53 protein-coding genes, 2 tRNA genes and 1 pseudogene (2 of these 56 cut by a window edge) are annotated in these 57,671 nt (G+C 47.7%); 29 read left to right on the top strand and 27 right to left on the bottom strand.

Going from position 1 to position 57,671, the window contains the following annotated elements:
* The 5 genes from M3090_RS02130 to M3090_RS02110 form a co-directional block, all read right to left on the bottom strand.
* Positions 1 to 1,137 carry the 5' portion of a DUF6850 family outer membrane beta-barrel protein gene (locus M3090_RS02130; protein WP_249053754.1) on the bottom strand. The gene continues 420 nt to the left of window position 1, outside the view, so the window shows 1,137 of its 1,557 coding nt (coding positions 1–1,137); it begins with the start codon at positions 1,135 to 1,137; its stop codon lies beyond the left edge, outside the window.
* 42 nt (positions 1,138 to 1,179) lie between these two features.
* A complete protein-coding gene (locus M3090_RS02125; RefSeq protein WP_410553164.1) occupies positions 1,180 to 2,445 on the bottom strand; it encodes a DUF4876 domain-containing protein in 1,266 nt (421 codons plus the stop codon).
* Positions 2,446 to 2,472: 27 nt separating this feature from the next.
* Positions 2,473 to 5,325: a TonB-dependent receptor gene (locus M3090_RS02120; protein ID WP_410553159.1), complete on the bottom strand. Its 2,853-nt coding sequence runs from the start codon at positions 5,323 to 5,325 to the stop codon at positions 2,473 to 2,475.
* Positions 5,326 to 5,924: 599 nt separating this feature from the next.
* Entirely contained in the window at positions 5,925 to 6,554 is a 630-nt protein-coding gene (locus M3090_RS02115; RefSeq protein WP_249053752.1) for a hypothetical protein, read from the bottom strand.
* Positions 6,555 to 6,669: 115 nt separating this feature from the next.
* Entirely contained in the window at positions 6,670 to 7,314 is a 645-nt protein-coding gene (locus M3090_RS02110) for a helix-turn-helix domain-containing protein (RefSeq protein ID WP_249053751.1), read from the bottom strand.
* A 148-nt stretch (positions 7,315 to 7,462) separates the two neighbouring features.
* Here M3090_RS02110 and M3090_RS02105 point away from each other — a divergent pair, with 148 nt between their 5' ends.
* From M3090_RS02105 to M3090_RS02040, 14 genes are all read left to right on the top strand, one after another.
* On the top strand, positions 7,463 to 7,639 hold the full coding sequence (locus M3090_RS02105) for a histone H1 (RefSeq protein ID WP_249053750.1): 177 nt from the start codon (positions 7,463 to 7,465) through the stop codon (positions 7,637 to 7,639).
* 74 nt (positions 7,640 to 7,713) lie between these two features.
* Positions 7,714 to 8,976, top strand: coding sequence for a putative DNA modification/repair radical SAM protein (locus M3090_RS02100; protein ID WP_249053749.1), 1,263 nt, complete (start codon positions 7,714 to 7,716; stop codon positions 8,974 to 8,976).
* Positions 8,973 to 9,752, top strand: coding sequence for a TIGR03915 family putative DNA repair protein (locus tag M3090_RS02095; RefSeq protein ID WP_249053748.1), 780 nt, complete (start codon positions 8,973 to 8,975; stop codon positions 9,750 to 9,752). The genes M3090_RS02100 and M3090_RS02095 overlap by 4 nt, the downstream gene beginning before the upstream one ends.
* Before the next feature lie 151 nt (positions 9,753 to 9,903).
* Complete coding sequence (locus M3090_RS02090) at positions 9,904 to 10,479, top strand: uracil-DNA glycosylase family protein (RefSeq protein WP_249053747.1); 576 nt, start codon at positions 9,904 to 9,906, stop codon at positions 10,477 to 10,479.
* A gap of 84 nt (positions 10,480 to 10,563) precedes the next feature.
* A tRNA-Trp gene (locus M3090_RS02085) sits at positions 10,564 to 10,636 on the top strand.
* Positions 10,637 to 10,958: 322 nt separating this feature from the next.
* Positions 10,959 to 11,507, top strand: a complete 549-nt coding sequence (locus tag M3090_RS02080; RefSeq protein WP_410553158.1) for a DUF3575 domain-containing protein — start codon at positions 10,959 to 10,961, stop codon at positions 11,505 to 11,507.
* Between the two features lie 23 nt (positions 11,508 to 11,530).
* Positions 11,531 to 12,940 carry a DUF3868 domain-containing protein gene (locus M3090_RS02075; protein ID WP_249053745.1) on the top strand — a complete coding sequence of 470 codons (1,410 nt, stop codon included), beginning with the start codon at positions 11,531 to 11,533 and terminating at the stop codon, positions 12,938 to 12,940.
* 132 nt (positions 12,941 to 13,072) lie between these two features.
* Complete coding sequence (locus tag M3090_RS02070) at positions 13,073 to 13,348, top strand: hypothetical protein (protein ID WP_249053744.1); 276 nt, start codon at positions 13,073 to 13,075, stop codon at positions 13,346 to 13,348.
* On the top strand, positions 13,338 to 13,646 hold the full coding sequence (locus tag M3090_RS02065) for an addiction module toxin RelE (protein ID WP_410553157.1): 309 nt from the start codon (positions 13,338 to 13,340) through the stop codon (positions 13,644 to 13,646). Before M3090_RS02070 ends, M3090_RS02065 begins: the two co-directional genes overlap by 11 nt.
* A gap of 211 nt (positions 13,647 to 13,857) precedes the next feature.
* Positions 13,858 to 15,717, top strand: a complete 1,860-nt coding sequence (locus M3090_RS02060; protein ID WP_249053743.1) for an Mfa1 family fimbria major subunit — start codon at positions 13,858 to 13,860, stop codon at positions 15,715 to 15,717.
* 296 nt (positions 15,718 to 16,013) lie between these two features.
* Positions 16,014 to 17,093 (top strand): FimB/Mfa2 family fimbrial subunit, encoded by a 1,080-nt coding sequence (locus M3090_RS02055; protein WP_249053742.1) that lies wholly within the window; start codon positions 16,014 to 16,016, stop codon positions 17,091 to 17,093.
* A 46-nt stretch (positions 17,094 to 17,139) separates the two neighbouring features.
* Positions 17,140 to 18,603: an Mfa1 family fimbria major subunit gene (locus M3090_RS02050; RefSeq protein ID WP_249053741.1), complete on the top strand. Its 1,464-nt coding sequence runs from the start codon at positions 17,140 to 17,142 to the stop codon at positions 18,601 to 18,603.
* Between the two features lie 5 nt (positions 18,604 to 18,608).
* Positions 18,609 to 19,622 carry a hypothetical protein gene (locus M3090_RS02045; RefSeq protein WP_249053740.1) on the top strand — a complete coding sequence of 338 codons (1,014 nt, stop codon included), beginning with the start codon at positions 18,609 to 18,611 and terminating at the stop codon, positions 19,620 to 19,622.
* Between the two features lie 13 nt (positions 19,623 to 19,635).
* Positions 19,636 to 23,034 carry a fimbrial protein gene (locus M3090_RS02040; protein ID WP_249053739.1) on the top strand — a complete coding sequence of 1,133 codons (3,399 nt, stop codon included), beginning with the start codon at positions 19,636 to 19,638 and terminating at the stop codon, positions 23,032 to 23,034.
* Positions 23,035 to 23,125: 91 nt separating this feature from the next.
* Here M3090_RS02040 and M3090_RS02035 read toward each other — a convergent pair whose 3' ends face one another.
* Genes M3090_RS02035 through M3090_RS02000 form a run of 8 tightly spaced genes read right to left on the bottom strand, consistent with a single transcriptional unit; the run spans position 23,126 to position 28,464 of the window.
* Positions 23,126 to 23,680 carry a 7-carboxy-7-deazaguanine synthase QueE gene (locus M3090_RS02035; RefSeq protein WP_249053738.1) on the bottom strand — a complete coding sequence of 185 codons (555 nt, stop codon included), beginning with the start codon at positions 23,678 to 23,680 and terminating at the stop codon, positions 23,126 to 23,128.
* Complete coding sequence (locus M3090_RS02030; protein WP_249053737.1) at positions 23,661 to 23,999, bottom strand: 6-pyruvoyl trahydropterin synthase family protein; 339 nt, start codon at positions 23,997 to 23,999, stop codon at positions 23,661 to 23,663. The genes M3090_RS02035 and M3090_RS02030 overlap by 20 nt, the downstream gene beginning before the upstream one ends.
* Positions 24,000 to 24,055: 56 nt before the next feature.
* Positions 24,056 to 25,087: an FAD:protein FMN transferase gene (locus tag M3090_RS02025; protein WP_249053736.1), complete on the bottom strand. Its 1,032-nt coding sequence runs from the start codon at positions 25,085 to 25,087 to the stop codon at positions 24,056 to 24,058.
* 16 nt (positions 25,088 to 25,103) lie between these two features.
* Complete coding sequence (locus M3090_RS02020) at positions 25,104 to 25,685, bottom strand: manganese efflux pump MntP family protein (RefSeq protein ID WP_249053735.1); 582 nt, start codon at positions 25,683 to 25,685, stop codon at positions 25,104 to 25,106.
* 17 nt (positions 25,686 to 25,702) lie between these two features.
* Entirely contained in the window at positions 25,703 to 26,476 is a 774-nt protein-coding gene (locus tag M3090_RS02015; protein WP_249053734.1) for a DUF6048 family protein, read from the bottom strand.
* Positions 26,445 to 26,927 (bottom strand): DUF6452 family protein, encoded by a 483-nt coding sequence (locus tag M3090_RS02010; RefSeq protein WP_249053733.1) that lies wholly within the window; start codon positions 26,925 to 26,927, stop codon positions 26,445 to 26,447. Before M3090_RS02010 ends, M3090_RS02015 begins: the two co-directional genes overlap by 32 nt.
* Positions 26,928 to 26,934: 7 nt before the next feature.
* Positions 26,935 to 27,891, bottom strand: a complete 957-nt coding sequence (locus tag M3090_RS02005) for a glycosyltransferase family 2 protein (protein WP_249053732.1) — start codon at positions 27,889 to 27,891, stop codon at positions 26,935 to 26,937.
* Between the two features lie 18 nt (positions 27,892 to 27,909).
* The gene (locus M3090_RS02000; RefSeq protein ID WP_249053731.1) at positions 27,910 to 28,464 is read right to left on the bottom strand and encodes a DUF4199 domain-containing protein; all 555 of its coding nucleotides are present in this window, start codon (positions 28,462 to 28,464) and stop codon (positions 27,910 to 27,912) included.
* A 237-nt stretch (positions 28,465 to 28,701) separates the two neighbouring features.
* Here M3090_RS02000 and M3090_RS01995 point away from each other — a divergent pair.
* A tRNA-Thr gene (locus tag M3090_RS01995) sits at positions 28,702 to 28,775 on the top strand.
* A gap of 44 nt (positions 28,776 to 28,819) precedes the next feature.
* Here the strand turns inward: M3090_RS01995 and crcB are convergent.
* A complete protein-coding gene (crcB, locus tag M3090_RS01990) occupies positions 28,820 to 29,200 on the bottom strand; it encodes a fluoride efflux transporter CrcB (RefSeq protein WP_249053730.1) in 381 nt (126 codons plus the stop codon).
* Positions 29,201 to 29,517: 317 nt separating this feature from the next.
* Here crcB and M3090_RS01985 point away from each other — a divergent pair, with 317 nt between their 5' ends.
* The 4 genes from M3090_RS01985 to M3090_RS01970 all read left to right on the top strand — a co-directional run bounded on the left by M3090_RS01985 (position 29,518) and on the right by M3090_RS01970 (position 35,173).
* Entirely contained in the window at positions 29,518 to 30,927 is a 1,410-nt protein-coding gene (locus M3090_RS01985; protein WP_249053729.1) for an amidophosphoribosyltransferase, read from the top strand.
* Between the two features lie 251 nt (positions 30,928 to 31,178).
* Positions 31,179 to 32,402 (top strand): peptidase T, encoded by a 1,224-nt coding sequence (gene pepT, locus M3090_RS01980; protein WP_249053728.1) that lies wholly within the window; start codon positions 31,179 to 31,181, stop codon positions 32,400 to 32,402.
* 38 nt (positions 32,403 to 32,440) lie between these two features.
* Entirely contained in the window at positions 32,441 to 33,532 is a 1,092-nt protein-coding gene (gene gcvT / locus M3090_RS01975; protein WP_249053727.1) for a glycine cleavage system aminomethyltransferase GcvT, read from the top strand.
* A 78-nt stretch (positions 33,533 to 33,610) separates the two neighbouring features.
* The gene (locus tag M3090_RS01970; protein WP_249053726.1) at positions 33,611 to 35,173 is read left to right on the top strand and encodes a hypothetical protein; all 1,563 of its coding nucleotides are present in this window, start codon (positions 33,611 to 33,613) and stop codon (positions 35,171 to 35,173) included.
* Between the two features lie 66 nt (positions 35,174 to 35,239).
* On the opposite strand, the gene M3090_RS01965 is transcribed toward M3090_RS01970, so the two are convergent.
* Entirely contained in the window at positions 35,240 to 35,494 is a 255-nt protein-coding gene (locus M3090_RS01965) for a type B 50S ribosomal protein L31 (RefSeq protein ID WP_249053725.1), read from the bottom strand.
* 210 nt (positions 35,495 to 35,704) lie between these two features.
* On the opposite strand from M3090_RS01965, the gene M3090_RS01960 reads away from it, so the two are divergent.
* Together M3090_RS01960 and M3090_RS01955 are read left to right on the top strand one after the other, a co-directional pair.
* Complete coding sequence (locus tag M3090_RS01960) at positions 35,705 to 36,700, top strand: endonuclease/exonuclease/phosphatase family protein (RefSeq protein ID WP_249053818.1); 996 nt, start codon at positions 35,705 to 35,707, stop codon at positions 36,698 to 36,700.
* A 91-nt stretch (positions 36,701 to 36,791) separates the two neighbouring features.
* A complete protein-coding gene (locus M3090_RS01955) occupies positions 36,792 to 37,796 on the top strand; it encodes a class II fructose-bisphosphate aldolase (RefSeq protein WP_249053724.1) in 1,005 nt (334 codons plus the stop codon).
* 429 nt (positions 37,797 to 38,225) lie between these two features.
* Here M3090_RS01955 and M3090_RS01950 read toward each other — a convergent pair whose 3' ends face one another.
* From M3090_RS01950 to M3090_RS01920, 7 genes and pseudogenes are all read right to left on the bottom strand, one after another.
* A complete protein-coding gene (locus tag M3090_RS01950) occupies positions 38,226 to 39,386 on the bottom strand; it encodes a sodium ion-translocating decarboxylase subunit beta (RefSeq protein WP_249053723.1) in 1,161 nt (386 codons plus the stop codon).
* A 2-nt stretch (positions 39,387 to 39,388) separates the two neighbouring features.
* Positions 39,389 to 39,829 (bottom strand): acetyl-CoA carboxylase biotin carboxyl carrier protein, encoded by a 441-nt coding sequence (locus tag M3090_RS01945; RefSeq protein ID WP_249053722.1) that lies wholly within the window; start codon positions 39,827 to 39,829, stop codon positions 39,389 to 39,391.
* Between the two features lie 118 nt (positions 39,830 to 39,947).
* Positions 39,948 to 40,889, bottom strand: coding sequence for an OadG family transporter subunit (locus M3090_RS01940; protein WP_249053721.1), 942 nt, complete (start codon positions 40,887 to 40,889; stop codon positions 39,948 to 39,950).
* A gap of 24 nt (positions 40,890 to 40,913) precedes the next feature.
* Positions 40,914 to 42,467 carry an acyl-CoA carboxylase subunit beta gene (locus M3090_RS01935; RefSeq protein WP_249053720.1) on the bottom strand — a complete coding sequence of 518 codons (1,554 nt, stop codon included), beginning with the start codon at positions 42,465 to 42,467 and terminating at the stop codon, positions 40,914 to 40,916.
* 67 nt (positions 42,468 to 42,534) lie between these two features.
* Positions 42,535 to 42,951, bottom strand: coding sequence for a methylmalonyl-CoA epimerase (mce, locus tag M3090_RS01930; protein ID WP_249053719.1), 417 nt, complete (start codon positions 42,949 to 42,951; stop codon positions 42,535 to 42,537).
* 810 nt (positions 42,952 to 43,761) lie between these two features.
* A pseudogene (locus M3090_RS01925) lies at positions 43,762 to 44,297 on the bottom strand (DUF418 domain-containing protein).
* A gap of 702 nt (positions 44,298 to 44,999) precedes the next feature.
* Positions 45,000 to 45,848, bottom strand: coding sequence for a DUF3737 family protein (locus M3090_RS01920; protein ID WP_249053718.1), 849 nt, complete (start codon positions 45,846 to 45,848; stop codon positions 45,000 to 45,002).
* Between the two features lie 311 nt (positions 45,849 to 46,159).
* On the opposite strand from M3090_RS01920, the gene M3090_RS01915 reads away from it, so the two are divergent.
* Positions 46,160 to 48,424, top strand: coding sequence for a cation:proton antiporter (locus M3090_RS01915; protein WP_249053717.1), 2,265 nt, complete (start codon positions 46,160 to 46,162; stop codon positions 48,422 to 48,424).
* 18 nt (positions 48,425 to 48,442) lie between these two features.
* Here M3090_RS01915 and M3090_RS01910 read toward each other — a convergent pair whose 3' ends face one another.
* From M3090_RS01910 to M3090_RS01890, 5 genes are all read right to left on the bottom strand, one after another.
* On the bottom strand, positions 48,443 to 49,429 hold the full coding sequence (locus tag M3090_RS01910) for a Gfo/Idh/MocA family protein (protein ID WP_249053716.1): 987 nt from the start codon (positions 49,427 to 49,429) through the stop codon (positions 48,443 to 48,445).
* Between the two features lie 95 nt (positions 49,430 to 49,524).
* Entirely contained in the window at positions 49,525 to 49,944 is a 420-nt protein-coding gene (locus M3090_RS01905; protein ID WP_249053715.1) for an RNA-binding S4 domain-containing protein, read from the bottom strand.
* A 13-nt stretch (positions 49,945 to 49,957) separates the two neighbouring features.
* A complete protein-coding gene (pth, locus tag M3090_RS01900; RefSeq protein ID WP_249053714.1) occupies positions 49,958 to 50,524 on the bottom strand; it encodes an aminoacyl-tRNA hydrolase in 567 nt (188 codons plus the stop codon).
* A gap of 92 nt (positions 50,525 to 50,616) precedes the next feature.
* Positions 50,617 to 51,213 (bottom strand): 50S ribosomal protein L25/general stress protein Ctc, encoded by a 597-nt coding sequence (locus M3090_RS01895; RefSeq protein ID WP_249053713.1) that lies wholly within the window; start codon positions 51,211 to 51,213, stop codon positions 50,617 to 50,619.
* Between the two features lie 141 nt (positions 51,214 to 51,354).
* Positions 51,355 to 51,738: a DUF3276 family protein gene (locus M3090_RS01890; protein ID WP_249053712.1), complete on the bottom strand. Its 384-nt coding sequence runs from the start codon at positions 51,736 to 51,738 to the stop codon at positions 51,355 to 51,357.
* A gap of 178 nt (positions 51,739 to 51,916) precedes the next feature.
* Between M3090_RS01890 and nusB the strand changes: the two genes are divergently transcribed.
* From nusB to M3090_RS01855, 7 genes are all read left to right on the top strand, one after another.
* Positions 51,917 to 52,843: a transcription antitermination factor NusB gene (gene nusB, locus M3090_RS01885; protein ID WP_249053711.1), complete on the top strand. Its 927-nt coding sequence runs from the start codon at positions 51,917 to 51,919 to the stop codon at positions 52,841 to 52,843.
* A gap of 38 nt (positions 52,844 to 52,881) precedes the next feature.
* Positions 52,882 to 53,217, top strand: a complete 336-nt coding sequence (gene yajC, locus M3090_RS01880) for a preprotein translocase subunit YajC (protein ID WP_249053710.1) — start codon at positions 52,882 to 52,884, stop codon at positions 53,215 to 53,217.
* A gap of 17 nt (positions 53,218 to 53,234) precedes the next feature.
* On the top strand, positions 53,235 to 54,248 hold the full coding sequence (locus M3090_RS01875; protein ID WP_249053709.1) for a YbbR-like domain-containing protein: 1,014 nt from the start codon (positions 53,235 to 53,237) through the stop codon (positions 54,246 to 54,248).
* Positions 54,238 to 54,828 carry a dephospho-CoA kinase gene (gene coaE / locus M3090_RS01870; RefSeq protein ID WP_249053708.1) on the top strand — a complete coding sequence of 197 codons (591 nt, stop codon included), beginning with the start codon at positions 54,238 to 54,240 and terminating at the stop codon, positions 54,826 to 54,828. The genes M3090_RS01875 and coaE overlap by 11 nt, the downstream gene beginning before the upstream one ends.
* Positions 54,829 to 54,882: 54 nt before the next feature.
* Positions 54,883 to 55,311, top strand: coding sequence for a DUF5606 domain-containing protein (locus M3090_RS01865; protein ID WP_249053707.1), 429 nt, complete (start codon positions 54,883 to 54,885; stop codon positions 55,309 to 55,311).
* Between the two features lie 293 nt (positions 55,312 to 55,604).
* A complete protein-coding gene (locus tag M3090_RS01860) occupies positions 55,605 to 55,787 on the top strand; it encodes a type II toxin-antitoxin system HicB family antitoxin (protein ID WP_249053706.1) in 183 nt (60 codons plus the stop codon).
* 394 nt (positions 55,788 to 56,181) lie between these two features.
* Positions 56,182 to 57,671, top strand: partial view of an RNA degradosome polyphosphate kinase gene (locus M3090_RS01855; protein WP_249053705.1) — the 5' portion only. It continues 598 nt past the right edge of the window; 1,490 of the gene's 2,088 nt are visible here — the first part of the coding sequence; its start codon is at positions 56,182 to 56,184; the stop codon falls past the right edge of the window.

Genomic DNA, 57,671 nt, shown 5'->3' with positions numbered 1-57,671 from the left:
AACCCGCCAGTCATATTCCTCGCCTCTGGGGCGGATGATGGCGTAACGCACGTCGACTGCATTCGTCTCATACGTCGAACGCACGTTGTGATACAATGCTATCCATCCCGTCATCGCTTCGCTGTTGTCGCGCTGGCTGATGTACTGTATGCCGTCGATGTGCCGGTAGGTGTAGCCCAGGCGGAAGGAGTGCGACGTACGTTCCCCGCGTTCGATGAGGCTCACGGCTGCCTGCACGGTCTGGTCGTTGACGGCCGCATCTTTCTTGGGCGATGTGTAGGACACCTCGACATTCTCCACCTTCATCGTGTAGCTGCCCTCCAGCAGCAGGTCGACCGTAGGGCAGGAGAAGCCGTATTGCACCGCTGCCCCCACCTTGTCGCCGTGGTAGTTCGTGGTGCGTCCCGAGCCGATGCCGGCCACCGCCACGCCGAGGCCATACAACTCGTAATAGTCCTGGTCAGTGTAAGAGTCGCTGTTGCTCATGCGCGAGTCTTCCTTGATGGAGGCATATATGAAGTTTGCGCCCACTCGGTGGCGTGGGTTGATGGCGTAGGTCACGCCGGGTTTCAGCTCCAAATTGTAGAAGCGGGTGTCCACGCGCGGGTCACGCTGCTTGGCGGCCAATGACGCCTGGTATGTCCCTTCTATTCCAAAGGCCACGCGGTTCCAATACAACGGCGTGGCAGCCCGGAAGCTCAGGTCGTAATACTGGTTGCGCCAGTCGCTCAGATACTTGTCCGCCACGTAGTAAGGCATGCCGCGGAAGGGGTCGGTGATGGAAGCGTTGTAGCCCGCATCCCACTTGTTTTCTTGCCTGAAGCTGAAAGCGCCCCACACGTAGGCGTCGTCCAAGTTCAGGAAACCCTCGCTGCTCACGCCGATGCTCTGCTCGTCCGCCCCCTCTTGCGGGCGGGCAAAGTTGCCGCCCGTCCGTTGGTAGTTCAGTTTCACGTCCGAGTAATTGTCTGTGTTGTCGAACACCGTGCCGGCCGCATTTTGCGACTGGAACCACAGCCGTTGTTCCTTCAACCATTCCATGCCGGCCGGCGTCCAGCCTTGGGCTATGGCCTGCGTGCTGCATCCGGCGCAGACGATGGCGCAGGCCAGCAGCTTCTTCGTTATCTTGTTCATCATTCGTATCATGTTATTCTTTATTGTTTGGGTCATCTCCTTCGGTTATTGCAATGTATGGTTCCAGGCAGGCATTCCTGTGTCGTACCGGCGGATCATCGGCACCACTCCACCCTCGAAGTCGTCCGTGCTGTTGTTCGTGTCTTGGAACATCAACGCTCCCACGGCGTTGTACATATATTCGCCGTTCTCGTCCGTCAGGGGCTTCCGCGCCACGCTCAGCCCGCAGTAGGTCGAACCGACGTAGGTCATTCCGGCATCCAAGGCGGCGGGTACGCGCTTGGCGTTGACGGCCGTGGCGTTATCTATGCACTCCACGGCATCCAGCACGTAGCTGATGGGTATCTTGGCATAATAGGTCGAACTGTTCGGCTTGCTCAGGTCGGTCGTCTTCAAGTTCGGGTCGTTCACGGGGTCGTAGTTATCGCCTTCGGGGACGCGGAAGATGACGATGGCGGGGCCGAACACCGATGTCAGGTACTGCGGGATGCTGCCCATACTTGCCAGACCGTTGTAGAAGATGTGTATCATGTCCACTGCCGGCTGGTCCGGATAAGTGGCGTTGTTCATGTTGAACTCAAATTCCGAGATGCTGCCGTCGATGGGCGAGTTCGGGTTGTATATCTCCAACTGGTGGTTGGCGGCGAACTGCGAGATGACGCACGATTCGCCCGGCTCCAGCGGATAGTCTGTCCCGTTGCCGGGAATACGCCAGACACGTTCGGCATAGGCATAATTGTTGCCGTCGCTTTCGGGCCAGACGGGCAGGGTGGTGGAAGACTTGCCCGGGACCAGGTTGGCGAAGTAAACCCCGTCCAAGTATTGCGTCTGGGCAGAGTTGTTGTATATCTCATAGAATTGGTCGCGGAAGTAAACTCCGTTCGTGGGCGTTCGGCTGCCGGCATAATAGATTTCCTTCAGCACCAACGGGCTGACCTTCAACCCTTGGACGGTGATGTCCAAGGACGTGTCGTCTTGGAGGATGGCTTGGTTCACGACATTGCCGTTGACGTAATACTCGTCGCCCTCTGTGTCGAATACGGTGCCTGACACGGTGACGGTATAGATGCCGGGGATAAGGCCTTCTATCGTTACGCTTTCCGTGCCGTTACACTCTTCGCTGATGTGCAGGTTCTCATCGTAGTTGTCGAACTTCACAACGAAGTCTTGCGTCGATGCCACGTTTTCCACGGCCAAGGTCAGGGTGACGTTTGCCCGAATGGACGCCACCGTGTCTGCCTGGTTGGCATCCCTGAAGTCTTCACAAGCGCTGGAGGCCACCATCCATGCGGTAACCAACAGCCATTTCATATATTTGTTCATGTCGTTTCTGCGTAGTTAAAGGGTTAGTGACAGTTCCAGTCCGAAAAAGAAGCGGTTGTTCAGCGTCGTAAAGTCGCCGGGGTTGCGTTTCGACTCGCGGCGCGGGTAGCTCCGGAACATGTTGTTGGCGAAGAAGGAGACGCGGAAGTTGTCGCTGATTTCTTTCGTCACGTTAATGTTGAAGTTGAAATAGGGCGAGTAGGACTCTTTGATGCCTGCATTGTGGCTGACGTTGCGCAGCAGGTAGTCGTAGCCGGCCTCGGACACTTCGTCGCGTGTGGTGAACTGTCCAGGTTCGAACATGTGGACAGAGGCGTCTTGTACAGAGAGGTAACCCAGTGGTATGGAGTCGTTGCCATACGTCGTCCAGTTGGCTTCTTGCCAGACGGCTTGCGCGGACAGGGTGACTACGAATCCGATGCTGGGGATGTTGTGTGTGGCGCGTAGGGTCGTGGCAAACTGCTGGTCGTGCCGTTTGGAACTGCCCGGGGCATAGATGGCCACGTCGGTGCGCCCCTCGGCGGCACTGCCACTCTCGTCGTAGAATACGTAGCTGTTGTTCCAACTTTCGGTGCGCATCCAGGCTCCGGTCAGGCTGAAGGCGGTGCGGATGGCGTCGATGCGTCCCAAGTCGAGGTCGAACTCAATGCCCCGGTTGGTGATGAAGCGGTTGTTGCCCGGCTTGTAATAGTCGGCCAATACGGGATAGCTGCCGGACAGAACCAACTGGTTGTCTTCATTGCGTTCGTACACGTCGTAGTTCACAGGGCGGAAAGTCGTGAAGTCCTGCCCCAGCGAATAGCCGTTCTTTAGCTTTTCCTGATAGGCGGTGACCCCCAGGCGCATCTGCCCCCAGCGGAGGTCGAAGCCCACCTCGGCCTTGTGGTTCTTGGCTATCTTCAGGTCGCGGTTCTGCACGTCGAATACTCGGGTGGTTGTGATGAGCAGGCGTTCGTCTTCGGGGATGGCTTCGTTGGCCAGTTCGTTGAGGTTGGCATATTCAAAGTAGGCTTTCTCCGGATAAAGATAAAGCAGGGTAGGCATCTTGGCCGTGATACCGTAGCCTCCGCGGATGGTCAGGTGGTGTGGAATGATGTCGAACGAGGCATTGGCGCGGGGCGAAAAGGCTCCTCCGGCCACGGACACGTGGTCGTAGCGCACGCCGGCTTGCAGGGTGAAGTTGCGCTCGCCTATTTGCCAGTTGAAATTCTCTTCCGCAAAGGCGCCCACTTGGTTGATGAAAGGGATGTCCTTGTAGGCGCGGGGACGGAAGCTGGCGTTCTTCTGGTTCAGGTTGCGGTAGGGCGGCGTGTTGGGCGAGAAGGTTTTGCCGTCGCCCCGGTTGCCGTCGCTCTTGAAGTCTGCGCCGAAGAGGATGCGGTTGTAGATATTGCCCGAGCGTTTGAAGAGGTTGGCCGTCAGTTTGGCGTAGATGTTGATTTCCTTGCTGTCGATGTCGTAACGGCCCTTGTAGCTGGCGGGCAGGTATTGGGCGTAGTGTTGGGCGTCGGCGTCGCCGAAGTGGGTAATTTCATTGCCGTCGGCATCGTAGAGGTGTTGCCCGGCCGTGTTGGACAGGATGGCTCCGTCGGTGGTGGTCATCGAGTAGTAGGAGTTGGCCTGTGAGTAGACTTGCTCGTAGAAACTGCTCTTGTCCGTATAGGTGGCCGAGGCGACGTAGCGCAGGTTCTGCAACCAGCCGTGGTTGATGTTCCAAGTGCCGTTGGTGTTGAAGGTAAATCCGGCATCGCGTCCGTCCGAGGCGGTCTGCGTGCGCTCGTCGTCGGGATTGCGGTCGCGGGTGTCCTTACCGTAGGTGAAGTCCAACGAAGTGTTGCTGCGCAGCTTGTTGTTGAAGAATACGTTCGAATAGAGCACACGGGCGGTGGCACGTTGGTAGTGCTGGTAGGAGGCACGCGGGTCGTTAATGTTGTAGGCGTAGTCGGCGCTGACGTTCAGCGCGCCCTTGCGTCCGCCCAGGTCGAAGCCGGTGCCCATGGATGCCTGGTAGACGTTGGGATTGGCTTTGGCCTTGATGCGCAGAGGCTCACGTCCGGCTTTGGTACGGATGATGACGGCGCCCGAGGTCAGGTCGCCGTATTCCACCGAGGGTATGCCGCGGATAACTTCCACAGATTCGATGTTTTCCGTCGAGATGCTGCGCACGTCGGTGCCGCCGCTGGGCGAAGCTCCTCCCGCCAATGCGGATGCCGAACCGGCCACGGTGGGGTTCAACGACGAGAGGTTAGCGTTGTTCGAGATGGGTGCCCCGTCGCGGATGATGGCAGTGCCCAGCCCGTTCAGGTCTTCGTTGGCGGTGACGGAACTGACTTGGCGGATGTTGATTTGCTGCGCCGAGTTCAGGCTGGGATTGGTAGACAGACCGCCGGGCAGCAGTGACATCAGGTCGCTCAGGCTTGTCGCTTGCAGGTGGTCCATGGCAGTGCGTGAGATAGAGGACGAAGTGGCCTTGCCTGCCTCGTTCGAGGTAGCCGTCACTACAATCTCTTTAATCTTAAAGTTTTCGTCATGCAGACTGAAGTCCAGGCGCATGTCTTGCGTCACGTTCACTAAGGTGTCGATGGGCAGTTTGCCCAGATAAGTTACCCTCATGCGGGCTTTGCCGAGGGGAATGTTGCTCAGCGAGTAATGTCCGTTGGCGTCTGTGGTGGTACCGATGGCATAATCGGGGAAGGCGACAGAGACGAAGTCCAGCGGAGTGTTGCCCCGCTGCTCGGCGTCATACACCGTGCCATGCACCTTTACGTTGCTAGGCGATTGGGCTTGGAGTTGTACAGCAGCCAGGCCGAGCAAGCAGAAGCAGAGGCTTGTCTTTTTTGCGACTGAAACGATCTTTTTTAACATCATATTTACTTGTTAGGGTTAATCAGCGTGAAATAAAAATACCTATTTGTTAGTATCCTTTCTCTTTCTTTTTGCTTATTTGATGTGTATAAACAATGCGTTAAGCTTAGGTAAAATTTTATTTCGATTGCAAATATATCAATTGCCTGATGAAAGTGCAAGCAAATTGTTACTTTTTATAGGCTGTTTTCGGCGAAACTTTCTTTAAGCTTTGTCAGAAGGCGTGTAGAGCCGTTTTGAGATTTTGCTTGCGGTGTGGAAAAATGAAGGTGGAGGAGAAAGAAGGAAAAATACGTGCAGAAAGGAGACGGGAAAAAGTTGCCGGACGGAAGTGGTGTGGTCGGGAGAAAGGAATGGCGAAAGATACCTACTCATGGGGATGCAGTCGGCAGATGCAAAAACGGCTGCTTCAGCATTCAACTGGAGCAGCCGTTTCTGGTTCTTTTCTGTTTTTCTATCATGTCCGGCTCGTTGTCCGGAGAAAGCATGGCTCTTCTTCGGAAAAAGGGCGGCTCTTCCTCGGAGAAGGCAAGGCTCTGCGAAAGAAAGGCAATCGGCCTCCTTTCCCGCGAAACGCATCCTCTGTGGGGGCCGGTTTCAGCTTACTTCTTTTCCTCCTCCTGTTTGTGGCGAGGTTCCTTTTTGGCCAGCATGATGATGTTGTAGACATATTCCGACATCCATGCCTCGGAATAGCCTAAGCGCTCTTTGTATTGGCGCACTGCCATGGCCGTCTTGTGCACGTCGTCTTTCTTCCAGACGGTTTTCGTGCACACATCGTGCATGGTCTTCTGTATCATGGTGCGCAAGGCTCCTTTGAAGACGGAGGGGATGCGGAATTTCCACTGCATCAGGTTACCCATCAGCATGATAAGGTCGTTAGAGAACCCCTGGTACATGAAGAGGTACGACTGTACGTCGTTCTGCGTGCGGCAGTGTTTCTTTACCGATGTGTCTATTTCTTTGAAGAAATCCTCGCTGATGCCGTAGTCGTTTATCAACATCTTGCGCGAAGCAGACTTTTCGGCCAGGCCCAGCCGTCCTCCTTGAGTCGGAATCTTGAACAAGCGCTTGAAATTGGCCACGTCCGGGATAAAGCGGATGTTGGTGATGCCCAGGTTGACAGCTATTACAGACTGGAAATACACGCGTGTCAGCGAGATAAAGTCTTCCACGCCTTTGGCGGAAGCTTGTTCTTTGTTTTTGTTGAATAATCTGGCTATGATACCCATAACGGTTTGCTATACATTAATAATATGGATGATGTGAAACGGGCTTCTTCTTAGTCGGCAGAGCCGTTTACGTGTGCAAAAATAAGTCATTTTTTGCAATCTTGCCACAAGACGTCTATCTTTTCAGCCGGAAATAAAATTTATGTCCTTCGAAAACCAGTTCGATGATACCATAGCGCACCAGTTTGGCCAGCAAGTGTTCGGCTGCCCGCCTCGGGAGATGGGCTAAGCGGCAGTATCGATTCAACGACAAGTTATCATGCTCTTCCAGCAACTTCAGCAACGACTGTTCCCGCTCGGTAAACGTTGTCAGCTCTCCGTCCGGGTTTCCATTCTGCTGCCAGATGCGCAAGTGGATAGGGGTAGCAAGGATGTTCTCATCCGCTATGCGGATATAAGCCCATTTCCGTCCTTCCTCGTCGATGGCATAGACGGGCTTTTGCCGGTTTTCTTTGACGTCGACCAGCAATATGCTTCTTCCTTCCACCTGGTACGTCTGCATTTCACACACTGCTTTCGGGATACAATACATCTGCGCGGCTGCTTCAATCATATATTCTTCTTCGGCCGAGCGTACTCCCGCAATCTTGCCATTGTCTTTCACACCTATCAGCAAGCGTCCCCCGCTGGTATTGGCAAATGCCGATAACGTCTTTGCAATCTTGCGTGCATCCGAAATCTCGAATTTGAAATCCTGCTGTTGGTGTTCTCCTTCAGCTATCAGTGCATGTATGTAATCAGTATTTGTAGTCGATTTCATGGCTGCAAAAGTAGGTAAAAAACAGGGAAATGCTTATTTTCCCTAAAAAAAGCCGTCGCTTTTCAAAAAAAATATCCTTTTTCTGCATTTATTTCAGGAAAGACTGTATTTTTGCCATGCATTATAAATGAAGTAATACAAAAGGATTATGAAAGAACTGATTGAAAAAGTTGCAGCATTGTATGCTGATTTTGAGAAAGACGCCAAGGCTCAGTTGGAAAATGGGAACAAAGCTGCCGGCACTCGTGCCCGCAAGGCATCGTTGGAAATTGAGAAAACGATGAAAGAGTTCCGCAAAGCATCCTTGGAAGCGTCTAAGCAGTAAACCAGACATAGCTCTGATTCGTGTGTAAAAAAGACTGCCGTCAGGTAGTCTTTTTTTGTCCCATTCTTCCTCCTATGAACGAAAAGGTTTTAAGTAAACTGAAGATATTGGCAGAGTCGGCCAAGTATGATGTGTCGTGCTCTTCCAGTGGCACTGTGCGCCGCAACAAGGCCGGCATGCTGGGCAACACGGTAGGAGGGTGGGGCATCTGCCACAGCTTTGCGGACGACGGGCGCTGCATCTCGCTATTGAAAATCATGCTGACCAACTATTGTATCTACGATTGTGCCTATTGTATCAACCGCCGGACGAACGACATCCCGCGTGCCACCTTTTCGGTCAGCGAGTTGGTGGAGCTGACCATGGAGTTCTATCGGCGTAACTACATCGAGGGGCTTTTCGTGAGCAGCGGAGTGGTGCGCGATGCCGATTATACGATGGAGCGTCTGGTGCGTGTTGCCAAAGACTTGCGTACCGTGCATCGTTTCAACGGATACATTCATCTGAAGAGCATTCCCGGAGCCAGCCGGGAACTGGTAAACGAAGCGGGGCTTTATGCCGACCGCATGAGCGTGAATATAGAAATTCCCACAGAAGAAAACCTGAAACGCTTGGCTCCCGAGAAAGACCATCAGAGCGTGTTCGCTCCCATGCGCTATATCCAGCAAGGAGTCTTGCAAAGTGCGGAAGAACGCAAGCATTTTCGTCATGCTCCCCGTTTTGTACCTGCCGGGCAAAGCACGCAGATGATAGTCGGTGCCACGTCCGAGACCGACCAGGACATCCTGCAACTCTCGTCCGCACTCTATCGGCGTTCCACCATGAAGCGCGTTTACTATTCCGGCTATATCCCTGTCAATGCTTACGACACACGCCTGCCTGCCCTGAAACAACCTCCCTTGGTGCGTGAGAACCGCTTGTACCAGGCAGACTGGCTTTTGCGTTATTATCACTTCACGGTAGATGAAATCGTAGATAGTGCACATCCCAATCTGAGCTTGGACTTCGATCCCAAATTAGGCTGGGCGTTGCGTCATCCTGAATATTTCCCGGTAGACGTCAATACGGCGGACTACGAGATGTTGCTTCGGGTGCCGGGCATCGGTGTCAAGTCTGCTCGTCTCATTGTGGCCTCACGCCGTTTCTCCCGCTTGGGCACCTATCAATTGAAGCAGATGGGAGTTGTCTTGAAACGGGCACGCTATTTCATTACTTGTCGAGAATTGCCAGTGCAGACCATCCATGAGCTGACACCACAAGGGATTGTCCAGCTCCTTGCACCAAAGAAAAAGAAATCGGAAGATGAACGTCAATTGTGTTTTGATTTTTCAGAATGACAGCATTTCGTTTCGATAATACATTGGAAGGGCTGCTGACGGCAGTCTTCGAAGCCTATGCCCGCCACACCTTTCCCGACATTCTCGTGCCGGAAGGGGCGGTGCTTCCTTTGTTTTGCGAAGAGCTTCTGACTGTCGTCACTGATGAAGCCAAGGCTTCCCGTGTATGGCAAGGTCTGGGCCGCAAGTTGTCATCGACAGCCATGCGCTGCGTAGCCGGCTGTTGGTTGGCCGAAGAAGTGGATACGCCCATCGTCCTGTTCCGCTTCATCCGCAAGGTCATCGACACTTCCCGCAGCATAGAGACAGACTTTGGCGATGCCGACGTGTTGGCCTTTACCCGCATGTGGCAGCGTGTAGAGCGTGAACGGACACGCTTGTTGCAATTCATCCGTTTCCAGAAAGCGGCCGACGGCGTTTATTTTGCTGCCGTAGAGCCGGAGAAGAATGCTCTTCCGCTTATCGTGTCTCATTTTCGCGACCGCTTTGCCGACCAGCCTTGGGTGATTTACGACGTAGGACGGACTTATGGCTTTTACTATGACCGGAAAGAAGTCCGGCGCATCACGTTTGACGAATCTGACGGATTGCCTCGTCATCTGGTGGACGGTAAACTGGACAGTGCTCTGATGGCCGAAGACGAGCGGTTATTCCAGTCGTTGTGGAAAACCTACTTTAAAGCCATTTGCATCCGCGAGCGGGCCAATCCACGCAAGCAACGTGCCGATATGCCTGTGCGTTATTGGAAATTTTTGACAGAGAAACAAGGAGACTGATGCTTGTAGTGCCTTTCACCGGAAGAAAGTTTCAGCTTCGTACCAAATTCGTACCAAGTTCGTATTTGTTTCGAATCTAAAGAGACGAATAAAGTACGAAGAAAGCCTAATTTTGGGGCGGCCTGTGTCCGCCTGTTTTTTAATGATAACAATGGAAATAGAACAACACCCTCTTGTACCTTTTTTGCCTGCCCATGCACGTTTGCTGATGCTGGGCAGCTTCCCACCTCAGCGCAAACGTTGGTCGATGGATTTTTATTACCCGAATTGGAACAATGACATGTGGCGTATCGTTGGTTTATTATTTTTTGCAGATAAAGATTATTTTGTAGACGCAGGGCGCAAGGCTTTCTGCAAAGAGCGTCTGGAAGCCTTTCTGCAAGAAAAAGGCATTGCCTTGTATGACACGGCTTCGGCTGTCCGTCGCTTGCAGGACAATGCGTCTGACAAGTTCTTGGAAGTTGTCACGCCTACCGATGTGGCATCGCTTTTACGGCGTCTGCCCCTTTGTCGGGCGATAGTCACGACGGGCGAAAAGGCTACCGAAACTCTCTGTACGCAGTTCTCGCTGGAAAAGCCCAAAGTAGGAGATTTTGTCGGGTTTGCTTTCGATGGACGTCCCTTGCGTCTCTATCGTATGCCTTCGTCTTCGCGTGCCTATCCTTTGTCTTTAGATAAAAAAGCGGCCGCTTATCGTGTCATGTATCGTGAATTAGGCCTGTTATAAATCTTCGGCCTGCCGGTTTTCGGCAAAAAAAGCGGTAAAAGCCTTGCGGATTTAAAACTTTGCATTACCTTTGCAGCCGCAAATACGGGAGTAGCTCAGTTGGTAGAGCACCGGTCTCCAAAACCGGGTGTCGGGAGTTCGAGCCTCTCCTCCCGTGCTGTCAAAAGCCGCCATAAATCATGATTTATGGCGGCTTTTTGATTTATGTCCCGTTGGGGGTGGGCAAGGGTTGGTTAACTTCAGTCTGTTTTCCGTGATTCTTTGGTGATTTTGCAAAATAGGGCAGTTCTTCGGCATAGCTGGTCTTTTAAGGATTTATAACGTAACTTTCTGTTCTTTTTTTATTGAGGGATTCTTGTTAGTAAAACATTTTTGCGTATTTTTGCGGAAACTTCTGGAAGAGAAGGTTAGAAAAACAAAACAAACGAACACCTATTTTATATAGAGGAATGAGACAATATGCATGGATAATATGCTGTATGTGTTTTTTCCTGCCTGCTAAGGCACAACAAGCAGCAGTGAAAACCAATCTTTTGTATGATGCCACTGCCACCGTTAATCTGGGGGTGGAGTTCGGTGTGGCACCCCGATGGACAATTGATTTGTCGGGTAATTTGAACGCATGGAATTTTAGTGAAAACAAGAAATGGAGGCATTGGTTGGTGCAGCCCGAGGTACGTTATTGGCTGTGCGAACGCTTCAATGGAAGCTTTCTGGGGGCACATGTCCTGGGAGGCGTCTATAATGTGGGCAACGTGAATGCCGATTTCAAACTGCTGGGCACGGATTTCGGCCAGTTGAAAGACCACCGTTTCGAAGGATGGATGGCCGGAGTGGGCTTGGCATATGGTTACCACTGGATGCTGAGCAGGCATTGGAGTCTGGAAGCGGAAATAGGCATAGGCTATATTTATACGCAGTCTGACAAGTATGAATGTCCGCGTTGTGGTGACAAGTTGGAGGATGATAAGCCTCACCATTATTTTGGCCCGACAAAGGCTGCCATCAACTTGATTTATGTGTTCTAATCATTAGCGGGGAGATTTGAGATATGAAGACTTTGCTTTCTATACTGGCTTTTCTTGGATTACACATTATTTATATAATACCGGGGCAGGTATGTGCACAGGCGTTGCAGAGCGGTGCACGTGTCAGCCGGATTGATATCGACCGTGTGCGCGACAGTGTGGTGGTGAGCATGGATATCGTGTTGGACAGCATGGAGGTACGCTCCAACCGTTCGGTTGTGTTACAGCCGTTGCTGGTTGCCACGGCGGGCAAGCAATGGTTGCCTGCTGTTGAGGTGATGGGGCGTCGCCGCCACTTGTACTACGAGCGGAACGGCGAGCTGACTTATGCTGACAATCCGTTGCACGTGGTGAAAAAAGATAAAGACGGCGGACAGACGGTGGCTTATCGCACGGCATTGCTCTATAAACCGTGGATGGATCAGGCCAAACTGACTGTCAGCGAAGACTTGTGTGGTTGCGGACAGGTGCAGAACATGCGGCAAGAACCTGTGGCGCAGGCCGATGTGGCTTTCCGACCGCACTTGGCCTATGTCACTCCGGAAGCGGAAACGCAGAAGGAACGCGCCTTGCAGGGGACTGCCTACCTGGATTTCCCCGTCAACCGGACAGAGATTTATCCGGACTATCGTCGCAATCCTGCCGAACTGGCCAAAATCCATGCTTCAATAGATACGGTACGTAACGACCCGGATGTGCGGGTGACTGCTTTCGACCTGAAAGGTTATGCTTCGCCCGAAGGGACGTATGCGCTGAATACGCGTCTGGCAAAAGGGCGCACCAAGGCCTTGCAGCGTTACGTGACCGACCGCTATGCGCTGTCTGACACTTTGTTCCACCTGGATTATGAGCCGGAGAACTGGGAAGGCCTGCGCGACTATGTGCAGCAGACCGGTTTGCAAAATAAAGACGAGATATTGGCATTGATAGGCAGCTCGGAAGAACCGGATGCCAAGGAAGCCCGTCTGCGCCGCGAGCATCCACAGGCGTACGCCCAGTTGTTGCGCGAGTGTTATCCAGGCTTGCGTCGTACGAATTACGTCATACACTACGTTGTGCGCGGTTTTAATGTGGAAGAGGCCAAACGGGTCATCCGCACGCGCCCCCAGAACTTGAGTTTGCAGGAGATGTTTGCTGTGGCGCAGACCTACGAGCCTGGCAGCCGTGAGTTCAATCAAGTGTTCGACGTGGCGGTGCGTCTTTATCCCGACGAGCCGGTGGCCAACCTGAATGCGGCCAATGCCCTGTTGGAAGCCGGCTTGGTCGAACAAGCGCTTCCGTTCTTGCGGAAGGCAGGCGACAGCCCGGAGGCGCAGAATGCGCGTGGCGTGGCTCTCATCCTGCAAGGGCGTTATGACGAAGCGCAACCTTTGCTGCTGGAGGCTGCCGAAGCGGGACTGGAGGCTGCCGGGGCGAACGCCCGGATTCTTTGATTGTATGTCGGCAGGACAGGCATTGTCCTGTCTGCTGCATGAAAATAGATTCGCTCTTTGACTTAGTGGGAAAACGGGAAATAATGTGTAACTTTGCCGGAGATTACAAACCTGATAAACAGCAAAGTTAATATGAATACGGATGTAAACCTGTACGTGGAGCGTGATGCCTTGTTGCGGCAACTGCTGGAGGTGGACGACATCAGTGTGATTAAGAAAGTACAGAGCGCTTTGAAGCGTGCATTGTCGACGGTGAAGGAAACGGCTGCCCCCAAAGAGGGAGAAGTGGAGTATATCACTAAAGAAGAGCAGGAGGAAATGTTGCTCGATGCGTTTACGGAGATGTTCCGGGCACGGAAGGAAGGAATAAAACGTAAAACCCTGCAAGAAGTTATCGATGAATTATAGTATTATAGCCGAACCAGGGTTTTTGCAAGATGTGAAACGACTTTCTAAGAAGTATAAGTCATTGAAGCAAGATTTGGTGCAGTTACAAACAGATTTGTTAGCTAACCCAACTACAGGTGTCGACCTAGGTAACGGGGTGCACAAAGTGCGCATGTCTATTGCCAGCAAAAACCGTGGCAAGAGCCATGGTGCGCGTGTCATCACTTATGTGTATGAAAGAGATGAAGAGCACGGAGTCATCACCCTGTGGCCATCTATGACAAGGCTGAACGCGAGTCTTTGCCTGCTGCCCGCATAGCCGAGTTGTTGGCCTTGGCCAAGGAAAGGGCTGGCATCGCCGACGAATAGAATTGCAGACACGCGCAGACATTATTTCCCGTCCTCCCCTCCACGTATGGCAGCGTGGGCGGGAGGACGTTGTTTTTCCCACGCACGGCGGAAGGAGAAAAGGAAGCGATTTTTAAAACAAGATATAAGGCAAAACAAACAAATTATTAATAATTGAGAGTATGAAAAAAGTTAAGTTTTTAGCAATGATGCTGGCGGCTGGTATGTTCGCAGCATGTAGCGATGCGCTGGAAGATTCCGGCATGGACAATGGCGGGGGCAACAATACTCCTGCTACGGGAGAGGGTTATGTGAAAGTGGCTATTAATATGCCAACGACAAATGGAGCTGTTACGAAAGCTGACGATTCTAACATTCTGGATGATGGATTAGAGGATGAGTATGCTGTAAGTAGTGGAATCATTGTTTTCTTTAAGGATGCTAAAGGTGCTCAGGGGGCAGAGCCTACTGATCCTGATGCAAATGCCAAATTTGTAAAGGCTTATACTCTGGAAGGCTTAACACAACAGGATGACCAGACAGATGATCAGATATCTACTCGTGTGACATCAACAACGGAAGCTCCGTTAGTAGAGGATGATGAACAACTATACGCTCTTGTTATTTTGAATCCTAATGTGGCTGTTGTATCTGTAAATCAGACAACGGGTGTGTTGACCGTTGGAGGGACTAATTTAGCGGTTGGTACTTCTACTTTGGCCACTTTACAGAGCAAGCTTCAAAACCAAACTTTAACGGACTATACAGGTGCAAATTATAATGCTTTTATGATGGTTAATGCGCCTTTGTCTACTCTTGCCGGGAATGTAGATTTGACCGATGCTAAAGCAAAAACTTTAGTGCCCGTAACGGTTTATGAAACAGAAGAGGCTGCTGAAGCTGACACTGATCCAGCCCGTATCTATGTAGAACGCATAGTAGCGAAGGTCACATTGACAGGTTTTACTTACAACAACAGTGAATATACCAAAGTTGCCACGGTGAGCACGAGCGTTCCGGATGGCGATGATGAAAGTGTCTATAATGGAGATGTCATTGAACTTACGGGCTGGACATTGAATGTAACGAATAACTCGACGAAATTGGTACGTGACGTTACAGGATTCTCTTCTACTGACTGGCTGAATACAGCCAATAGTAATAACGCTTCCCGCTTTGTAGGAACAAATACTATTGCAATGGCAGGTAATAAGACCTATTACCGTATATATTGGGCCATAGATGGGAATTATACGGGCGATAATACCACGGTTGCAACTGATTTTACGACTTATACCAATACTAATCAGCCTGCCACTTGGGAAGAAGATGCCGAGCATGATGCGGAAAGCCATCCGTTGTATTGCTTGGAAAATACGATGGATTACAATCAGCAAGTTGAGAATCGTACAACAAGTGTATTGCTGAAAACAGAATATAGAGTTAAGTTCTATGATAATGAAACTCCGAGCGCTCGTGATTTCTTTATTTGTGGAACAGCTCCAATCAAGTATCCTGTTAATGATATTACTGTTCCAAGTTCGGATCCAGCACAAACAATAAAAGGTATAGCTAATCATGTAAAGGAAACTGCTTTTGGTAGCACTTCTGCTCCAGATTTGCAATTGAAAGATGATGCTGATGGCGGAATTTATGAAAGTGCTGCTGAAATGAAAGATTTGTTTAAGATAAGTGAATCCACAGAACTTACGGATGAACAGGCTGAGACAATCTGGAACGCAATAGGTACCATCAAGTATTACAAAAGTGGGGTAAGCTATTACTATGCTGCTTTGATTAGGCATTTCAATGATACGGAAGCTGTCTGGAATACGGGTGATACACATTCGTTGAACCATCTGGGACGTTATGGCGTGGTACGCAACAACTGGTACGAAATCAATGTCCAAAGCATCAGTGGACCCGGTGATCCCGAAATCGTTACTCCGGGTGATGAATCCGACGATGACACCGAAGGCTACATTCGTGCCGAAATCAACGTCCTCTCTTGGGCTAAGCGTCAGCAGGGCGTAGACCTTTAAACGAACAGTAAAACAAAACAAACAAACAGTTTCTTCCGTACCGTCCGTTTGACAGACCGTAGGGGTAACGGGTGGCAGTGTCCCACCTATCCGGGTGGTGGACTCCCACCTATGCTATGCGGCAGTTCGCCTCCTTAGTATGCGGCAGTTCGCCTCCTTGGTATGCGGCGGTTTGCCTCCTTAGGATACAGCAGTTTGCCAAGTCCGGCTTTGGCAGCTTGCCAAGTCTGGCTTTGGCGGTTTGCCAAGCGGGCGGTGCTTCCGGAAGAATATTTATCAATGCGATGAAAATGAGTGTGACCCTACATAGATTTTGTGCGGCCGTGGGCCTGGTCTGCCTGTTGGCCTCGTGTTCCGACTGGATTTACGAGAACCGGGACGGTTGCGAGCATGGCATCTGGCTTTCCTTCAAGTATGACTATAACCTGCAACGTGCCGACATGATGGAGCATGTGGGCAGCGTGGGCGTGTTTGTCTACGACGAGCAAGGGCGGTTTGTCACCTCCTACATCGACCCCGACATCCGCCGCACGCAGCCTTACCGCATGTACATCGACCTGCCCGAAGGCAACTACCAGTTCCTGGCGTTGGCGCAGCAGCGTTCGTTCGAGAGCGTGCAGGCCGGCCCGGGCGCCAACTTCGTGTGGGAAACGCCGGTGGCGGGCGACGCGATGGACGACTTCGCCGTGTCGCTGGAAGCTGATGAAGTGGACGCCGGATGGGCCGTGGTGCAGAACGAGCAAGAGCCGCTGGACACCCTGTGGCATGCCGTGAGCACGGAACCCGTCTACGTGGCCGCCGACCGCTATGTGGAGCATACCCTTTCGCTGATGCGCGACACGAAGTCCATCACCGTTTCCATGCGCGAGATTGACGAACCCGAAACCATGAACGTGGCCGATTATGACTTTGCCATCACCCACCGTGACCTCCAAGTTTATGACCGCGAGGCTGCCGACCTGGTATCCGGGGCCGACAGCCGCACGGCCATCTATACGCCATACGCCACTTGGAACACCGGCGATGACGACCAGCAGACGCTTTCCGCCATGCCGCAGGCCACTGTTGCCGGGCAGACGGCGCATGCCGCCTTCATGACTTCTCGTCTGTATGCCAGCGATTTGCCGGAAGAAAACGCCCGTCTGACCATCCGTCACCGTGCCACGGAACACGACGTGGTAGATGTCGACCTCTGCAACCTGCTGGGCCAGTTGCGCAACTACGACGAGATACAGCGCTACAGCCTGCAAGAGTTCCTCGACCGCGGTTATGATTTCCGCCTGACCTTCTTCCTGAAAGGCGGCGAGTGGCAGTATGTCGACGTCTCCATCGGTGTGCTGGACTGGAGCAAACGCGTGCAGAACGTATCGTTGTGACAGGCGCGGTTCCGCTGCTTTTTAGTTTAAAAACAGAGATTCTAACGTGAATAGATTGGTAATGAAACATATCTTTTTCTCATCCATCAGCCTGCTGTCCTTGCTGTTCCTTCTCTTGTTGGAGGCTTGTGCCGACAGTGAGACGCTTTCCCTGCCTGCGCCGGACGAGGAAGAGGGCAGCGGGGTGTATGTGAGCATCTCCGTGGCAGCCGCCGATAGCCGGGGGACACAGTCGCGTGCCATCGGTTCGCCCAAGCCGGGAGAATATGGAGATGGCCCTCAACCCGGCACGGGGGATGAGAACAAGGTATATGATTTGAATGTGTTTTTCTTTCAAACGACAGATGGGAAAGGTATTAATACAAGTGATACTGCAGCTGATATAGAATTGGTTTCAGTTTTTTTTGACAATTTGACTCCGGAACCTTCGGGGACAATCACACGATATTTGACTCCTCCTACGGAAGTAGATGCTTTACGAGTAGGAGAAACATATGAAATATTGGTGGTAGCAAATGCGGGTAATAAGACTATATCCAATATTACGAATCTGGCTGACTTACGTGATGCCTGCGTGACGCAAGCAATTGAGGATACCGACGGATTGTGTTTCCTAATGGCTTCTGCGGGGTCGGGAATAGATAAAATAGAGATTCTTGCCGGTAATTCTCAGAATAATCCTTCAATAGTAACAGTAAATGTAGAGCGTCTGGCGGCACGTGTAGACTATCTAATAAACTCGTCGTATGAACCTGTTCAATCTCCCGATGATAAAGTAGTAATCACAGAGGCTACTTTGGTGAATAAACATGAAACTTCGCCTTATGTATTTAAACGTGTCAGTGAAAATGTGCAAAACCTTGAACCAGTAATTTATTTGGGCGATGAAAAAGTTGCAGATGATGGGATCGCTTCTAACTATGTTTTGGATGCACAGACCATTGCGATGAATAATAGAATTTATTTGTTGCAGTTTGACGGAATAATGAATGTGACACCTTCTCCTTGGTTGTCCATAACGGCAGATGGTAAGTATCATACGTTGGATTATACGGAAGAGAATGTCGTAACAGTACAATATGTAGAAGAGTCTATGTCTAAATACTGCACTGGTGTAGTATTTAAAGCACGATATACTCCTGACGGAATGAAAGAAGGAACTTCTTTTTATTCGTATGCTGGAAAGATATATGAAAAACTTAGCGATGTTGAAACAGCGATGGGTGGCAATATACATTTGGATGGAAATAATTATTCTACTTATGGCGTAAGTTACTATAAGGATGGCATCTGCTACTACACCTATTGGATTCGCCATGCCGATGATGGTAATCCGAATGTCATCAGCCCGATGGAGTATGCCATTGTGCGGAATAACCTGTATCAGTTGAAAGTAAATTCTATTAGTGGGATAGGGGGAGACAAACCGGAAACAGTGAGTGATATAAACATTCGCGTGTATGTATGTGATTGGGAAGAAACGATAGAAGGTAGTATAACGTGGGATTGAAGAATATGGGTATGCTTAAAAATAATATTGTAGTGATTATTTTGATTACTTTTACGTTGGCATGTGTTTTTTTGACTTCTTGCGATTCTGTTGATGACTTGGCAAAAAGTGAAGAGCAAACGTCTACGGTAACATTACATATAGATACACGTGCTGTAGGGAGTGGTTCAACTGCTGCGAACGAGGGAATAAAGACTTTACGTGTGATTGCCGCTATTACTAGTACAAGAACGGTAGTGGGAAATGTGTTCTATCAAGAGGGCTTTACAGGCAGTATAGCAGAAGTAAATGAAATTGTATTTTCAGATATTCCTTACGGGAATGTTACTTTTTATGCTATAGCTAATGAAGCAAGTTTGGGGTTGGATTTGCAAGCAGTGAGTGAAGGTTCTGTGTTACAGGAAAACGAATGGGAAAATAAAATTGTAATGGCAGAACAATATTTCCCATTATTGAGACGTGATATAGGCATTAATGGATTACCTATTACGGGAATAAAAACGGTATTTATAAATCAAGCAAGTCAAACCATAGAAATACCAATAACAAGGGTTGTTGCAAAAATTGAATTGAATTTTACCAATAATGCTCCTTTTGAGATACCTATATATAGTTTAGTCTTGGGAGAGTTTATGCCTGATCGGACTTATTTGTTTTCATATGACGATGGAGGGAAATTGCCTATTCCTTCTGGTGTGGCTTATCAAAACCATGTATTTTTACGCACTTCAGGAGGAAGTGGAGTCACAATCCAGCAGGGGGAAAATAAGGAATTGCTAGTCTTTTATGTGCTCGAGTCTCAAAGAACTGATATAGAGCCTACTCCTTATACATTGGGTATTGAAACCGTTGCTTCTGGAGTATTGATGAATCCTAAACCTTTTATGCAACAAAGATTTATCAAGCGGAATACACGAATTGTAGTAGATATAACAATAGACGACCGAGGGGGAAATAAAATAGAATGGGAAGTAAAAGATTGGTCGGATGTAGCAGTAGATGTTCCTTCTTTTTCTTAAAATTTGAATGATTATGAAACGCTCTTTCCTGAAATATGTTTTTTTAGTCGGAATATTTGTTTTGGCTGGTATCTGTTCATGTCAAGATAATGACATTGTAAAGTTGAATCGTTATGATATAGTAGAAGGTATTCCTGTACAAGTTACACTGAAATATGGTGTACCGGAAAGCGTTGAGGTAACGACACGAACAGCTCAGTCAGAAGAAACGGAGCGGACTATTTATCGTTTGTATGTCATAGCTTTCAATGAAGATGGTAGTGTGTCCGGTAGAAATTCTTATGAAAATGTAAATAATGATACGGGAGCAGGTACTATCGAAGATTTCACCATGACCTCGGGAAATAACAAGCAGATCTTCATTGTGGGCAATCCAAATAGTGGTGTCGGAACGTTGAATGTGGATGCTTTGCGTAACGTACAAAGTTTGGACGAATTTGAAGCTCTTGCTTCACAACTGACTAATCCATTGAATATAGAACGAAGGGCTTTTTTGATGGTGGGGCAGATGAAAAATGAGAATGGAGAAATGCAAATTGCTGTCAATGAAGATGGTATTATATTGAATGCATCTAATGATCCTGTTCCATTGGAACGTGTAGATGCTCGTATTACCTTTAGAGTGAAAGTTGATAATCCTGATTATTCTAATTTTGTTTTTGTTCCTAAGTATTATCAGGTAAAGAATATTCCACAAGGAACTTATTTGCTTCCTCGTGAAAAAGTAAGTATGCCGGATGGAAAATATTATGATTATGCAGAAGCAATGGAAGCCCAACAGCCTGGGAGTGGCTATGCTTCTATGGAAAGTAATACAGAACGTCTCTATTTTGATGGTGAGAAAGATTTTGAAGATGGTCAAGGAACATGGCATTATTTTGAATTTTATTTGCCCGAGAATCGTCTGAAACCCCGAAATGAAATTAAAAGCGATGAAAGTCAACGAGGAGATATAAGTGATTATTATGCTGATGCTTCCAGCTTATATGCATTGCGTGAAAAAAAAGAAAAGGGGAAACAAATATCTGATTCTTCAAAGCCGGGGCAGGTATATGAGCAAGGGCCTTATGTATTTGCTAATGAACATTCTACGTATGTAGAGATATATGGAAACTTATCTTATGAATATAAGGGGCAATTTGTACATGCCAATGTAATTTATACTGTTCATTTAGGAAATACCGGTAATACTAGTTCCAATGGTTCGGGATATGAAAATGAGGAAACATTAGTTAATAATTATGATACGGAGCGTAATACCCACTATATTTATTCTGTAACTATTACAGGGGTAGAATCTATGCGTGTTGAGGTCGTTGCAGAAACTCCCAAAGAAACACGTCCAGGGGTAGAAGGCAGTGTTATTGTTGCCGGTGGTGAAGTAAGGGCTGTGGATGCACATTATTGTCGGGATTTGATAAAATTGCGGAAGGATGAAATCTTAGAGGGACTTTCTTGGGCAGTGAGTACACCTTTCCAAAGTGGCATGAAAGTATTTGATACAGAGATAGCCGATAGGGTAATTGCGGGAGAACGGCTGGAATCAGATTTGCAAACAGATGCTTCGTTAAACGATTATAAATGGGTAAAGTTCGGAATTAATAAAGAGTACCCTTTTATTGATTTTAAAGAATATCATTCTGAGCATGGTTATCAACATGATGACTATTATTGTCGTCTTGACGTTTTGAAATATCCAGGTGAAGCCGCTTATGATGGTGGACAAGGATGGATGACAGGAGGAGGAACACCGGCTCCTGCCTTTGGAATATCGGACGAAGATGCTCCTTTTTCAACTTATTATGATGGCAAGAAAGTTAAGCTTTATGATGTCAATCAATTGCTTAACCATTTATATCGAGAGGCTAAAGACGAAAATAGCATTATTTTTGATGAAGACGGAACTGTTACCATTTCTGTGTTCATAGACGAATACTTATATGTTTATGATCCGACAAAAGAATATTATCAGAAACCAATAGCAGTTGATACGGAGGGGGTGATTAGTGAGGAAGATTTGATGTTGTGGAAAAAAGTGGTCAACGGAGATAACCGTATGCTGCATATTTGTAAATCTGGTGCCAAATACAGTCCGGACGGACAGACTTCATGGGCGGAAAGTGTGGTTACTATTTCGCAGGCTCCTATTTATACCTTTTATAATGCTGATGAGAGTCTGACAGAACTGAAATCTGCTTGGGGGACAGAAAGTATTATGGAGGTAGGCGATAATCAGTATCCTACGGGAGAGCTTTCGATAGGAGATAATTTTATATTTGGGGGAAGTACAACTCTCGATAATGGTAGAGAAAACACTTTGAATATATTGAATCAGAAAGAACTGAAATGGAGTGATATCGTTTCTGTTTATACTCGAACTCCGGATTTAAGAGAAGGCTATCAGAATATATGGTATGCTTGTTTATTGCGTAATCGCGATTTAGACGGAGACGATATTGTTGACCCGGAAGAGATACGCTGGTATTTGGCTTCTATTGACCAATTGACCGACTTATGGATAGGTGAAGATGCTATTCCTAATGCGAAACTCTATGATAAAGAAGTTCAAAATGGAAATGTAACCGTATCACATGTAGCAAGCAGTAGCTACTACAATAATTCACCATCCGATCCATGGATTATTTGGGCTGAAGAAGGAGCGTCCCGCGGTTCATATTTGAAGGATGAATATGAGATACCCTATGCTTATCGATGTGTGCGCAATTTGGGTTTGAAGTTGCAGACGTCAAGCAATGAAATACCTGTTTTTCAGGATTATGTAAAACAGGATCTTCCGGCTCAAACCCATGTGGCAAATGGTGAGACTTATACAGAACGGGTTGTAGATGTGTCATATATGGATGCCGTTTGCGTTCGGCCCGCTTCGTTTGATACTCCATTGCCCAAAATGACAGAACGTGATCCATATCGAAATAACAGACCTTATTGGCGCTTTGCTGTTATTGAATCGGCTACAGATGCTCCTAATGGTTTATACCGTCCTTCCTCAACGAGTGACTATTGGCAAGATGATTATGGATATGGAGATTGGATAGATTATTATGATAATGAGCGGAATGGTTATCCGTGTCCTCCAGGTTATCGTATTCCCAATCAACGAGAACTTATGTTATTGTATACTACTTATCCGACATTATTTAATGACCAATATTCAACAAATATTAGTGAAAATGATAAGAATGCCATTTATATGTGCAAGACTGCTTTTAGTTTTAAAGATTATACACCATATGCTAATAATATAATGTCGCCAAATTGGAGTTGGAATGGTAATAACCATAGCCGAATAGGATTTGCTTATCAAAGTGGTAATCTTTTTTTGTTGAATTATTCAGTTTATTTGGATAGTTATAAAATGAGTGTTCGCTGTGTACGTGATATGGTAGAGTAAAATAATTATTTTCAGCTTCCGAAACAGGGACTTTGGCTCGCTAAAGTCCCTGTTTACGTTTCTCAAAGCCTACATTGTTTTGTTGGGGGAATCACCGGATATCAATCAGTTTGTGCGTCTGCAAACTGAGCCGCCACCAAGGGTGTGCCAGTACATAGGCCACGGTTTCGGCAGTGTTCAGACCCGAACAGGGTTGCAGGCTGTAGTGGTCGGCTTTCAGTTGCTTGTGGTATGTTTCTACATCTTGTCCCGTATAGACCACTTTTACCTCGTCTATCTTTTCCAACATCACGGGGGCATCACCTTTGGGCGAACAGGTTACCCAGTCGATACCCGCAGGGAGGGGATGCGTGCCGTTGGTTTCGATGCAGATATAGCGTCCGGCATCGTGCAGGCGGTGCAGCAAGTCTTCGTCGATTTGCAGGGACGGTTCGCCTCCGGTCAGTATGACAAAGCGGCAGGGGTGGCGCTTTACTGCTTCGACAATTTCTTCATTGCTCATCCATATGCCTTCTTCGTGGCGGGTGTCGCAAAACGGACAATGCAGGTTACAGCCGGAAAAGCGGACGAATACGGCGGGTGTACCCGTGTGCATCCCTTCGCCTTGCAGGCTGTAAAATATCTCGTTAATCTTCTTCTTTTTCATAAATGGCAGTGTTTCCTTCCGATTCCTGTACTTCTACGCGGTAGCAGTGTTCCACCTGTTCGCACACCCAGCGGGCGATGTTTTCGGCTGTGGGATTGAAGGGCAGCACGTCGTTCAGGTTGCGGTGATCCAGCTTCCCGGCTACTTGCTCTTTGATGTGGCTGAAGTCGGTCACCATGCCGTCGGCGTTCAGTTCGTGCGAGCGGCAGTAGATGGTGATAATCCAGTTGTGCCCGTGCAAGGTGGTACATTTGCTGGGGTAGGAGAGCTGCAGGCTGTGTGCTGCGGATATTTCCAGTCGTTTGATAACGGTGTACATTGAAAATTGAGAATTGAAAATTAAGAATTAGGGGTTGAGAACAGAAGGGGAAGACGTTATTTCTCCGGGGGAGGGGAGAGGAATTGCTTCATGCCTTGGGTTTGATAGATTTGCATCCGGCCTTCCGCATCGTTATAGATGAAATAGGCGTTTAGCTCCGGATGTGCTTCGGTAAAGGCGATAGCTTCCTGTAAGCCCATGACCATGAAAGCGGTGGCATAGGCGTCGGCACTCATGCAGTCGCGGGCAATGACGGTGGCCGACAGAATTTCGTGTTGCACGGGCATCCCTGTGCGCGGGTCGATGGTGTGGGCGTATTTCTTGCCGTCGCGATAGTAGAAGTTCCGGTAGTTGCCCGAAGTGGCCATGGCAGCGTTGGTGATGTGCAAGACCGTTTGCAGCTCTCCGCTGACAGACAGTGAATCATCTACGGGCTTATTGATGCCGATGCGCCACGGTTGGGACTGAGGGTTGGTGCCATGCACTACGACTTCTCCGCCGATGTCTACCAGGAAATTCTGTATTCCGTGGCGTTTCAGCAGGTTGGCCACTACGTCCACGGCATAGCCTTTGGCTACGGCACTGCAAGTCAACATCAGGCGTGGGTCGTCTTTCTTGATACGGCCATCGGGAGTGAGGCGTACTTTCCGGTAGCCGGTAAACCGGAGCAGGCTGTCTATCATGCTTGAGTCGGGGAAGACACCATCCTTGAAGCCAAATCCCCAGGCATTGACAAGTGGAGCTACGGTGATGTCGAAGGCGCCTTCGGTTTCTTGAGAGATCTGCTCGCTCCGGTGGAAGACGTTGGTGAAGAAGGTATCTGGCCGGACGTCTTCGTTACGGTTGATGCGGCTGATGACAGATGCCTCGTTAAAAGGTGACAAGGAAGCGTCAAAGCGGTGTAGCTCAGCCTCGATATCTTCTTTTAAACTCTTGTCATGCTGGTAGGTAATGTTGTAGATAGTGCCGAATATAAGGCCTTCATCTTTCTGGTAGGAAACAGGAGCCTGGTGGCGTATCAGTATCCACACGGTCCCTGCAATGAGGAGCACCAGCCATGCGAGGTTGTATTTTGTCTTTCTGTTCATTTTCGTTGAGAAAAGGTTAGTTAAAGAATAAGTGTTCTATCAGTATTTTGCATCCGATAATGACCAGAATGACCCCTCCCAACAGTTCGGCGCGCAACTTCTTGGCTAGTCCGCATCCGCACCGTATGCCAAAGAGTAACCCGGCCATGGACAGAATGAACGAAACTATGCCGATTATGCCGACGGCTGGCAGGATGTCTTCCGCCCCATTCATGCCTACAAAAGCAAACGATACCCCTACGGCCAATGCGTCAATGCTGGTAGCTATGGCAAATGCCAGTACTACTTTCAGACGGGTAGGGTCAAAGGTGTGGCGACATTCTTCGTCTTTGAGCGATTCGCGTATCATGCGTATGCCCAAGAAAGCCAGAATACCAAAAGCAATCCAATGGTCTACGGCCTCTATCAGATGGCTGAAAAGGCTGGCTGCTGCCCATCCTATCAGTGGCATGAGTGCCTGGAAAAAACCGAAAAAGAAGGCCATGGTAAGCATGGCGCGCCAACGTGGGCGTTTCAGTATGATGCCGCTGGCAATGGACACGGCGAAGCAATCCATGGCAAGTCCCACAGCCAAGAGGCAGATTTCTAATTCTGTCATAATTACGTAGAGAAGATTTAGAAAGGTAATTTATATATAATACTGTACTGCACGCCCAATGTGTTAGACTTGTATGTCCCGAATCCGGGTACGTACCACGGGTCCCCATATTGTCCGGTAGAGGCCGATAACCTGAAACGGAAGCGCAGTCCCCAGCCCATGTATAGTGGTTTCCAGATGTGTGCGCGTATACCTACGCCCAATTCCAGCCATTGCATGGAACCTGTCATTCCGCTGTGCCGGTAGGAGATGCTGCCTCCCCATATGTCGTCAATCAGATTGGGATTGCCGATGCTTCCACCATAAATGGGGTCGCTTACGCTCATGCTTTCGATGTCATAGCTGAAACTGCTGAAACCGTAGCGTAATCCGACAAGTAGCATCTGGCCGTGTTTCTTCTTATACAGTGCATTGTAGTCCATGCCGATGCGGAAGTAGGGAGCACCGCTCTTGTAGTGTATGCCGTTATCGTTCCAAGCGTCTGTTTGTCCGTAGCCGACTTCCACAGTAGGAAAAAAACGGTGTTTCAAATCTACGCTGGCTATCACTTCACTGCTCAGAAAGTCTCCACCGAACAGCTTGCTGCCGATGCCCCATAAGTCTAATCCTACGGACACTCCGTTGTAGAGCGGATATTCTATTTCTGCCGGTTTCTTCTCCTTCTTCTTGGCCACGGGACGGGTGTCTTTGGTCGAGGATGAGCCAGCATATTGTGCTTGTGCCGGCAGAGCCAGAAGCAGCAACAGACTACATAGCAGACTAATAAAATAACTGGATATTTTCCTGACCATAGATGCCGGCTTCGTTATTGGTGATATAGATAGAGTCTAATCGGTGGGTTGTATGTGTGACGGAGGTGATACGTTGCTGCATCTGGTATCCGCAGTCCATCGACAAGAAATAGGGCGTATTGGTGTGATGAATGACAAGCGTATCGGTTGTATAGCGACTGTATCGGAACACCAAAATTGTTGAATCGACCGTGTAGCGCAACGGTAGGGTGAGGTCGTTAACGTCTTTCTGGTTGTTGACAATGATACTGTCTGTGCCAAATGCGGTTACGGTAAGCGAATCCAGCGTGTCATTGGCTATGAATCCATCAGCATCGATGGTGTAGATTCCGCAGTTGGTCATGGCACGTTCATTCATGGAACAGTCTGCTTCTTCCGAACAAGATGCCATGAAGCCTATTGCCGGGCAAAGCAGTACGCCTGCTAATATTAATCTGATGAGTCGTTTCATAGGAGCGTTAAATGTTTTTTTCTATTTGGTAGTTATTGCGTCCGGTAGCATTGCGTGAGATAAGTTCACCCAAAAAGCCTGCTAAAAACAGTTGGGTGCCAATGATCATGGCTGTCAGTGCCAGATAAAAATAAGGTGACTCAGTCACTAAGCGGTAGGGCATGTCATTGTGCATGTAATATAGTTTGCTGGCGCCTACGATGATGACGGAAATAAAACCGAGGATGAACATCAACGAGCCTAAGAATCCGAAGAAATGCATGGGCTTGATGCCAAAAGTGGAAAGGAACCAGAGAGAAATTAAATCCAAATATCCGTTGAAGAAGCGGTTCCAGCCGCCAAATTTGGTTTTACCGAATTTGCGGGCTTGGTGATGTACTACTTTCTCGCCAATTTTATTGAATCCTGCACTCTTGGCCAGGTAGGGGATGTAGCGGTGCATCTCCCCATAGACTTCGATGTTCTTGATGACTTCTTTGCGGTAGGCTTTTAATCCGCAGTTAAAGTCATGCAGATTTTTTATGCCTGAGACTCGGCGTGCCGTGGCGTTGAACAGCTTGGTGGGCAGCGTTTTGGACAAGGGGTCGTAGCGTTTCTTCTTCCAGCCGGATACCAGGTCATAGCCTTCTTCCGTAATCATGCGGTAGAGTTCGGGAATTTCGTCCGGGCTGTCTTGCAGGTCGGCATCCATGGTAATGACTACGTTCCCTTCTGCTTGTTTGAAGCCGCAATACAAAGCCGGCGATTTGCCGTAGTTTCTGCGGAACTTTATACCCCTCACGACCTCGGGGTGTTGTTGGTGCAGCTCTTCGATGATTTCCCAGGAGTGGTCTGTGCTTCCGTCACTCACAAAGATTACTTCGTAGGTGAAGCCGTGTTGGTTCATCACCCGTTCAATCCAGGTGAATAACTCCTTCAGGGATTCTTCTTCATTATATAAAGGTACGATTACTGAAATGTCCATTCGGTCTATAAATTTTGATTAAAATTGAATCGGATTGGCTCCATTGTTTTTCTTCATGGCGAAGAGGGCTGTTGGAATGGCCAGTAATATTCCCCAGAAGATATTGTTCGAAAATATTTGCATCGTGATATCTATGGGGGTAAACTTGGATAATTGTTCCAAGGCTTGCTCCATTTGTTCTTTGTAGGGCGTCATGTCGGCAGCCGTTGTGTTTTGGCTGAAAAAGTCGTTAATCAGGCTCGTGTACGTATTGATGATGTATCCTCCGTCGATGAAACGGAAATAAATGTAATGAGCGGCTGCTGCAAGCAAGGCTGCAAAAACGTACATCAACATGGAAAAAAGCCACGCATGAGAGAATGAAATGTAACCTCCGCAAGCCTGTTTACGATATGTCTTTACATAATAATAACCCACAAAAGGGCCGCCTATCACAAAGGCGATGAATAGTAAAAAGAGCAGCGGGTTGGCAAGGCCTAAAGGGAAGAATACTGCTCCGATAATCCAATATACGCCTAAATAAGCTCCGAAGAGCATGGCGTAGCGTTGTATATAACCTCTGTTTTCTGCCATTTTTGTTCCTTTGAAATGTGCTGCAAAGGTATAAATAATATTGTATGTACAGGTGTGCCGACTTGTTAAAGTTGAAAAAAGTTTGGCGGATGTATTGTGCGTATGAAAAAAATGCCTACCTTTGCACCCGCAAAAACGGGTAAGTCCTACACGGCCAGCTCCCTGTGAATCCTCCAGGGCTTGACCGCAGCAAAGGTAGCAGGTTGTAGCGGCGCGATGTAGTAAGCTTACCCACCCGCCTCTTTAGCTCAGTTGGCCAGAGCACGTGATTTGTAATCTCGGGGTCGTTGGTTCGAATCCGACAAGAGGCTCAGGAAAAAGGAAGAATGTGCTGTCAGAGCATGTCCTTCCTTTTTTATTTGCCTATCCATCCTCCAGCCAGCGTAGCTACTATTCCTAATGAGATACTGGCGCTGATATAGGCTATAAATATCATATAGTAACCTTGGCGTAGCAGATTCATACTTTCGTAGCTGAAGGTGGAGAAGGTTGTAAAACCGCCGCATAAACCTGTGGTAAGCAATAGACGAGTTTCTATTGATAAGTTGAAGCGGGAAGCCCATGCGTAGAACAAGCCGATGAGGAAGCTGCCTAAGAGATTGACGCAGAAGGTGGACCACGGGAAGAGTGTGGGAGAGGAGAAACGTTGGTGCTGGTCGGTCATCAGTTGTACGGCATAACGTAAAAGGCTGCCTGTGCCTCCGCCCAGGAAAATTAAGAGCAGTGTCTTCGTCATATAATGGAAAATGGAGTTAAAAACGTGCAAAGATAAGTATTTTGTTGTTGCGTCAAAAAGAAATGGCTTTATAGTTGGCTGTTTGAACGGAAAAGCTTATATTTGCAAGCTTATATAAAGCTACAAAGGTAAAAGGTTGTAGTTTTCATGCAGGTGTTAGTTTTGGGAAGCCGTTTCTGTAAGTCTGTTTGGGACTGGTGGAGCGGCTTCTTTTCGTATGTGCATTGAAAAAAGCAAGTCTCCTTTGTCGTCAGTGCTGACTTTTTCGTACCTTTGCACGCATAAATGCTAAATTTAAATACAATACATCATTTCTTATGGGAGGCTTTTTCGGAACAGTATCCAAGGCGCAATGTGTGACCGATTTGTTTTACGGCACTGATTATAATTCGCATTTGGGAACCAGACGTGGCGGTATGGCTACGTATGATGCGGAAAAAAAACAATTCACCCGTTCCATCCATAACTTGGAAAGTACGTATTTCCGGACTAAATTTGAAGACGAGTTGAACAAGTTTGTCGGCAATTCGGGCATAGGCATCATTAGTGATACAGATGCCCAGCCCATTATTATAAATTCTCATTTAGGCCGGTTTGCTATTGTTACGGTGGCAAAAATACAGAATATGGACGAACTGGAGGCCGAGCTGTTGTCTCGCAATATGCATTTTGCAGAGCTTAGTTCGGGTAAAACGAACCAGACGGAGCTGGTAGCCTTGCTCATTATTCAAGGGAAGACTTTTGTAGAGGGCATTGAAAATGTTTATAATCGCATCAAGGGTTCTTGCTCTATGTTGTTGCTGACGGAGGATGGCATTATTGCTGCCCGCGACAAATGGGGACGTACACCTATCGTGATAGGCCGAAAGGAGGGGGCGTACGCAGCCAGCAGTGAGTCAAGCAGTTTCCCGAACTTGGACTATGAGATACATTCTTACCTGGGGCCGGGCGAAATTGTTCGTTTGTGTGCAGACGGGGTGGAACAGTTGCGCAAGCCTAATGAGCAGATGCAGGTTTGTTCTTTCCTGTGGGTATATTATGGTTTCCCTACTTCGTGTTATGAAGACCGCAATGTGGAGGAAGTCCGTTTCTTGTCCGGATTGAAAATGGGGCAGACGGACACTTCGGAAGTGGATTGTGCTTGTGGTATTCCCGATTCGGGCGTAGGCATGGCGCTGGGTTATGCAGAAGGCAAGGGGGTGCCTTATCATCGGGCCATTGCCAAGTACACGCCTACCTGGCCGCGTAGTTTTACGCCGAGCCGGCAAGAGTTGCGTAACCTGGTGGCCAAGATGAAATTGATTCCCAATCGTTCCATGTTGCAAGGCAAGCGGTTGTTGTTTTGCGATGACTCCATCGTGCGCGGCACACAGTTGCGGGACAATGTGAAGGTGCTTTATGAGTGTGGTGCCCGCGAGGTGCATATCCGCATTGCTTGTCCGCCGCTTATTTATGCTTGTCCATTCATCGGTTTTACGGCTTCGCGCAGTAATCTTGAGCTGATTACGCGGCGCATTATCAAAGAGCTGGAAGGTGACGAGAATAAGAATCTGGAGAAGTATGCCCGGACCGGTTCGCCGGAGTATGAGAAGTTGGTGGATATCATCCGCCAGCGTTTCGGACTGAATTCTTTGAAATTCAATACGCTGGAAACGCTGGTAGAATCTATCGGGTTGCCTAAATGTAAATTGTGTACCCATTGTTTCGACGGAACGGGTTGCTTTTGAGTGCCATACTGGTGTATGGAAATGAAAAAAAGAGGCGTGAATTGCTTGGCAGTTCACGCCTCTTTTCTTAATTTTACAGCGATAAACAGGGCGTAGGCATGTGCATGTGTGCTTCGTGCAGGAGGAGAGAATCTCTTGTTCGGAAGAGGCGCGCTTCTTGTCCGTAAGAAGGAAGGCTCTGGTCCGTGAGAAGCGGGGGCGTTGGCCTTCGTGCTTCGTCCTTTATTTAAGAAAGTAAATATTTGTTTAGTATGACATTGTTAGAACGATTTTTGAAGTACGTGAGCTTCGACACGCAGTCAAGCGAAGAAACCGGCGTGACACCCAGTACGCCGGGGCAGATGGTATTTGCCAGGTATTTGAAAGATGAATTGGAGTCGTTGGGACTTCAGGAGGTGACGCTGGATGACAACGGTTATCTTTTTGCCACTTTGCCAGCCAATACAGACGAGGAAGTGCCCGTGGTCGGCTTTATTGCCCACATGGACACCAGTCCGGACATGAGTGGCAAGGGCGTTTCGCCCCGCATCGTGCGGAATTATGACGGTGGGGACATTACGCTGTGTGCGGATGAAAACATCGTACTGTCTCCCGCCCAGTTCCCGGAGCTGCTGGCTCATGTGGGTGAAGACTTGATTGTGACCGACGGCAAGACGCTGTTGGGGGCTGACGACAAGGCTGGCATTGCCGAGATTGTTTCGGCCGTCGTTTACCTGCAACAGCATCCTGAAATAAAGCATGGCAAGATACGCATCGGTTTCAATCCTGACGAAGAAATCGGCTTGGGGGCTCATAAGTTTGACGTGGAGAAGTTTGCTTGCGATTGGGCCTATACGATGGATGGCGGTGAAGTGGGTGAGCTGGAGTTTGAGAACTTCAATGCCGCTTCGGCAAAATTGCTGTTCAAGGGTCGCAATGTGCATCCCGGCTATGCCAAGAACAAGATGATAAATTCGTTGCGTGTGGCCAACCGTTTCATGTCTTTCCTGCCTGACAGCGAAACGCCTGAACATACCGACGGTTACGAGGGCTTCTATCACCTGATAGGCGTGAGCGGCGATGTGGAACGAACCACCGTCTCTTATATCATTCGCGACCACGACCGTGTGCGTTTCGAAGCCCGCAAGGCCGAAATGCAGCGTCTGGCCGACCTCGTTAACGCGGAATATGGCGAGCAAGTGGTCACGTTGGAACTCAAGGACCAGTATTACAACATGCGCCAGCAGATAGAACCGGTCATGCACGTCATCGACATCGCTTTCGAAGCCATGAAAGCGGCCGGTGTAGAGCCGCACGTGAAGGCCATACGCGGGGGGACGGACGGTGCGCAGCTCTCGTTCAAGGGCTTGCCCTGCCCCAACATCTTTGCCGGGGGACTGAATTTTCACGGGCGTTACGAGTTCGTGCCCATTCAGAGCATGGAGAAAGCCATGAACGTGATTGTGAAGATTGCCGAGCTGACCGCAGCCCGTTGAACGTTGTGCTATAAACCCTTAATCAAAACCATAATCGAATGAAAACGACTCCATTTACAGAGAAGCATATTGCGTTGGGCGCAAAGATGCACGAGTTTGCCGGCTATAACATGCCTATCGAGTATTCCGGCATCATTGACGAACACCTGACCGTGTGCCACGCCGTCGGCGTGTTTGATGTTTCCCACATGGGCGAGTTCTGGGTAAAAGGCCCGAAAGCCCTACCTTTTTTACAGAAAGTGACCTCTAACGACGTGGCGGCTTTGGTGCCGGGCAAGGTGCAATACACTTGCTTTCCCAACGAAACAGGAGGCATCGTAGATGACTTGCTGGTCTATCAATACGAACCGGAAAAGTATCTGTTGGTAGTGAATGCAGCCAATATAGAGAAAGACTGGAATTGGTGCGTGGCTCATAACACCGAAGGAGCCGAGCTGGAGAATGCCTCCGAACGCATGGCACAGTTGGCCGTGCAAGGCCCATTGGCTATTAAAGCATTGCAAAAACTGACTTCCATTGACCTTTCGGCCATTCCTTACTATCACTTTACGCACGGCGAATTTGCCGGCGAGCCGGATGTCATCATTTCCAACACGGGCTATACCGGTGCCGGAGGTTTCGAACTGTATTTCTATCCCGAAGCTGCCTTGAAGATTTGGGATGCCGTCTTCGAGGCAGGTGCCGAATTTGGCATTAAACCCGTCGGGCTGGGTGCCCGCGACACGCTCCGCTTGGAGATGGGCTTCTGCCTGTACGGCAACGATTTGGATGATACCACTTCGCCCATCGAGGCCGGTTTGGGCTGGATTACCAAGTTTGTGGAAGGAAAGAATTTCATCAACCGCCCCATGCTGGAGCAGCAGAAGCGCGAAGGTGTTACCCGCAAATTGGTGGGATTCGAGATGATAGACCGCGGCATCCCACGTCATGGCTATGGCCTTTGCGATGCCGAAGGAAATGCCATCGGCACGGTCACTTCGGGCACCATGTCGCCCATGCGTAAGATTGGCATCGGAATGGGTTATGTCAAACCGGAGTATTCCAAGCCGGGGACGGAAATCTGCATTGACGTGCGCGGCCGCAAGCTGAAAGCGCAAGTGGTGAAGCCGCCTTTCCGCACAGCTAAATAAGTGTTACACCTCCTTATCTTGCTTTCCTTGCAGAAGCAGCTAAGGAGGTTTTTTATTCAATCCTGAAACATCCATCTGATGAAACAAACTATCTGTTTCCTGTTCGGCTTCTTTCTCCTTTGTCCGGCTTATGGACAGGATAAGCAGCAGCTCAGGCAATACACAAACACGACAGAGCAATCAGCAGAACTTGCCGGAATTATTTCTGCCGTCGGCCATGGTATCCGGAACGACGGGACACCTATCGGCCCTGAGCTGAACCGCCTGATAAAGCAATCGTATGGCAAAACCGTATTCTTCCCGGCCGGAACATACAACTTGACCGAACCGATTGTGCTGCCTATGGACTATACGAAGAATGTGAACCTGGCATTTGACAAGAATGCCCTGCTGAAATCTGATACCCATCTGGATGCCCTTATCAAAGTCGGCTACTCGGAGGTTTATTTCGTAGATGTCACGCACAGGCGTTTTTCGTACATCGAAGGAGGTATTCTGGACTGCTACAACGCAGATAACGGCATCCTGATAGACGGGAGAAAGCAGTTGGTACAAATCCGTAACATGAGCTTGGTCCGGGGACGGAATACCCACATACGTATCCATCTGCCCGAACCGGGCGGGACAGGCAGCTCGGACACCAAGATAGACAACGTGACCATACAAGGCATATCGTCGAACGATGATGTCTATGGCATCTATATCGATAAATCCTGCTGCGACTGTAAGATTTCCGACACCTTTATTTATGGTACCAAAGAAGCCATCGTAACCAAGTCTGCGGGGCATATCTTAAATAACGTGCATCTTCTGGCCATGAATACTACCGGAGGAACTGTACGGGCAGACGGAGAGAACTTTAAAGAAACGGTAGGTATCCGTATTTCTACTGGAGGTTTCTTCGTGTTCAATCAGGTTTATTACGATACGATGGACCGTGGCATCGTGGTGGATGATAATTTCAGCCCCGACTTGTTGCTCGACCAGCAGATTTCGTATTCATATCTGAACGACTTCGGTACTTGCTTTTTGCATGCCGGAGCCAATAGTCCCAATTTGCGTGTGAAAATTTCCAATTCTACTTTTACATTGAGAAACAAGGACTACAAGCTCCTGGATTACTCGCCCGGCATGGTGGGTTGGGACATTGCGGATAAATTTTCGTTCGTGAACTGTGTGGTCGACGGTTTACACAATCTTTCTCCGTATGATTTGACCCTTTTGCAACGTCTTCGTGGTAAGGCAGCAGACGGATTGATGTGGAACCGGCTGGACGATTCGGGTTCACAATGGTATGTGCTGGGAGCAGTTGTAGCATCGCCGTTGCAGAATTTCCTCGAGATAGACCTGACTGATGAGTTGCGGGCCAAACTCCGTTTTGGATTTAAAGGAAACGGCCTGAATGTGTTCAGTTACGAGTTCGAAGGAAATGACGACGGACAAGTGGAATTAGGCTATGCGCTGCACGGCGATTTTTGTGTGTGGATGTTCCGTAGCCGGAAAGGAGGCTCATTCACTCCTGTCGTATATGATTTGCTGGGCAGCGGGCAATTCATGCCTTTCCCCAATAAAGGGAAGATATATGTGCCGGCGGACTATGGCGTGAGTGAAGCCGACATACAAGTGCTTGACCATCCTTAAGTGTGGACAAAGAAAAGGGGCTGTCTTCTTTTATGGATGACAGCCCCTTGAAAGATTTGTTTGAATTTATTTCTTTGTGCTCTTGGCGTAGCGGCTCATGAACTTATCTACGCGACCGGCTGTGTCTACCAGTTTAGACTTACCTGTGTAGAACGGATGTGAAGAGCTGGAGATTTCGAGTTTAATCAGCGGATAAGTTTCGCCTTCGAACTCAATGGTCTCTTTCGTGTTGCAAGTAGAGCGTGACAAAAACATGTCGCCGTTGGACATATCTTTGAATACTACCGGACGATAATTCTCAGGATGGATACCTTTTTTCATTTCCTATTTTCTTTTTTAGTTTTACTATGCGGTTACTTTTGGTAATAAAGTAGTGTAATGGTCTTTGATTTCGGGGGGCAAAGATAAGGCATTTCTTTTGAATAAAGAAAAAAGTTCTCCTAAAAATAGGTTTATCCCATTTAATTTCTGACTTTTGCACCCGATTAAGATTGTTTGGTTATGAAAAGAAAGTACCTTTTGAGATTGTCGATGCTTGCTCTCTGTGTTTATCTGTTGCTTGCACAGGGATGCGGGAAGCGTAAGTCTGAGCTGTATAGCGTGGCATTTTATAATTTGGAGAACCTGTTTGACACGATTCACGATGACGGGAAGAATGATTATGATTTTTTGCCTGACGGACGGTATGCTTGGAACACGACAAAATACGAGGCAAAGTTGAAGAACTTGGCTCATGTATTGTCTGAACTTTCGCGCGGAAAGGTGACGCAAGGCCCGGCATGCATTGGCGTGGCGGAAGTGGAGAACAAGCGAGTCTTGGATGACTTGCTGAAGCAACCGGCACTTTCTCAATATAGATATGTGCATTATGAGGGACCGGATGAGCGGGGCATTGATTGTGCTCTGTTGTATGACTCGCTCCAATTTCAGGTAAAGCACTCTAAGCTGGTTTATTCCGCTCCTTTTGAGGGCGATACCACTGATTTGACCCGTGGCTTCCTGGTGGTGGACGGTAGCTTGGCCGGTGAGCGCCTGTGTCTTATTGTCAACCACTGGCCTTCGCGTGGCAGCGGTGAGGAATATCGTATTCATGCTGCCCGCCAGGTAAAGGCTTTGAAGGATTCGTTGTTCCGCGAGGACCGGCATTTGAAGCTGATTGTCATGGGTGACTTGAATGATGACCCGATGGATGAGAGTTTGCAGGTGCTGGGTGCCCGCAAGGACAGGGAGCAGGTGGGCGAGCAGGAGTTTTATAATCCTTGGTGGAAGACGCTGGAGGATGACGGGATAGGGACGTTGTGCTATCGTGGCAAGTGGAATCTGTTCGACCAGATTGTGCTGACACGCCCACTGCTGGAGGGGCAGGGGGGCTTGCTTTATGATGGCAATGAAGTCTTTCGTCCGGACTATCTGTTCCAGCATGACGATAAGTATGAGGGCTATCCTTTGCGGACGCATGGCGGGCGCAAGTGGCTGAACGGATACAGTGACCACTTGCCTACCATCGTTTATTTGCGTAAACATTAGTAAATTATTGCTTCTGCCTTTTCCGTATTTGAAGGAGAATGTTTACTTTTGCATAGAATTTTGATTCACTAACAATAAATTTTAAAACAACATGGTTAATTACAAAGAATTAGGCCTCGTAAACACCAGAGAGATGTTTGCGCGTGCAATCAAGGGTGGATATGCCATTCCGGCTTTCAACTTCAACAACATGGAGCAGTTGCAGGCTATCATCAAGGCTTCTTCTGAGGAGAAGAGCCCGGTTATCCTGCAGGTGTCCAAAGGCGCCCGCAACTATGCCAACCAGACGTTGCTGCGCTACATGGCCGAGGGTGCCGTTCAGTATGCCAAGGAACTGGGTTGTGAACATCCGGAAATCGTCCTGCATCTGGACCACGGCGACAGCTTCGAGCTGTGCAAGTCTTGCGTGGACATGGGCTTTTCTTCGGTGATGATTGACGGTTCTCACCTGCCTTATGAGGAGAATGTGGCTCTGACGAAGAAGGTGGTTGAGTATGCTCATCAGTATGATGTGACTGTTGAGGGCGAGCTGGGCGTGTTGGCCGGCGTTGAGGACGAGGTTTCTGCCGAGCACCATACTTATACAAATCCTGAGGAGGTTATCGATTTTGCTACGCGTACGGGTTGTGACAGCTTGGCTATCTCTATCGGTACGTCGCACGGTGCTTACAAGTTCAAACCCGAGCAGTGCCACGTTGACCCCGCTACGGGCCGTCTGGTTCCTCCTCCTTTGGCATTTGACGTGTTGGATGCTGTGATGGAGAAACTTCCGGGATTCCCCATCGTGCTGCACGGTTCTTCTTCTGTTCCTCAGGAGTATGTGGACATGATCAACCAGTACGGCGGCAAGCTGGAGGCTGCTATCGGTATCCCCGAGGACGAGCTGCGTAAGGCTGCCAAGAGTGCCGTTTGCAAGATTAACATCGACTCTGACTCGCGTCTGGCTATGACGGCTGCCGTTCGCAAGGTGTTTGCCGAGAAGCCGGCTGAGTTCGACCCGCGCAAGTATCTGGGTCCGGCCCGCGATGAGATGGAGAAGCTGTACAAGCACAAAATCATCAACGTGCTGGGTTCGAACGGCAAGTTGGCTAAATAACCCATCGATGTTTATTTTTTATCATACTTAATGCATGACTTTGCTTGAAGGGGCCGCTTCGTGAGAGGCGGCCCCTTTTTGTTTCCCCGCGTTCCTGCGAGGACGTGGGGAAGGGGGCGGATGGCTCAGCCAAAGGTGCCCTGTCCGCTGTCGTCGCCGTCATCGGTGCTGCCGGTGTCGGGCAGGGGTTGTCCGGTGGCTTGTTTGTTCACCTTGCTCTTCCAAGCGGAGGTACTTCGGTCTATCTTTGCTAGTGACCACGTCTGTCATCGGTCATCTACCCAGGTGACGGTGCTTGGTTTACCTTTTCGAGCGACAAGGTAAGGCTATTTCCAAACAAGCGGGCGAAAAAAAATCGAGGGGCGCACCCGGATTTCTCCAGGTCGCGCCCCTCGCGGTGGTCTAATCAAAAGTGTCTGCCCTGCTCCTTTAGAGGAGGAAGCCCAGCAGGATACCTGCGGCGATGGCCGAGCCGATGACGCCGGCCACGTTCGGACCCATGGCGTGCATCAGCAGGTAGTTGGTCGGGTCGTATTCCAAGCCGACAATCTGCGAGATGCGGGCCGAGTCGGGCACGGCCGACACGCCTGCGTTGCCGATGAGCGGGTTAATCTTGTTGCCTTTCTTCAGGAAGAGGTTGAATATCTTCACGAACAGCACGCCCGAGGCGGTGGCGATGAAGAAGGACAGTGCGCCCAAGACGAATATCAGCACCGAGTTTACGGTCAGGAACTCGGAAGCCTGCGTCGAGGCGCCCACTGTCAGACCCAGCAGGATGGTGATGGTGTCGATAAGCGGGCCGCTGGCAGTGTTGGCCAGACGGCGCGTCACGCCGCTCTCTTTTAGCAGGTTGCCGAAGAACAGCATGCCCAGCAGCGGCAGGCCGGACGGCACCAGGAAGCACGTCAGCAATAAACCCACGATGGGGAAGATGACCTTCTCCGTGTGCGACACCACGCGCGGCGGCTTCATGCGGATGAGGCGTTCCTTCTTCGTCGTCAGCAGGCGCATGATGGGGGGCTGGATGACCGGCACCAGCGCCATGTACGAGTAGGCCGACACGGCGATGGCACCCATCAGGTTCGGCGCCAGCTTGGACGACAGGAAGATGGCCGTCGGGCCGTCGGCCCCGCCGATGATGCCGATGGCACCCGCCTGCATCGGGTCGAACCCGATGGCCAGCGCAATCATGTAGGCCCCGAAGATGCCGAACTGGGCAGCCGCCCCTATCAGCATCAGCTTCGGGTTGGAGATGAGCGCCGAGAAGTCCGTCATCGCCCCGATGCCCAGGAAGATGAGCGGCGGGTACCAGCCGGACGTGACGCCCTGGTACAAGATGTTCAGTACAGACCCTTGCTCGTAGATGCCGACCTGCAGACCGGCGTCCATGTTGAAGGGGATGTTGCCGACCAGGATGCCGAACCCGATGGGAATCAGCAACATGGGTTCAAACTCCTTGGCAATGGCCAAGTAGATGAAAAACAGGCCCACCACCAGCATGATGAGATGCCCCACGGTGGCATTGGCAAAGCCCGTGTAGGTCCAGAAGTCGGCCAGGTTGTTTCCTAAGAAATCAATGAACTCTCCCATAACTATTCAAGGATTACAAGGTCAGTACCTTCAAGCACGGAGTCGCCCTGCTTGACATTGATGGCCGACACTTTGCCGTCGCGGTCGGCGTTGATGCTGTTCTCCATCTTCATGGCCTCCAGGATGACCACCGTTTGGCCCTTCTTCACCTCGTCGCCCACGTTTACCTTGATTTCCAGGATGACGCCCGGCAGCGGTGATTTCACGCCCGACTTACCCGCCGACGCAGCCGCCGGCTTCGACACCTGCGTGGCCTGTGGCGCCGGTGTGGTGGCCGCCTGGCGCACCACGGGTTTCACAACCACCGGCTTCGGTTCCGGAGCCTTCTCCATCTCTACCTTGTAACGGGTGCCGTTCACTTCTACTTCGGCAATGTTCCCCTCTACGTTTCCAACGGTCACCTTGTACACATTGCCGTTGATTTTGTATTTATACTCTTTCATTGTTAGCTATCTGTTTAATAAGTTGTTTACCCTTGTCGAGACCCGTCGACCCGTATCCTGATTGACTCGTTCCCTCGTCAACTTGTCAACTCGTCAACTCGTCAACTTGTCTCTTTTTTTATTTCTTATGCGGTGTATGTTGCGGTGTCTCACGCAGCGTGTAGATCTTCGAACTCCACGGCGAGTAGCTCCGCTTGACGCGGGTGATGGTGAGCACCGTCTCCTCTACGTCATGCACGTCGCTCTGCATCTCGTGCAAAGCCATGGCGATGGCTGCATACACTTCGCCCGGCGCATGTCCCAGCATTTTCTCCTTGGCCACCTCGCGGTCGGTGATGCCTTTGGCCTTCATGGCACGCGTCGTGCGCAGCCGCACCGATGCCTTGCCGATGAATTTGAAGGAGATGTACAGCAGGATAAGCCCCACAAACACTACGAGCATGGCCGTGACCGACATGCCGATGCCCACGCTGTCGTGTAGTTGGAACTTCTCCATCTTCACATTCTTGTCCAGCGTCTTGTTGTTGGTGCTGGGCGTCACATACTTCTCAGGAGATTCGTCTTTCACTTCCCATTCGGCAGCCGCATCGTCTACGCGGGCATACGAATAGTCCGCTTTCAGCAGTCCGGCCGGGATGGTAATCTGGTCCAGCAGCTTGCGGCCCGAGTCGTATAGGCCAATCCAGTTCTCCTTGTCAGCTTCCAGCAGGAAGTTGGTGTGGAATGTGCCCCGGTTGGGCTTGTTGTCAGCCCAGAACAGCGCGTGTTGGCGCGGGGCCACTTTGGTCTGCACGTCCCCTTTGGGGATGAAGTACACGGCCGTGTCGCCCGCCTGGCTGCTGTGCTTCAGGTAGCATCCGGCCAGGTCGGCCGTGCCGTACGATTTGTTGAATATCTCAATCCATGCGCTGTGCACGCCGTAGTCGTCCTGGAAGTTAGTCTTGTTATCCACCAGCACCTCGTTCAGCAGCAGCTTACTCTCCGAATCTTGTTTGCACGAAGAGAAAAGCCCCAGCGTCAGCAGCAGGGAGAAGAATATTCCTGTATGAAACTTTTTCATCGTAATCATCTGTTTAAAGTTTGTTTAAAGAGGAATATTACCGTGCTTCTTGGCCGGGTTCGTCAGTTTCTTGGTCTGCAACTGTTGCAGGGCACGGATGATGCGGAAACGTGTGTTGCGCGGTTCGATGACGTCGTCGATGTAGCCATACTTGGCCGCATTGTACGGGTTGGCGAACAGCTTGGTGTATTCGGCTTCCTTTTCGGCCAGGAACTGGGCAGGGTTCTCATGCTCCTTGGCTTCGCGGGCATAGAGTACTTCTACGGCACCGGCTCCACCCATTACGGCAATTTCGGCCGTGGGCCATGCGTAGTTCATGTCGCCACGCAGTTGCTTACAACTCATCACGATGTGCGAGCCGCCGTAGGACTTGCGCAGTGTTACCGTTACCTTGGGCACGGTGGCTTCGCCGTAGGCATACAGCAGCTTGGCACCGTGCAGGATGACGCCGTTGTACTCCTGGCCTGTGCCGGGCAGGAAACCGGGAACGTCTACCAGCGAAACGATGGGGATGTTGAACGCATCGCAGAAGCGGACAAAGCGGGCACCCTTGCGCGAAGCATTGCTGTCCAATACACCGGCCAGGTATTTGGGCTGGTTGGCTACGATGCCCACCGACTGGCCGTTGAAGCGTGCAAAGCCAATGATGATGTTCTTGGCATAGTCTTTCTGCACTTCCAGGAACTCACCGTTGTCGATGATGGCTCCGATGACTTCATACATATCGTAAGGCTTGTTGGGATTGTCCGGGATGATTTCATTCAACGAATCTTCCAGACGGTCGATGGGGTCGGTGCAATCTATATAGGGAGGCTCTTCCAGGTTGTTCTGGGGGATGTAGCTCAACAGTTTGCGGATGAGCTTGAGGGCGTCTTCTTCGGTAGAGGCTGTAAAGTGGGTCACACCAGACTTGCTTGAATGTACGCTGGCACCACCCAGGTTTTCTTGCGTCACGTCCTCGCCGGTCACGGTCTTTACCACCTTCGGCCCGGTCAGGAACATGTAGGACGTGCCTTCCATCATCAGCGTGAAGTCCGTCAAGGCCGGAGAATAAACGGCACCGCCCGCACACGGTCCGAAGATACCGGAAATCTGCGGAATGACGCCCGAAGCCAGGATGTTGCGCTGGAAGATTTCGGCATAGCCAGCCAAGGCGTTGATGCCTTCTTGGATACGGGCGCCGCCCGAGTCGTTCAGGCCGATGACCGGTGCCCCCATCTTCATGGCTTTGTCCATGATGTGGCAAATCTTCAGTGACATGGTCTCGGACAGTGAGCCGGCCGATACGGTGAAGTCTTGTGCGAAGATATAGACCAGTCGCCCGTCGATGGTGCCGCAGCCAGTCACTACGCCGTCGCCGGGATAGTGCTTCTTTTCCATGCCGAAGTTGGTGCAGCGGTGTTCCACGAACATGTCCATTTCTTCGAAGCTGCCTTCGTCCAGCAACATGGCTATGCGTTCGCGTGCCGTGTATTTACCCTTATCGTGTTGCTTGGCAATAGCTTTCTCGCCACCGCCCAGGCGTGCTGCCGCGCGGCGGTCAATGAGTTCTTTTATTTTTTCCAGTTGATTACTCATCTTTAATATATGTTTTTATGATTTGCTTCTGTTTTAGTAGATTCACTCTCCGGGCGGAGAGCCGTGTTTATTCGGGCTTCTCGCAGAGTTCGGTCAGCACGCCCAGCGTCGATTTCGGGTGCAGGAAGGCGATGTTCAGGCCTTCGGCGCCTTTGCGGGGAGCTTTGTCGATAAGGCGTACGCCTTTTTCTTCGGCATATGCCAAGGCGTTGGCCACTCCGTCTTCAATGGCAAAAGCCAAGTGGTGCATGCCACCCTTGCCGCCGTTCTTTTCGATGAACTTGGCGATGGTGCTTTCCGGCGACGTCGGTTCGAGGAGTTCGATTTTCACTTCGCCTACTTTCAGGAAGGCGGTCCGGACTTTTTGGTCTTCTACTGTTTCAATGTTGTAACATTTCAGCCCCAGTACGTTTTCGTAATAGGGGAGGGCTTCTTCAATGCTCGTAACGGCAATGCCCAGGTGTTCGATGTGCGAAATCTTCATATTGGTAAGTTTAATTTGTTTTCCCTTTATCCATAAGGATGATAAGGGTGTAAAGTCCTACAAAGAAAGGCATTTCTTGCAAAATAAAGAAATAAATCGGCAATTAATTTATCGGAAGAGTGCATATAAAGTGTAAAGCTGCACATAAAGAACAGACGAGCGGATTTTGTCTGAGCATTTGAACCGCAGATGCTACAGATGAAGGGAATTTTCACGGATAATTCATTAAAGTCTGGCGCTTAAAAATCGTTTTTCTGTCATGTTGAGAAGAGCGAAGCGGAGTCGAAACATCTGCCTGATACTTCTCATGTGTTGAGTGGGATTCCTCGAGACCTCCTTTTGCTTTCCCCTGTTTGTCGGGGAAGAACAACGCTCGGGATGGCTGTGGCAATGAATTTTAAGCAGACCCTTATGAATCTGCATTATCTGTACTTGCTTTGGGTGTTGTGAAAATATTTGTAATAAATAGGTGCTGAAAATAGCTTACTTAATGTTTGTTCCGTAGCGATAAAAACGGGGCAAAACGCTTGCTATGCCCCTTCGACTTGTTTTAAGCCTCGTAGATGAATTTGGACATTTGAGACGTATTCTGGGCTCTTTTAAGTGCTGATCTTTCAAAGAAATGGCTTTATTTTTCCTTAAAATTTGCTTTACCTTCGCTATACCTTCGCTTCACCTTCGCTACACCTTCGCTTCTCCTCCGCTATTTTTATTATATGTTAACGGAGGAGAAGGAGTGGTGCAGGAGCCTGTCTGTGGCGGTAAAGGAAATGGGTGATAGTTTTAAACAAACTGTTGTTCTATATGTTGTTATTTTTCACGAAATGGAGAGAACCACCGTCCGTACGTCAGCATGCGCCAAATCCACTCCAGAGGCCCGAATCGGAAGAATTTGAGCCATCCCAGGCAGAACAGCATCTGGAAGAGGTATACGCCCAGCACGATGCCTTCTGTCTGGAGCAAACCGATGCCGGCGCCCCATCCCAGGCCGATGCCGTAGAACAGGAACATGCGATGACGGACTGGCCGATGTAGCATGTCAAGGCCATGCGGCCGGGGGCAGCAAGCGGTTGCCAGAGCGCGCCCTTTTTCCACCGGAGGTAGAGTAGGCAAAGACCTGCCGCGTAGGCAAAGCCTGTGGGATAGACGCTGACCAGGTAGAGCAGGCTGTGGACAGTCAGCCCCCACGGATGGCCATTCTGGCAACTCCAGGCATAAACCAGCGACAGTGGAAGCCCGATGAGCAAGCCGTAGCGGCATAACCCTTGAAGCCATTCTTTGCGTTCTTCCAGGGAAGCATATATCTTCCGGCGACCGATGTAGAAGCCTATGAGGAAGAGTCCCATCACTTTGAAATAACGGTTGCCGTCGATAAATTCCTGAACGCGCACCAAGGCTCCTTGTATGAGAAACTGGAAGACGGCTTGGTAGTCTTGCGCATCGCGCAGCCAATAGGCGAAGTTGTCGCTTGTGATGCCGTATCGGGCACAATAATATTGTTGGAGACTGACCACCGGTTGTGCAGGGTAGACGCTGCAAAGTTCGCAGGCCAAGTCTATCCCGACAGGTATGAGAAGCAGGGCGGCAGCCCACACGAGCAACGTCCGGTCCGAGGCGTGGCGAAACAAGGGAAGCAGCATCCCCAACAGGGCGTAGAGCATCAGGATGTCTCCGCTCCAGATGAACATCAGATGCAGAAAGCCGATGCAGGCCAGCAGGAACATGCGCCGGTAGAAGATGCGGAAGCCGTTGGCACCTTTCCGGGCTGCGTTGGAGATGATGATGGAAAAACCGATGCCGAACAGCAGTGAGAAAAGCGTATAAAACTTTCCGTCTACAAACACGTAAAGCAGGTAGCGGGTTATGGAGTCCATGCCGGCAGACGGAAATGCCGCTGCCACTTCAGCTTTCAGAAACGTGTAGAGCGAAAACTCCGGGAAGTTGGCCATGCAGATGCCCAGCAAAGCGAACCCCCGTAAAGCGTCGAGGATGATGTATCGCTCGGAAGACTTTACGGGGGCAAGGTTGTCAGTATGCTTCATCGCGGGTTACTTGTTTCGTTCTTCGATGAGGCAATTGGCAGGTGCTTTGATATTTTCGTCTAAAGTGACGGAACCGATGCTGTCTGCCACGATATGACCCGACGTGGGGTTCTTGATGTTGGCGATGGCACCGCGGATGTCGGCCTGCAAGGTGCTGTACTCGAAGGCACGGTCGCACGACGGGTCGAAGGTACAGTTCTCCAGCACCAGGTCGTGGGCATAGCACAGCGGTTGTTCACCGGAGATGTGGCAATTGACCAGGCGCAGGTTTTTCGAGTGCCAGCCCAGGTATTCGCCGTTCAGCTCGGAGTCGTAGATAGTGACATTCTCCACCTCCCAGAAGGCGTCTTTGGTGGTTATCTTGGCGTTGTGAATCTCCACGTTCTTCACATACTGGAAGACGTACTTGCTGTCACTCTCCAGGCCGTCCACGTAGATGTTGTTGCTGAACATGAACGGGTAGGTGCCGTCGTGCAGTTTCAGGTTCTTGATGTGGATGCGGTCGCAGCGCCAGAACACTTCGTCTGCATCATTCATCTGTACATTTTCTATCTCGATGTCGTTCATCTCGCGGAACATCTTCGGAGCGTCTATCACCGTATCTTTCATGACCAAATGGTCTGAATACCACAAGGCCGAACGACCTCCCACAGCAAAGTAGCAATGGTCGATGGTGAAACCGTGTACGTGCCAGAACGGATAATTGCCCTCAAAGCGGCAGTTGGTGGCCACGATGTTGCTGCACTCTTTGATGGCCGATTCGCCGGTCAGGATCGTAACGTTGTCCAGGTGTAAGTCGTGAGTGGCGAACAACGGGCGTTCGCCGCCGAATTCTTGGTCTTTAATCAGTTGCATATCTATATAATGTTTAATCTTGTTTCTTCTGGCGCAAAGATACGACTTTTGCCCCATTCTGCATGTAGACAAATTACGGATGCAGTGACCACGATTACAGAAAATGCGACTTCGCCCGGGCAATGTCTTTTCTGACATGGTGGGGGGATGACTCGCCTGGCTGCAAAGTTTTTCCGGACTGAGCAGAAAAGGATGCGCGTGTGGATGATGTGTGAGGTGGATAGAATAGATGATAATATTTCTTTCTTTTTTCTTAAAATATGGAGTTTTTGCGTATCTTTGTCGTCTGAAAGTCTTAGAAGAGAAACATTATGTCAGATTTAGCCCCTCTTATATCCGATCTTGCACTTATTTTGATTTGTGCAGGCATTATGACCTTGGTGTTTAAAAAGCTGAAACAACCGTTAGTATTGGGCTACGTTGTAGCCGGTTTTCTGGCCAGCCCGCACATGCCTTTCACTCCCTCGGTGATGGAACAGGCCAGCGTGAAGGTCTGGGCAGACATCGGCGTCATCTTCCTTTTGTTTGCCCTTGGACTGGAGTTCAGCTTTAAAAAAATAGTCAAGGTCGGCGGTCCGGCAGTGATAGCTGCATGTACCGTTATCTTTTGCATGATAATGTTGGGAATAGGGGTCGGCTCTGCTTTCGGATGGAGCCAGATGGACAGCTTGTTTTTGGGTGGCATGATAGCCATGTCGTCCACAACCATTATTTATAAAGCGTTCGACGACTTGGGCTTACGCAAAAAGCAATTTACCAGTTTGGTGCTTAGCATATTGATTCTGGAAGATATTTTGGCCATCGTCCTCATGGTGATGTTGTCTACCATGGCTGTGCGTCATAACTTCGAAGGAACGCAAATGTTGGAAAGCGTAGCTAAACTGTTGTTCTTCCTTATATTGTGGTTCGTAGTAGGAATTTATGTTATCCCTCTTTTCTTGAGAAAATGCCGTAAACTGATGAGCGACGAAACCTTGCTTATCGTAGCATTGGCTTTATGTTTTGGCATGGTCGTATTGGCAGCAAAAACAGGTTTCTCGGCAGCCTTTGGTGCTTTTATCATGGGGTCTATTCTGGCCGAAACGATTGATGCGGAACGTATTGAACGTTTGGTAATGCCGGTCAAAGATTTGTTTGGTGCCATTTTCTTTGTTTCCGTAGGTATGATGGTAGACCCGTCAATGATTGCGGATTATGCCGTGCCTATCTTGGTCATAACGTTGGCAGTCATCATGGGGCAGGCATTGTTTGGCACGTTGGGTGTCCTGTTAGCCGGTCAGCCATTGAAAACAGCCATGCAGTGTGGTTTCAGCTTGACTCAGATTGGTGAATTTGCTTTTATCATTGCCTCTTTAGGCGTGTCCTTGCACGTAACTGGGCAGTTCCTCTATCCAATCGTGGTAGCTGTATCCGTGATTACTACTTTTTTGACCCCTTATATGATTCGTTTTGCCGAACCTGCTTCTAATTATGTTGATGCTCATTTGCCAGAACGTTGGAGGAATTTTTTGTCACGTTACGCTTCAGGTTCACATACGGTTAATCATGAGAGTTTGTGGAAAAAACTGATTGTGGCATTACTACGCATCACGCTTGTTTACTCCATTGTGTGTGTGGCTGTGGTAGCTTTGGCTTTCCGCTTTCTGGTGCCTTTGTGCCGTGAGAGTTTGCCGGGCATTTGGGGTTCGCTGCTTGCTGCTGTGCTAATCATCTTGTGCTTGTCACCATTCTTGCGGGCCATTATGATTAAGAAGAACCACTCGGTGGAATTTGCCACGCTGTGGAAAGCAGATCGGAGTAACCGCGCGCCGCTGGTGGCCACCATCGTGCTGCGTGTACTGCTGGCCGTTGGCTTCCTGATGTTTGTCATCTCCGGGCTTTTCCAGGTCTCGGTCGGTCTGGTTTTGGGCATCGCTTTTTTGTTGGTTGTGCTGATGATACTATCTCGCCAGTTGAAGAGGCAATCTATCCTTATCGAACGTCGTTTTTTCCAGAACTTGCGTTCTCGTGATATTCAGGCAGAATATTTGGGAGAGAAGAAACCTCAATATGCAGGTCGCTTATTGTCAAAAGATCTGCATTTGGCTGATTATGTGATTCCTGGCGAGTCTTTGTGGGCTGGTAAGACATTGGCCGATTTGAATCTCGGCAAGCAATATGGTGTTCATGTGGTGTCTATATTGCGAGGCAAGAAGCGTATTAATATTCCGGGGGCTTCTGTTCGTCTTTTCCCGGAAGATAAAATTCAGGTAATAGCTACAGATGCTGAATTAAATGTCTTTGGGAAGGCTATGGATCAGGCTAGTGTAATGGATAATGATGTAGTGGAAAAAAGTGAAACAATCCTGCGTCAGTTCCGTATCGATGAGGATTCTCCTTTCCTGGGAAAAACAATCAGAGATGCTGGTATACGTGACAAGTTTCATTGCCTGGTGGTAGGCGTGGAACGTGAAGAGAATGTGTTGCGTGCTCCCGATCCCAAGGAACCATTCTTGGAAGGTGACATTGTCTGGATTGTAGGAGAAAGTAAAGATGTATATCGTTTAGCTGGGCAATCGGAGTATGAAGAGGATTGATAGGGCAATGTTTCTAAATTAAATTTTTCCCAGAATTTTATCCATAACCCAGTTCGTTAATGTGGCGCTTTCTCCGTTACAGGTGCAGATTGATTTACCTAACAAATGATCTACGACGGTTTGTATGAGAGGCTGTTGTACATAAGTTGGATTTTCTACACAAATTTCTTCCCGACCTTTCTCCGTATGCAGGGCAATTGGTTCATAAGTGAAGACTGAGAAGCAAAGCATTCCTTTGTCACCAATGACCTCGATGCGATCCTCTCGGGCAGAATCGTGTGCCACAAAACACCAGGAGCCACTGCCAACAAGCCCATTCTCAAATTGGAAGCACGCACTCAATGTATCCTCTGCCGCATATAGTCCTCCGCGATTGCTTTTATAGCCACTTGCTTCAAGAATACAACCAAAGATTTCTTGCAATAAATCTAATTGATGTGGAGCTAAGTCGTAAAAATAACCTCCGCCGGCTATATCAGGCTGCACACGCCATGGTAGATTTTCGCGGTTATAGTCTAGGTTACGTGGCGGTTGTGCAAAACGTATTTGAATGTTAATGACATTACCTATGGCCCCTTCGGCTATTAAATCTTTTACTTTCTTGAAATAAGGCAAGTAGCGGCGATAGTAAGCTACAAAACAAGGAACTCCGGTCTCGTGCGAAATTCGATTGATACGACAGCATTCTTCATAAGTGACGGCCATTGGTTTTTCAATATATACCGGTTTACCTGCTTTCATGGACATGATGGCATACGTGGCATGTGATGAAGGTGGAGTGGCGATATAGATAGCGTTGACTTCTGGGTCGTCTATCAGCTCTTGTGCATCGTCGTACCAATGAGGTATTCCACGTTCTTGCGCATATTTTTGAGCTTTTTCACCATTTCTGCTCATTACGGCTACCACTTCTGAATTTTCTATCTTTTGAAAAGCTGGGCCACTTTTGTATTTGGTTACTTCGCCGCAGCCGATAAAGCCCCATTTGATAATTTTCTTACTCATGATCTGGATAGCAATGTTGTCGATTGGCGTTTATATTTATGCTACAATTGAATTATGATAGCTCGCTATTCTTCTCTTTCAATGGATAAAAAGTTCTACTCTTCATCGTCATCTTCCATGTCAAAATCGAAATCCCAATATTCTGGTGTAGTAAATTCATCCAATTCACGTCGGTCTTTTTTTGTCGGCCTGCCAGTTCCTTTAGCTCGATTGATAAATCCAGTGACACGACTTATCTCCAATAGTTCGTATTGATCTGGTGTAGTGACATTTTCCATTACTTCCGGTAATAATTTGGCACCTACACGTTTTTCTATGGGTTGTAGGACTTTAAAAGAATAAGTAATAGGAGGTTTGCGAACTTGTATGATGTCTCCTGATTTTACTGTACGGGCTGCTTTGGCTTGTGCTCCATTGATGCTGATACGTCCTTTTTTGCAAGCTTCGGCTGCGATGCTTCGTGTCTTGAAGATGCGGGCAGCCCACATCCATTTGTCTATCCTTGCTTCACTCATTGCTATGAGAGTGTTACTTTTTATGATTGAATTGATTCATTGTAAAATCTAATCCTGCCAGGCAGAAGCTTTTGATAATTTCTCCGACCTTTTCTAACCTTTCAGGAATTTGTTTATATTCATCTTCTGTGAAATGTCCCAATACATAATCTATTTGTCCTCCTCGTGGAAAATCATTTCCTATACCGAAGCGCAATCGGGCATATTCTTGAGTGTTCAATGTAGTAGCTATGTGTTTTAAGCCATTATGTCCAGCATCACTTCCTTTTCCTTTGAGGCGAAGTGTACCGAAAGGCAGTGCAATGTCATCTACTATCACTAATAAGTTTTCCAAGGGAATGTTTTCTTTTTGTATCCAATAGCGTACTGCATTCCCACTTAAATTCATGTAAGTTGATGGCTTCAATAATATTATTTGACGTCCTTTCAGGGTAAAACGAGATGTGAATCCGTATCTTCCATCAACAAAATCTACTCCTTGAGCTTGCGCTAAAGCATCAACAGCCATAAATCCAATGTTATGACGCGTTTCATGATATTCGGGTCCGATATTGCCCAAACCTGTAATCAGATATTTCATAGATAGGAAGATTGTTAAAAAATACGCGGATTAGCGCAGAGATGCGATAATCCGCGTACAGATTTTATGTTCTTAGTCTAATTTTGTTTAGATTAATTGTTTGAAGCAGCAGCCGCTGCAGCACCTCTTGCTGCACGAGTCAACTTCACTGCACATACAACTGCTTCTTTAGCATTCATCAATTCTAGGCCTTCGTAGTGTAATTCACCTACTTTTATAGTTTTACCTAAGCCTAGGTGTGATACATTAATTACCAACCTTTCGGGGATGACATTATATAAAGCTTTAACTTTTAGTTTACGTATTTGTAGTGCCAATTTACCACCTGCTTTTACACCTTCTGCTAAACCTTCCATTTGAACAGGGACTTCCATAATGATAGGCTTACTTTCATCAATCTGGTAGAAGTCTACATGTAGTATATTGTCTTTTACAGGATGGAATTGGATATCTTTCATGATGGCGTTGTATTTCTTTCCATCTATAATCAGATCCACTACATAAATATGTGGCGTGTAAACTAAGTTGCGTAGACCTTCAACGGGCACTGTGAAGTGAATATTCTCTCCACCTCCGTATAATACACAGGGTACACCATTGTTTTTACGAATAGTCTTTAATGCTTTTGCTTGTTCAGAAGAACGTGTTGCAATGGTTCTTGCAGTTCCTTTAATTTCAATTGATTTCATTTTCTACTTTTTTTGTGTTACTCTAAATTAAGTGATTCTTTGCTTAATTCACCATCACACGATACCAGTTATCTACTGTCTGATGCTGTAAAAAGCGGGGCAAAATTACGCCTTCTTTTTGGAATATCCAAATAGTTGTGGTTAAAAATCAAGATCTACGTTTATTGTATGGGCAAGTAAGGGGACTCCTTCTGCTTCTTCTTTATCTGTTGTAGCATCATTTTCATCTTTAGCATTTGGGATGCATTTTTTTGTTGTAATAAATTCGATGCTGTTATGTAAGCTGCTTAAAAATTTATCGAAATCTTCTTGGTATAGAAAAATCTTATGTTTTTCAAAGCTGATTTGTGAATTTTCTCCTTCTTCTGTTACAATTTTCTTACTTTCGGTGATAGCGAGAAACATTTCATCTTTTCTGTTCTTTTTGACGTCAAAGTAATAGATACGTTTACCGGCTTTTACCGATTGCGAGAATATGATATCTTTGCCGCTAGCATCACTGTTCCTCTTTTTTGAATCTTCCATATTTGTGTTTAATTTAAAAATTGGCTTCAAATTTGATGATTTTTTTTTAACTGTCAAAAGAAAAGTGGAGGATAATGCTTCGTTCCTTGAAAAAAATATGATTTGTTTATGCAGACTCATTAAAAATAGCTACTTTTGCACCCCGATTAGAAATAGTATTACCTTTTTGATTTAAGTTATGATAAACAGAGTTCTTATTCGTCTTAAGATAATACAGATTGTATATGCGTATTATCAGAATGGTGGTAAAAATATAGATGCTTCAGAAAAAGAATTGTTTTTTAGTTTATCCAAAGCATACGATCTTTATAACTATTTGTTGCTGTTGATAGTGGCTGTGACTAATTATGCACAAAAAAGAATTGATGCTGCAAAATCAAAATTAGCACCAACTCCAGAAGAACTGTCTCCTAATATGAAATTTGTGGAAAATAAATTCGTTGCTCAATTGGAGGTGAATAAGCAATTGGCTAATTTTTCTACAAACCAGAAACGTTCGTGGAATAATGACGAAGATTTTGTTAAAGGATTATATGAACAAATTATAGTATCAGATATATATAAGGAATATATGTCATCTACGGTTTCTTCATACGAAAATGACCGTGAATTGTGGAGAAAACTTTATAAAACATTTATCTACAATAATGAAGATTTAGATGTTCTGTTGGAGGATCAAAGTTTATATTGGAATGATGACAAATACATTATTGATACATTTGTCATGAAAACTATTAAACGTTTTGATGAAAGAAATGGAGCTAATCAACAATTGTTGCCAGAATTTAAAGATGATGAGGATCAGGAGTTCGCACGTCGTCTTTTCCGTCGTACTATTCTGAATAGTGATTATTATCGTCATCTTATCAGTGAAAATACACGTAATTGGGATTTAGATCGTGTGGCTTTCATGGATGTAGTGATAATGCAGTGTGCTTTGGCGGAGATATTAAGTTTTCCCAATATTCCAGTTAGTGTATCATTGAATGAGTATGTAGATATTGCAAAGATTTATAGTACTCCTAAAAGTGGTAGTTTTGTGAATGGAACTTTGGATGGAATTGTTAATCAATTAAAAAAAGAAGGTAAGTTGACGAAAAACTGATACTTTTGCCAAGTATAAACATTAAAACCTGAATTTTTATGAATCTTATGACAGCTTATTTTATGCAGGCAGCTCCTGCTGGCGGAGCAACGGGTGGTGGTTTAATGTGGATTTTTTTGATAGCCATGTTTGTCATCATGTATTTTTTTATGATTCGTCCTCAAAACAAGAAACAAAAGGAAATAGCAAATTTCCGTAAATCACTTCAAGTGAATCAGAAGGTTATTACTGCTGGCGGCATACATGGTATTATAAAAGAAATTAATGATACTGATGTTGTTTTGGAGATAGCTTCGAATGTGAAGATTCGTATTGATAAAAATTCTATTTTTGCCGCGGCTGCGGATGCTAATAGTTCTCAGGCTGGTAAATAACAGAATTGGGTAAGTATATGTTCGATGTAGAGAACATAGAGCAAGTTTATTTGAAAATTAGTAAACAAATAAAGGACTTCTTGTTAAGCGAAAAGAGCAGGGAGTTCTTTATTTTTTTATTTTTTTTCTTGGTAGCCGGTGGATTTTGGTTATTACAGACATTGAATAATGATTATGAAACTGAGTTTTCCGTACCAGTTAGGTTGCGTAAAGTCCCAGATAATATTATCTTGACTTCGGAACCTTCTTCAAAGTTGCATATTAGAGTAAAGGACAAAGGAACGGTATTGCTTAATTATATGTTAGGGAAAAGTTTTTATCCTGTTACAATAGATTTTACTGAATATCTAAATGAAGATAGCCATGTGAAAGTTCCTTCGTCTCGATTTATGAATGAAGTGATGGGGCAAATGAAAGCTTCTACACAATTGTTATCAATTGATCCGGATACATTAGAATATATATACTCAACAGGAGTATCTAAACGGATACCAGTACGTTTGAATGGAAGTCTGAAAACAGATCGTCAGTATTTTTTTTCAGATACTCTCTTTAAGCCAGATTCTGTAATTGCTTATGCTCCTGCATTTATGTTAGATACTATTGATGCAGCTTATACTCAATATATTACCTTAAAGAACGTTTCGGATACAGTACATCAACAATTATTGTTGCAGTCTCAACATGGAGTGAAATTGGTTCCTTCTTCTATTCAGATGGTATTGCCCGTGGACATTTATACTGAAAAAACGGTTGAAGTTCCTTTGCAAGGTGTAGATTTTCCTATTGGCAAAACATTGCGAGCGTTTCCTTCCAAAGTTCAGATTACATTTCAAGTGGGGGTTAGTCGTTTTCGTGAGATAACGGCAGATGATTTTCATATTGATGTTTCGTATGAAGAGTTGCAGCGTCTAGGAACTAATAAATATACGGTAAGGTTACAGAGTATTCCTCAAGGGGTAAGCCACGTACGTATTAATCCAGAACAGGTTGATTTTTTAATAGAACAATTGTCTACGAATGGCTATTAAGATAGGAATTACGGGCGGAATAGGAAGTGGTAAGAGTGTAGTCTCTCATTTGTTGACACTAATGGGGATTCCTGTTTATATATCTGATGTAGAGGCGAAGCGTCTGATGCTTACAGATGAGAATATACAGACTAGCTTGTGTTGCTTGTTGGGTAAGGACGTTTATCGGGAAGGACAGTTGAATAAAATGCTTTTGACTTCTTATCTTTTTGCTGCTCCAGAGAATGCGCAGAAAGTAAATGCTATTGTCCATCCGCGAGTACGCGACGATTTTAGGATTTGGGTGAAAGCTCATGAACCTATTGGCTTTGTGGGGATAGAATCTGCCATTTTGTATGAAGCGGGTTTTGAAAATGAGGTGGATTATGTCGTTATGGTATATGCTCCTACTGAAATGCGTATTGAACGTGCGGTTAGGCGTGATGCTATTTCTCATAAACGAGTTGAAGAACGTGTACGTAGTCAGATGAATGATGAAGATAAAATTCACTTGGCTGATTATATATTGGTCAATGATGGCAAAAGTCCTTTAATTCCGCAGGTTTTGGCACTGATTTCTTCCTTATCCCAAAATCATTAATTACCTTTGTTGCCTGAGAAATATCTATTTAATAATTATCAAACAGAATATATTATGTTGAAGACTATTTTGTCTATCTCTGGTAAACCGGGGCTGTATAAGCTTGTATCCCGTGGAAAAAATATGTTGATCGTGGAAGCATTGGCAGATAAGAAACGTTTCCCTGCTTATGGTAATGAAAAAATAGTTTCATTGGGCGATATTGCTATCTATACAGAAGAGGACGATGTCCCGCTAAGCGAAGTGCTTACTGCCATGAAAAAGAAAGAGGATGGGGCTGTTGTAGCATTGGATTTAAAAAAGGCATCGAGCGATGAATTGTTTGCTTATTTAGCTGAAGTTTTGCCGGGGTTTGATAGAGACCGTGTGCATGCATCGGATGTAAAGAAATTGATTTCTTGGTATAATCTGTTGGTGAACAGTGGAATGACAGATTTTGAGGAAGAAACTGTAGCCGAAGAAAACGCTGAAGAGGAAAAGTAATAACAGAATGTATGAATTGTTAAAGGAGAATATGACAAAAAGCATGTTCTCCTTTTTTTGTTTCTGAACGAAGAAAGTGGACAAGAATGTTTTTTGTATATTGAATGGTATATTATTATTGTGACTGAGCTTATTATATGGAAGTGATGTGTATTTCTATTGCTTAAGCTACTTGAGCAAAGCAATAAAGATGGAGCATAGTGGTTTTTCTTGAATTTGTAATGTGGGTGTCATACGGTTGCAACATGAATAGTGCATCTTTGTAGTGCAATAATTAATCAAGGAGGATGCGTATGAAACTGAACAAAAATGAGTATACAGTAGAAGCTGCCACAGGTGGTGGATTTTTTGCTTATTATAGGGATAATTTGTTGTGCAGTGCCTATGGAGAGACGCCAGATGAGGCATATGAAAACCTGGAACGAGTGCTGGACGATTTTGTCAGCGACATGTATATGGTAGAAGAATACGTCTGACTGTGTTAGACAGAAAAGCATTAAACTTCTTACGATTTATTCCATAAATTCTCATCGGTGCCGTACCCGCGTGATGCAGGTACGGTATGTTTTGTTGACAATCTTCCTTGTTTATGTTGTATAAGAGCCTGTCGTTTAGAAATCGTTCTCTTTGTCATGTTGAGCAGAGCTGAAAACCTCTCTCCAATACTTTTTATGCGCGTAGTGGAACCCCTTGACTGAGCTAGGGATGACAGAGAAAATAAACTTCAAACAGGTTCTAAGCAGATGGTACGGTGTGTAAGGGATTAATTGTATATAATTATAAGATTAGATATTGTAGGATGCTTATAATTGGATTATTAATCGTATTTTCGCAAATCCTATGTGAATTGAATTATTAATGTATTATAATATGGCTAAGAGTGTCAATAAGAAAAGCAGTTCTGGTACGTATGTCGACCGGGATTTAAGTTGGATGTACTTCAATCGTCGTATTTTGCAAGAGGCTACTCGCCCTATACCTTTGTTGGAGAGATTGAGCTTTTTAGGAATTTATTCGAATAATCTGGATGAATTTTTCCGTGTGCGTATAGCTACGCTTAGTCGCATTGCGGAGTGTGAGGACAAAAGCATCAAGAAAGAAAGTGAACATGCGTCGCAACTGATTAAGCAGATTACCAAGCTGAACAATCGTTATGCCAAGGAGTATGAAGAGGCCATTCATGAAGTGACGGCCGCGTTGAGGAACGAAAACATATTCCTGTTAAAAGATAATGAATTGAGCGAGGACCAGCAGCAGTTCGTCAGGCAGTTCTTCCGCCAAAAGCTGAGCGGATTTACGAACCCTGTTTGGTTGTCGGCTGTAAAGGAACTGACTGAGGCTACGGATGATAATATATTCTTGGCAGTCAAGCTGCATACGGAGGGGCGCAAGACGCCTGAGTATGCGCTTATCGAGTTGCCGGTGGCTGTGTGTGGCAGGTTCATTCACTTGCCTGACAAGGAGGGGCGAAGCTATTTGATGTATTTGGATGATGTCATTCGTTTCTGTCTGCCGATGATTTTCGGTGGTATGGGGTTTACGCATTATGAAGCATATGCTTTTAAGTTTACTAAAGATGCGGAAATGGAGATAGATAATGATTTGCGGAATGGCATGCTACAGAAGATTTCCAAAGGGGTCAAAAGCCGTAGGAAAGGGGATGCCCTGCGTGTGATATACGATGCCGCTATGCCCAAGGATATGCTGAAGCGGGTGATGAACAAGCTGAACCTGGATAAGCTGGATACGGTATTGGCCGGCGGGCGTTATCACAATCATAAGGATTTGATGTCCTTTCCCGATTGCGGCCGGAAGGATTTGAAGTATCCGGAATGGTCTCCTATTATTAGAAAGGAATTGGATGAGAATGTAAGCCTACTGAATTTGATACAACAGAGGGACCGGTACATTCACGTGCCGTATCATAGTTTCGATTATTATATAAGGGTGTTGCAGGAGGCGGCTATCAGCAAGAATGTCAAGAGCATAAAAACCACGTTGTACAGGCTTGCAAAGACTTCGAAGGTGGTGAATGCGCTGATTAATGCTGCCCGTAACGGGAAGAAGGTGACGGTCGTGATAGAGTTGTTGGCTCGTTTTGACGAGGCTTCCAACATCAGTTGGTCGAAACTGATGCAGGATGCGGGTGTGCATGTCATTTTTGGTGTCGAGGGGCTGAAGGTACATTCCAAAGTGACGCACATCGGCATGAAGCAGGGACCGGACGTGGCTTGTATCAGTACGGGAAATTTCCACGAGGGTAACGCCCGCATTTATACGGATTATATGCTGATGACGGCTGCAAGAGGCATTGTTTCGGACGTGGCCAATGTGTTCAATTTCATAGAAAAACCTTATTC

The sequence above is a fragment of the Bacteroides sp. ET71 genome (genome assembly GCF_023336905.1).
Taxonomy (GTDB): Bacteria; Bacteroidota; Bacteroidia; order Bacteroidales; family Bacteroidaceae; genus Bacteroides.
This window is presented reverse-complemented; position numbering and strand designations above follow the sequence as displayed.

Coding starts and splice junctions, on each gene's coding strand:
- M3090_RS02125 (WP_410553164.1), bottom strand. CDS start 2,445: ATGAAATGGCTGTTGGTTACCGCATGGATGGTGGCCTCCAGCGCTTGT.
- M3090_RS02015 (WP_249053734.1), bottom strand. CDS start 26,476: ATGGTCAGGAAAATATCCAGTTATTTTATTAGTCTGCTATGTAGTCTG.
- M3090_RS02100 (WP_249053749.1), top strand. CDS start 7,714: ATGAACGAAAAGGTTTTAAGTAAACTGAAGATATTGGCAGAGTCGGCC.
- M3090_RS01950 (WP_249053723.1), bottom strand. CDS start 39,386: ATGGGAGAGTTCATTGATTTCTTAGGAAACAACCTGGCCGACTTCTGG.
- pepT (WP_249053728.1), top strand. CDS start 31,179: ATGACATTGTTAGAACGATTTTTGAAGTACGTGAGCTTCGACACGCAG.
- M3090_RS01945 (WP_249053722.1), bottom strand. CDS start 39,829: ATGAAAGAGTATAAATACAAAATCAACGGCAATGTGTACAAGGTGACC.
- M3090_RS02005 (WP_249053732.1), bottom strand. CDS start 27,891: ATGGACATTTCAGTAATCGTACCTTTATATAATGAAGAAGAATCCCTG.
- pth (WP_249053714.1), bottom strand. CDS start 50,524: ATGAAATATCTGATTACAGGTTTGGGCAATATCGGACCCGAATATCAT.
- M3090_RS01910 (WP_249053716.1), bottom strand. CDS start 49,429: ATGAGTAAGAAAATTATCAAATGGGGCTTTATCGGCTGCGGCGAAGTA.
- M3090_RS02070 (WP_249053744.1), top strand. CDS start 13,073: ATGAATACGGATGTAAACCTGTACGTGGAGCGTGATGCCTTGTTGCGG.
- M3090_RS02120 (WP_410553159.1), bottom strand. CDS start 5,325: ATGATGTTAAAAAAGATCGTTTCAGTCGCAAAAAAGACAAGCCTCTGC.
- M3090_RS02045 (WP_249053740.1), top strand. CDS start 18,609: ATGGGTATGCTTAAAAATAATATTGTAGTGATTATTTTGATTACTTTT.
- M3090_RS01935 (WP_249053720.1), bottom strand. CDS start 42,467: ATGAGTAATCAACTGGAAAAAATAAAAGAACTCATTGACCGCCGCGCG.
- M3090_RS02030 (WP_249053737.1), bottom strand. CDS start 23,999: ATGTACACCGTTATCAAACGACTGGAAATATCCGCAGCACACAGCCTG.
- M3090_RS01905 (WP_249053715.1), bottom strand. CDS start 49,944: ATGAGTGAAGCAAGGATAGACAAATGGATGTGGGCTGCCCGCATCTTC.
- crcB (WP_249053730.1), bottom strand. CDS start 29,200: ATGACGAAGACACTGCTCTTAATTTTCCTGGGCGGAGGCACAGGCAGC.
- M3090_RS02115 (WP_249053752.1), bottom strand. CDS start 6,554: ATGGGTATCATAGCCAGATTATTCAACAAAAACAAAGAACAAGCTTCC.
- M3090_RS02080 (WP_410553158.1), top strand. CDS start 10,959: ATGTGTTTTTTCCTGCCTGCTAAGGCACAACAAGCAGCAGTGAAAACC.
- M3090_RS01970 (WP_249053726.1), top strand. CDS start 33,611: ATGAAACAAACTATCTGTTTCCTGTTCGGCTTCTTTCTCCTTTGTCCG.
- M3090_RS01955 (WP_249053724.1), top strand. CDS start 36,792: ATGGTTAATTACAAAGAATTAGGCCTCGTAAACACCAGAGAGATGTTT.
- gcvT (WP_249053727.1), top strand. CDS start 32,441: ATGAAAACGACTCCATTTACAGAGAAGCATATTGCGTTGGGCGCAAAG.
- M3090_RS01965 (WP_249053725.1), bottom strand. CDS start 35,494: ATGAAAAAAGGTATCCATCCTGAGAATTATCGTCCGGTAGTATTCAAA.
- M3090_RS02105 (WP_249053750.1), top strand. CDS start 7,463: ATGAAAGAACTGATTGAAAAAGTTGCAGCATTGTATGCTGATTTTGAG.
- M3090_RS02040 (WP_249053739.1), top strand. CDS start 19,636: ATGAAACGCTCTTTCCTGAAATATGTTTTTTTAGTCGGAATATTTGTT.
- M3090_RS02075 (WP_249053745.1), top strand. CDS start 11,531: ATGAAGACTTTGCTTTCTATACTGGCTTTTCTTGGATTACACATTATT.
- M3090_RS01890 (WP_249053712.1), bottom strand. CDS start 51,738: ATGGAAGATTCAAAAAAGAGGAACAGTGATGCTAGCGGCAAAGATATC.
- M3090_RS02090 (WP_249053747.1), top strand. CDS start 9,904: ATGGAAATAGAACAACACCCTCTTGTACCTTTTTTGCCTGCCCATGCA.
- M3090_RS01875 (WP_249053709.1), top strand. CDS start 53,235: ATGTTCGATGTAGAGAACATAGAGCAAGTTTATTTGAAAATTAGTAAA.
- M3090_RS01920 (WP_249053718.1), bottom strand. CDS start 45,848: ATGCAACTGATTAAAGACCAAGAATTCGGCGGCGAACGCCCGTTGTTC.
- M3090_RS01860 (WP_249053706.1), top strand. CDS start 55,605: ATGAAACTGAACAAAAATGAGTATACAGTAGAAGCTGCCACAGGTGGT.
- M3090_RS01915 (WP_249053717.1), top strand. CDS start 46,160: ATGTCAGATTTAGCCCCTCTTATATCCGATCTTGCACTTATTTTGATT.
- M3090_RS02060 (WP_249053743.1), top strand. CDS start 13,858: ATGAAAAAAGTTAAGTTTTTAGCAATGATGCTGGCGGCTGGTATGTTC.
- yajC (WP_249053710.1), top strand. CDS start 52,882: ATGAATCTTATGACAGCTTATTTTATGCAGGCAGCTCCTGCTGGCGGA.
- M3090_RS02010 (WP_249053733.1), bottom strand. CDS start 26,927: ATGAAACGACTCATCAGATTAATATTAGCAGGCGTACTGCTTTGCCCG.
- M3090_RS02095 (WP_249053748.1), top strand. CDS start 8,973: ATGACAGCATTTCGTTTCGATAATACATTGGAAGGGCTGCTGACGGCA.
- M3090_RS02020 (WP_249053735.1), bottom strand. CDS start 25,685: ATGACAGAATTAGAAATCTGCCTCTTGGCTGTGGGACTTGCCATGGAT.
- M3090_RS02110 (WP_249053751.1), bottom strand. CDS start 7,314: ATGAAATCGACTACAAATACTGATTACATACATGCACTGATAGCTGAA.
- M3090_RS01985 (WP_249053729.1), top strand. CDS start 29,518: ATGGGAGGCTTTTTCGGAACAGTATCCAAGGCGCAATGTGTGACCGAT.
- M3090_RS02000 (WP_249053731.1), bottom strand. CDS start 28,464: ATGGCAGAAAACAGAGGTTATATACAACGCTACGCCATGCTCTTCGGA.
- mce (WP_249053719.1), bottom strand. CDS start 42,951: ATGAAGATTTCGCACATCGAACACCTGGGCATTGCCGTTACGAGCATT.
- M3090_RS02065 (WP_410553157.1), top strand. CDS start 13,338: ATGAATTATAGTATTATAGCCGAACCAGGGTTTTTGCAAGATGTGAAA.
- M3090_RS02025 (WP_249053736.1), bottom strand. CDS start 25,087: ATGAACAGAAAGACAAAATACAACCTCGCATGGCTGGTGCTCCTCATT.
- M3090_RS01895 (WP_249053713.1), bottom strand. CDS start 51,213: ATGAAATCAATTGAAATTAAAGGAACTGCAAGAACCATTGCAACACGT.
- nusB (WP_249053711.1), top strand. CDS start 51,917: ATGATAAACAGAGTTCTTATTCGTCTTAAGATAATACAGATTGTATAT.
- coaE (WP_249053708.1), top strand. CDS start 54,238: ATGGCTATTAAGATAGGAATTACGGGCGGAATAGGAAGTGGTAAGAGT.
- M3090_RS01940 (WP_249053721.1), bottom strand. CDS start 40,889: ATGAAAAAGTTTCATACAGGAATATTCTTCTCCCTGCTGCTGACGCTG.
- M3090_RS02035 (WP_249053738.1), bottom strand. CDS start 23,680: ATGAAAAAGAAGAAGATTAACGAGATATTTTACAGCCTGCAAGGCGAA.
- M3090_RS01865 (WP_249053707.1), top strand. CDS start 54,883: ATGTTGAAGACTATTTTGTCTATCTCTGGTAAACCGGGGCTGTATAAG.
- M3090_RS01960 (WP_249053818.1), top strand. CDS start 35,705: ATGCTTGCTCTCTGTGTTTATCTGTTGCTTGCACAGGGATGCGGGAAG.